Source organism: Shewanella surugensis (assembly GCF_023284005.1).
Taxonomy (GTDB): domain Bacteria; phylum Pseudomonadota; class Gammaproteobacteria; order Enterobacterales; family Shewanellaceae; genus Shewanella; species Shewanella surugensis.
In genome coordinates, this window is record NZ_JAKIKS010000010.1 from 1 (window position 1) to 57,671 (window position 57,671).

The window sequence follows — 57,671 nt, forward strand, 5'->3', positions numbered from 1 at the left end:
ATTCGCTCGTTTAAGCATTCTCGCAGATGATTTCCCTTTAGAAACAAGGTCGTATAAGGTGTCTTTTTCTTCTTTTTTCAGTTCGATTAAGTATTTGATGTTCATGGTATTATCTGGATAATGATTAACTACCATAATTGATCACAGATAACTCCAAATGTCGAACTATGAACAACAAAAGTTTTCATTTACTGATAAGCAAGGTCAGTATTTAGCGTTTATTTATCAATATACCAAGCTCAATGGTATCCCACCTGCACATACGGATCTGCAGAAATACTTTGAGGTCACTCCGCCCAGTGTTAATCAAATGATTAATACTCTGGAAAAAAAAGGGCTCATTAGTAAGAAACCCCGTAAAGCTAGAAGTCTTTCATTGTTATTTCCGAGCGAACAGTTACCCGTTTTGAAGTGAATCCAATCGATCATTTTCACTGTGTTTAAGTACTAGTATGGGAGTGTCAGATCTTACCGCTTGTGAAGCAAGAAATAGATTAGCGGATATTTATAAAAACTCGGAGCCGGATAGTCATCGAGCAGCGTTAATCGAGCAGGCCGTAATTGCTCTATATGAGCAAAGTGATAAACAGGGAAAATTACCTTATGATGTTTTGACGTTTGCATTACATGCCAGTTTAAGAGTCGGTGATCGTGATACTGTAGAGAGAATTATTGATTTATTAATGCCATTAGATCCACTTTTAGTCGGGGAGCAGATTACAGCGGGTCAATCAATTGATTTGATAGATTTAAATGAGGACGAAGATAACCTTATTGAAAACCATAACTCTCGAAATATGGGTAATGCAGCAGCTTTTGAAGATGAACTGCAAGATGAACTTGGGTTTAAGATCCCAGAAATGAAGCTTGAGCCGCAGAAAAAGCCATCACCACAAGTAACAGAGCGAGTTGAAGTTGAGTCTCAGTTGGAAGAAGAGGTTCTCTTTGTAAAACCTAAACCTTTTATGTCTCAAACTGAATTCCCTTTAGTTTCACCTATGGTTAGTCAAATAAGCCCTAGAAGGGAGTTTTCATCAATAGTAGAGCAGCCTTTGAGTGGTGGAATTGGAGGTGGGAAGTTAGGCGAGGTCTCTGAACTTGCACAGGTTTCAAAGCAGCTTTTAGTACAAACATTATCGACTCAAAGCACAATTGGCTCTGAAATGCATTTAAGTACGCCACAAAATGGTAGTCGTTCAGTATCTCTATGAGCGTGGAGCCTTTGAATGGAGGAATAGGAGGAGTCAGATTAGAGTCCTTAGAAGAACCTGCACAGGTTTCAAAGCGACCTTTAGTACAAACACCGTTGACTCAAGTGAACTTGGGATCTGAATCATTTGTGAGCAGTGGTTCATCCGCTTTAGTGCATGTGCCCAGTTTGGAGGCTAAACAAAGCCATAAACAAGCCAGATTATTACATGCTGATTTTTTAAACTCAGTGCTTAAAGATAATCATAAGTCAGAAGGTTGGTTCTCTAAGATGATGGGCCGATGGGATAGAAAATATTCAGTTAGTCGCTTTGAGCCCACGCCTAATGAGCCTAAAAAAGTAGTGAAAAGTATTACTTTACCAGGTTTTAGCTCTGATCCCTTACAAGCAAAATTAGCAAAGTAAGCTATTGTTAGTCCCAATGTTCCTCTATTAGTTAATCCTATGCAAGTTAATGTAAATGAACAGATAAGAGGTGTGAGTACGGTGACAAAAGCAACGTCATCCGAGGCGGTGGACTCTAAAGGTGGCAAAGATAAGAAAGTATTAAGCAACAGCAACGAACGTGATATTGATTATAGTGCTATCCCACCAGGCACTGCTTTACGTCATATTTTTTCGACTTGGATTGACTGGTTCGCTGGAAGAAAAGAAGCTTAAGACTATCGATGTTTCTTATACTGAAAGTATGCTAAACCTTGGATATTGACGATATTAGAATTGGTATCATGTGTTGATTATTTAGGCAGTTAGCAAGAGTGCTAACTGCCTTTTTACTTCTATTTTGCATGAAAGTATTTTTTAGAATGTATTGAGTATGGCTTTGAGTTTATTTTTTGGTATGGCTACACTGGGCCAATAGCTTTTCAAAAAAATCGCTGCCTTTTTTACGGGCGAAGGCAATATTGCGCTCGGGGATAGACTCGGGATCGGTATAGTCAGCTAAGGCTTTTTCCATGCTGGCCTCGCGAATAATATGCAATGTAGGGTAAGGCGAGCGATTGGTGAAATTAGCGGGATCGGTTTGCGGCTCATTATCGAAGCAATAATCCGGATGGAAACTGGCGAGTTGATATTTGCTCTCATACTCATGGGTTATGAGGGCATCATTCGCTAACTCAACTAAATCCAGATAAGTGTAAAAACCTTCAAAACCTCTAGGTAAAATAAGTAAGCTGGTTTCAATAGCAGGCTGGTTATCTAATATCAGGCATTCATTGATGACCTGCTTTAATACAGCTTTTATTTTTGTTTGTTCAATGACCACGTAGCGTATGCTTTTCTTTTCGACTTCTTTACGGGCAAAAGGACAGATGTTGTATTTCATGATGACATCTTTGACCCACTTTTCGGTGTGGCTGATAAAAATGAGGTGATCTGGATTGTTTGATGCTTGCTGCATGAGACCCTTTACTTCTTATCATTAACGTTTCTTATTCATTATTATACCCAAGCGATTTAATGTTAGATACGTTTGCTTTTAACCTTGATTAAAGGCATTCATTACTGGAGGGAGGAGTGCTTTTTTAATAAACAATGTTTGTCATTAATACATCATTTATTATTTTTATCACTGGCTCATGTGAGTGAATATTTGTCCTCACTTTCCTGCATTACTTTACGATCTTCATTTTAACACATTGTTTTTATTGATGTTAATTGTATCTGTGTCGATTTGTGAACGGTGTTTTTTTAATATTTGTGATGTTAATGCTTTTGGGGGGCGGACTTTATCTCAGGTTAATACCTGATGACATTATTTCGGGGAAAGATTGAGAATAGCGCATAGTCTGAGTTAGTGGAGCTTCGCATGAGTGTAGTACAAATCATTTTGTTTAAAGAAGCAGGTAAACTTCATAGTAATGGAGTCGTGACATCAATTGCAGCGAACCAGCTGGTTGTGACAAGTGAACAAGCAACGGCAGTAGGTGGATATAAGAAGCTCAATATGTTTTGTTACCCTGGTGAAATTCACGAATTGTACTACGAAGTGATGGATTTATTAATAGAAGATCCTAACAACACGCCATTTTATATGGCTGCTTCGAAATCATTGCCCGTGTTTGACAATCTGATTAGCGTGATTGAACAATTGCATAGTGTGAGTCGTAAGTTGCTCATTAAATTCATTTTTACTTATTGTCTTGGTTTGGATAATAGTTATTTCTCTAAACTGCTCAGCCATTACTCAACTCATAACGATAGCTTACTTAACTATATTGAAGAAAATTTTACTCAGCCTTGGTCTGTCGCACAATTTGCGGATGATTTAGGGATAGAAGTTCGTAAGTTGAATTTACTTTTTTATAAAAATTACGGTGTATCGGCGAAGAAATGGTTATTAGAGCGTCGTCTTGTTTTTGCGCGTCAACAATTGGTGACAACACAAAAAAAAGTGGCTGATATTGCTTATGAAGCAGGCTTTAGTAGTCATTCTCATTTCTCTGGTTCATTCAAGAAGCGTTTTCAGTGCAGTCCAACACAACTTAATGCCGATATTACTTAAAAAAGGAACTCATCATGGATTTAAGCGCCATTGTTAGTCAAATATCTCAGCAATCAGCGAGCGCCGCAGCGGATTTAGAATCTGTTATGGCCACAACAGATGCTAATGATCCAGATGCAATGCTACAAATGCAGTTTTCAATGCAACAGTATTCCAATTTAGTGGGCTATGAAAGCGCCATTATTAAAACCATTAAGGATATGATCCAAGGAATTATTGCCAAGATATGAATAGTGAGGATAAAAGTCTATTAGTCGAAGCGGCAATTGCGGCATCCAATCATGGTTTGCGAAAAGAAGCATATTCACTGTTAGAAATTTTTCCTCAATTAATTGAAGATGTTGAAGATAGGTGTATATGTGAAAGTTTGATTTATTTTGCCTTGAATGACCTTTTAGAAGCGTCGGATGCGCTGAAAGATTGTCAAAGTGATAAGGCGAAAGCATTGCAGTTTCTGTATTCAAAAAGTCAATTTGAACATCAAGATACCGTCAAATTTAATCAACTGGTAGAAGGAGATCATGATGGATTTAGCAATGATATCTAAAACAACACAATTGGCGACTCAGCAGCTGTATGATCCTGCAGAAAAAGTTGTTGATGTGAAACTGCAAGATCAATTTTCACAACTCATGAATGTGGGTAATGCCGATCTTGAAGGTGCTGTTCGTGCCACAGAAAATAAACCCGTTAGCAATGGTGTTGATGTGGTACAAGCCACTTTAGAGATGATTACCCCTGAAGCGATGCACGAAGGCCAAAGACTGATCGCTAAGGCGATGATTGAAGTCGATTTGGTGGCTAAAGTTGCCGGCTCCGTATCTCAAGGGATCAATAAATTGGTGACAATGGGATGAAGTATATTAAGCTTTCTTTTTTATTGGTTTTATTGTTTATTTCCGGTTGCAAAATGGATTTATACCGAGGATTACCTCAAGATGAAGCGAATCAAATGTTAGCTTTATTGATGTTAAATAACATCGATGCCGATGCTGAAGTGGAGCAAAAAACGGGGACGATTACCTTAAGTATCGATAAAGACAAATTCATTAATGCTGTTGAGTTATTAAGACAGAATGGTTTTCCTAAAGATCATTATACCAGTATTGAGGATTTGTTTCCGTCAGGTCAATTGGTGACCTCTCCGGCACAAGAAAAAGCCAAGATGAATTATTTTAAAGAGCAGCAATTAGAGCGGACATTGTCTAGCATGAAAGGGGTGATCAGCGCTCGGGTGTCTATTGCGGATACAGTCGTAGAAAATAATAGCTTAGAGCCTATTGTAAAGTCAGCCTCGGCTTATATTAAATATTCCCCCGAAGCCAATTTGAATAATGTTGAAAGTCAGATCAAAAGCTTAATTAAAAACTCTGTCCCCCAACTTGAATTTGCCAATATTAGTTTATTGTTACAGGCCGCTGACTACCAGTATAAGCCACAAGAAGTTGTGCCAGAAGCTGATCATTCATCACAAGATTTTGTATCCGAATATCGGTTCGCTATTTTAGGTGTATTAGGGTTCTTTTTATTATTAGTGTTTGGGCGTATGTGGCAAGTTCGCCGCTCATAACAGGGAGAAGGTATGTTGCCTGAAGACAAGTTACTTAATCAACTGATGTGGCAACCCTGTACGAGAATGCACCCTTCTTGGTGGAAGCAACTTGACTTAGAAAGATGGCAGGATCTTTTTTATAGCAGTCGATTAATGAGCCGAAGAGTTAATTTATTAACGATTTCTCGATTGCCTGCTTTTGATCGAGGGATGCATTTAAAGTTGACTGAGCAAGATAAAAAGCTATTAACGTTTGGTGAGAGATTGCCCGTACTGTTAACTGGCGTGGGGTTGGTTTTATTAAACAGCCCTGACTATATCACGATGAGAATGTATCGCGATGCTCTTTTTGAGGTGTTTACTTCTGAGCAAATTCAACAAATGTTGTCTTTGTGGCCTGAAGGTGGAGATGTCGGCATTTGTACGGCGGAGAACTTAATGAGGGCAGCGCAACAACTTGCTATTCGTGAATTAAATAACCGCTGGCAAGATTCTCAAGTATGGCAAGCATTAGTGCCAACTTTACCTTGTATTCAAGAAGGGGTACTTGCTGATGTGAAAGCCCCTATTCAAGATGCTGAGCGTTGGTTATTTAGATTGGAGCGTTTTATATGAATGAGTTTGCAATAAAAGCACAAGGCTGTGATCTTCTTTATGATGAGCAAAAAGTCATTACTCAGGCTGATATTAACCGCGTTGTTATTGCAAGTAATTTTGAGCAAAATGCAAAAGATAGAGTGGCTAGGCTTATTGTTAAAGCCAAAATGAAAATAGAGGATGCTGAGCTTGCTGCTCAAGCCATTATTGAGGAAGCGAGGCAAGAGGCTGAACGCTTAACTCAGCAATGGAAAGATGAAGCTAAACAAGACGCTATTTCTGAAGCACTCAATTGGCATCATGAGCAGTATGAATTAGAGTCCGTTATCGTTGAACAATTGAAAGGGCGTATACGACAACAAATCAGTGCGGTTATTTCACACTGGGGGGCTGACCAACCCCCTAGCGAGTTATTAATTCATCGATTATCGGCTTTAGTGGCGAAAGAAACAGATAAAATGGCATTAACATTAACGGTGTCATCGAGTGAGTTTGAAGCTATAGGTAACACTTTTTCAGAACAGTTAACCATTGAGGTTGATGAAACGATGCAATCGTGGGAGGCAAAACTGAGTTCAAGCAATTTATCAATACGCCTCAATCTAAAAGAACATTTGGATTTGTTATTAGCCACATTTCATCAAACAGAACAAGAAACAGCTGAAGATCTTTTAATGCTTGAGCATGGATAAGTCATTGTATAGTACTTGGATGCCAGTTGTAGAGTGTAAGGTATAAATCATGATAAGAGTTGACGTTGCTAATCAAGCTGAGTTACTGCCCACACAGGAAAGTTCATCTAACCGTAGTGTTCAGTTTATGCCCGCTTCTAGTTCCAGTGCCATGGCGGCAGCTGAACTTGCTCAAACTCGCTCGGAAGCGATTGAAGAAACGATGGAAGGTATGAGCTTGAAGCTCGGGAGTGAAGTTAAAAAACTATTGGGAGGCAAGGAAAGTAAGAGTCCTTTACTCGATGGTTTAGAAAAGTTATTACAACAACTGGGTGATAAGCAAGCGACTTCTGTGAACAAGTTGGTGGAGACATTCGCGAAAATTGGTGATGCGGATAAGATTTTAAGTCAACTGCGTACTTCAGGCATGTCTAGTGGTGATATTATGTTGCTGCTCATGGCATTACAAGTATCGGGAAGGTTGGCAAGTTCACAGATAAAGAAATTACGTAAAGCGCTAGAAGAAATGTTATCAGCTGAAGGAGCTGAATTAGCCATTTTGGCTGCCATTGAAGGGTTAGGACTTGATGAAGCTGGTCTCGAAGGCATGCGTAAACTATACCAGCATGCTTCTAGAGGTGAAGGTGGCTTAGCGAAGTGGTTTGAGTTATTGCAACAATCGCCTGATCGTCGTAAACGGATTAAGGTATTGCTCCGTGCACTTTCCGAACCGCTAAATGAAAGAAGTAGTCACCGAGATATGGTCAAAGTGGTTGCTGCGGTGGATGATTTACGGCGTTTGGCTGTTTTTATGAGTCTTGAAGATCACTGTAATATGTTAGGCAGGGCAACGAGGCTCAGTGGTGAAGCGGTGATGAAGGTTTCTTTATTATTAATTGAACAGTCTTGGGTTTATCCTGAATGGATAGAGGAGCAAATTCGTCAACTTCCCTTAATGCCGGCTAAACGATTGGGTTTTTTACGACGGTGGCGGGAGTTAGTCGTGTTGATGCCAATGGCGTGTTTTCGAGATGATGATCAAAAAGAACTGATTGAAGAGGCCATGATGAGTCTACTTGATGATTGGGGCGATCTGGAGTAATTAACCCGTAATATTTTTGAGTAATTTCTTATTGATCAGTCTATTATTTGGCTGGACAACACAATGCCCGGCTTTTTAATCGTGTTGTCCAATACCTAAATACCCCCAAAACGAAAGAGTCTTCTTTATTGATACTTCTAATGCTGAGGCTGCTGATTCATGAGATTAGGAAGGTGAGGACGTTTTAAGGCGCGCTACTTTAATACCGCTATTTCTCCCCTATCTGTGTTGAATTTTATTGTATGCATTTTTCATCAACAATACCCTGTTAGTCACCTCATCGTTGATGCCTGTTATATCATGTTAGCATTACTCTTGACTTGTTTATATCCATTTGATATTTAAATAAAACTTTAGATATAGCAAAAGTATTCTCAATGAGGTTGGGTTTATACTCAAACTACTGAAGGTGCATGTTTTCAGAGCTCGTAAAATGCTTAATTCAAGGCGCATGATTGCAGGAGTGCTTATGGACTTTTAAGAAGATACAACGTAGAAGTGGCTGCTTTTACTGACTCCCAACGGGCTGACTCTTATCAACAAAGAGGAAACACTTTTATACTGTGTTATTGAGTATCAATTTAGAATAACTAAGCTATCAGCTCAAGAAGACCGCCATAGTCGTTCACTCACATTCATATGATCACGACATTTGTTTATCTGACCTATATGGATATAGGAAATGTCTTATTGTTGTCATCAGGAACAACGAAGACCTAGGCACTCAGATGATGGGAGTGTCATTAATGCAGGAGCAATTAAAGATCTTGCCTAAAAGTGTTTTCATTCCAGCTGCATCCTGCATTTTTAGTTGGCTTGGGTATAGATCGAATACCACCTTTTGCTAAATGTATGTTTTTTAAATAAAGAGTAGAATGCATTTAATATTGATTAAGCTTAATACCTTGATGTTAAAGACGTTGTAGGAAAGGGAGTGATATGGCTAGCAGTGACACTGTGCTTTGTCATGGTACTCAGGATCTCTGCTTCTAGGTGGATTAGCGAATGTAAAGTCTATCTTTGCTGATAGTCGGTGATTAAAGAAAGTGCTGACTTACCGAGAAAGAGACATGAGTGTATGGAAATAGTGAGTTAATGTATGTTATCAAAATATTCTGCATTATTGACCTTTTGCAAGAAGCCGATGATATCCTCGGCTTGCAGGAATGTGTTAAGTGTCAATATGAGGATTACGTGCTTTTATTAAGGAACGAAATAATATTTCATTCGCTACCGTTTTTTTAAAGTGTGTCATTAGAATGGGTGTTAGCAATCGTTATATTGTGGCTTACTATCTATAATTTATGTTTTTTGATTTTAAATATAAAACATATTATTAAAGGTGAGTATTAGTATTGTTTATTAACTATTTATTAAAACTGAAATCAAAATAAAAATTAATTTCTATCAAATGTTAGTCTACATCCCATAATATTTTTATTATTTTATGGCATTAAGTCATCACCTGTTTAATAAAACTTAAATGAAATATTGTTAGACATAAGTCTATGTCTTGTTTGCTTAAATTGTTAATTTTACATGTTTTATCGTTTATCAGGTGTATACCTTATTTTTATTTTCATATTTAACCTTGATGATGATAAATTAAGAATACTAATAATAAGTTGGAGTTATACTTTGGAAACTAACCATCGTTTGTTGAAGCAGTTGGGTGATTATTTAGGTTTGCCATTAGCGTTTAATAATGACGATCAATGTCTAATGGTTTTTGATGGAAAACTGATGGTATCAATACGAAATAGAAATAATGTATGGGAGTTTCAATGCATGCTCTCAGAAATGTCGTTAGATACGCCTGTGGAATATTATCAATCCTATTTAATGCTTAACTTCGAACTGGCAAATAAAATGTTAGGGTCAATTTGTTATGAGTCTAACTCAAGGGCGTTAATGTATGTTGTACCTTTGGCTATGCCAGCGTCTTATGAATCGTTATTAACTTTTTTAGAGGAGGTGCTTGACCAATACGAAGCGCTATACCAAAAGATTAAAATGCAAGGCTCCCCCTTACAAAGGAAGCAAAATACACCTCACTTTACGTTAGCTTAAATATATAGGAGATGAATAATGCCACCTGAAGTCGCATTACTTCGTACTGTCCCAGTTCAATCATCGAAGGTCGAAGAGTCCTCCATAACCAGTGTGAGTGATTTTAAAGGTCGTTCTGTCACGGTTGTTGGCACTTTGGATGAGTTACGAGCACTACAAAAAGCCTCACCTGAAAGTAAATTAAACCCAATTGATACCAAGGCGTTTCTACAAGCGTTAACTAGCCAAACTGCGTCAAATGAAGAGAATGTTGGACTTCAGTCGACATCATTGAAAGATCGTTTGGTGTCCACGACGTCGCAAGTCATGCTTGATACGGTAAAAGCCGTTAAATTTGTTGCAAATACATTGAGTGAATCGATTGATTTAGATGCAGCTAAGCACCCAGCAACATTGGCATCAAAGCAATTAAATAGCAGTCATACTCAGTTAAAAGAAGCGCTTGGCGAGGAGATGCCGAAACCGTTAACACAGCCTGATACGCTAGGTAACTGGAAGCTGGCTCTTTATAAAGAGCCTGAAGAAGTTCAAGCTGTGCAAGTGAAGGTGACTGATTACAATACAAAGCTTAAGGAGCTTGAAGCATTAAAAGCATCAATTAAATCGGCAAAAATTGAAGGCCTAGACGATAGTGCACTGCAAATACTGGTCGGCAAGTTTAACAGCAAAATTGATGAATTAAAGCAAGCAAACACTGCGATTAGTGAGGAGATTAAAGAGCAATTTGATGTGCTTGATATGCATGATACGCTAACGAATTTGCTTGAAGCTACGAAAGATCAATCAAGTGCACATACGAAACTAGAAGCCTCAGTGAATACGTTTGTTCAAGCGAGTCGAACTGATCATATTACTCAGACACGAATAGGCCTATCAAGCTTTAAACGTAATCTACCTGAGACGTTAACCGCAGAGCTCAATAATGAACAACTTGCTTATGCTTTTGATATTTTTAACGGACTTGATACGGTAGAGAATAAACGCGCGACCGTTAAAGAGCGGCTTGAAGATGCGATAGCTTCTCGTGCCCATAAACCAGATATTGGCATGCTATCAAAGATGGCGGCGCATTTTTTAAAAACAGAATTTACGCCGGAAGATGAACTGACCCCATTGTTAGGAGAAAGAAAACCACTAGATGAGAGAACGCCACAAAACGATCTGCCTTTTCAGCTTGCAGAGCAATTAATTGATGTTAGAGTCAATGAAAATGCTGAAAAATTTATTGACCAAGTGTTACAAAAGTCTCTTTCAAAAGCGCAAGACTTGAATGTAGAGTTAGCTGAAAATTTAACGCTAGGCGATCAAGACACACGCTTACTTCAGGCTGGGGCCAGTTATGTTGAGTCTTATAGTGCGCGCCTACTTGATAGTGATGGAAAGTTAGATGAAGTTAGAGCGTTAGAGCAAAATCAAAGGAAACTGTCTTTACAGTTTTTGACTGGCACAATACCACTGGATGAGCAACAAGGCATGGGTGGAATGCCTCTAATGGGGCAATTTTATCAGCAGAATGTTGATGTTAATGAATTAGGGCTTCCAGCTGGATTGAGCGATGACTTAAGTGAATTCGTTGAGTCAGAAGTCAGCTTAGCGCAAGACTTGATTCAAGCAGAAAGTGACCTAGCACTTGCCAAGTCAGATCAAAGAAATATTCAACTAAAAGAGAGTTTAGAGTCTCTTATAAAGGGTAAAGAGCCAAGTATACTTGGAGAGGTGATTAGGAAGAGCCCAGAAGCATATCATGGCATGTTGAAAGGCCAAGTGGATGGATTAGTCAAAAAGGAACTTGCATTAACGGCATTGTGCAATAAATTAGACGTGCAGATGCAAGATAATTTAGCTGCGCTGTTTAATAAAGAGTTGCAAGAAGTCAGACATGAACTGACTCAAAGCCGGTTAATGCTGAATGTGATTAATGAAACCCGTTTAAGCATCGATGTCAAAGATGTTGGAAGCAATAATGTTGAGCGTTTAAGAGGCTTAAATACCGAGCTTTCGGCAGTACAACTAACCACAAGACAAGAAAAAGCCCGTATTAATTTAGCGCTTTACCATACTCAGCTGCCTAAATTAAGAGAGAGTAATGCCAAGTTACTTGAATTTACGCCTAAACTAAGTGAGCATGTTCAGCTTAGAGCTGAGTTAGCAGCAGAATATAAGGTTAGATTAGGTCAAGAGAGGTTTGATAATACCTTTGATGCAAATTTTAATCTTAAACCTGTGGTTGATGGGCAAAACAGATTACCGCAAACACAAATTAACGCGATACAAAAACAAAACGGTTTGATTAATGGCTTGCAAGAGCAAGTGAAAGCATCTGATATTTTGTATACTCGCGATCTCTTAGAGCTTAAGCGTATTCACGCTGAGATTGAGAAATCAGGTGGCTTTCCCGATCAAGGTGGATATTTAGACTCAAAAGCATGGCTAAGTTGGAGTAAACAAACAATAGCGGGTAGTTGGTCTAGTGAGCATCATCCTAGCTTTCAAGAGCTTATTCTAGAACGTCAACTCGCCAAACACGGTAAATCAAGTGTGACAGAAGCTGTGACAGCGTTAGTCATGTCTTATAGTCAAACAACGAAAGCTCCTTTACCCGGACAGACTCAAGATTCGACTGCTATCTCATCAAAGGTTAAAGCCTTGCACGCGTGGACTCAAGCACATCCTGTCGAGTCAATGGAGCTGGCTAAGAATTTGAGCCATGCTTATAATATTATTACAGCGCCTGGAGGAAGTTTTGGTCAAGATCTTACCGGTATTGCGACGACGGTTTGGTCGAGCGCATCGTTACAAAATCAAGTAGAAGAGTTACTTGTTGGAAATCGTGAGGTACTTCCTAACACTGATCAATTAACCATGCCGCTTGAAATGATTGGTTTATTATATTTATCAAGTTTGGCACCTACTGCGGTAGGGGCGGTGAAAGGCGTGTCTGGTGCAGGGGCTTTGGCAACGTTTATGGGAACATTGACCGGGCCATTGGGCTTCGGTATGGTCGCCACTGGCATGATTAAAGGCCTTTCAGGTGCGATGCAAACTAAGGTTGAATCAGAATTAGTCAGTAAGTTCAGTGCAAATCGTAAACAAGAGGTCATGTTTAGTAGCTTGAATGCGGCTTTTAAGACTCAAAACCTGACAATGCTTGAACGTGCACAGATTGCAAAAGATTATGTCGCTTCTCGTGATGCAATGCAAGCTGTTGGGAATCTGCAGGTTGATATTAAAGAAGTAGGTGTCGTTGGCACGGTTCAACGTCAATTGACTAATATGCAAAATTGGTGGAGTCATGCAACGCCTTCTGCAAAAGTGTTTGCTGCATCAACAATGGCTGTGACAGGCTTAATGGCGGGTGGCGCAGTGGCTGCTGCGGTGGTATTAACCATCGGTACCGGAGGTATCGCGCCTATTGTAGCCTTAGCACTTGGTTTAATTGTATCTTCAAGCGGCCTGTACACAGGATCACGTATTGTTGATTGGGCCGGACAGTTTGGCATCATGGGACTGGCTGATACTGCCGAGAAAGTGAAAAAAGAGCTGACTGAGAAGCGAATAGATGAAGCTTTAGGTAAGTTGGATATTGATAATGCGGTGGCGACTATAGATGGCTTTAGTTTAGCTCAATTTAAACAAAAGCATGCTGCAGCATTTGCGAAGTTAGAGGAAACGGAGCAGGTTCATGCTCTGAAAGCAGAGCTTAAGGCTGTATTTGTAGAAAAACAAAGGAAGTTGGAGCAAGCTAAAAGGGATCAAGATGCACTCTTAGTGGCTAGAACTCAAGAAGAGCTTCAGCAAATGGGTATTGAAGCAAAGGAAAAAGAAATACGGACATTATTATCGAGTGTTGATGATATTATTTCAGAAAATCAACAGGTAGAGCTAAATCAAATGCCAGTGTAACGGCGTAAAGTGTAACTCTATTGAAAGACAAATCAGCTGTTTGAATTGTCGTTCAATGATATGACCAGGGATGGTCGTCTTACTTCTGTTGTATCTGGTCAGTATCCTCCTTTCAACGTGTGATGTTTAATCTGCTATTACTCATTTTACTCATTTAATTTATTGAGTCAGGTCTTTACCTGATAGTTCATTTTTTGCATTTCGGACATGATCTCTCTGTCACTATTGGGGAGAAAGTAATGGATTTGAAAGTAAGGCGTAATCTAGAGCAGTTTTTTCAATTACTGGGGGAAAAGCCTGCCGAGTTGGATGACAAAATAGAATGCCATTTTCCACCTTATGGCATATTGCTTGAAACTCAAGAGGGGCGTTTGTTGATGACCTCTTGGCTATTAGATCACAAAACTACCGATGTTTTACCTCTCCTTTCTCGTTGCCATCCTGAGGTTTTTTTAGGGTTACCTCAACGGCTTTATATTGTCAAAAATAGTTTGATGATTGGCAGCTTAATGCCCAGTAATAGTGAAGGAATGGACTGGTATCGATTATGTAAAGCCCAGCGAAAATTTTTATCGAATGTCTTAAAGGGTGGACTCGTATGAAGACCTTGACTCGCTGGTTGCAAATTGCGGCAGGTCGCCAAGATATCATATTAGGCGCGATGTTAATGGTTGCCGTTTTTATGATGATCTTACCTTTGCCGACCTTGCTCATCGATGTCTTGATTGCCTTTAATTTAGCGTTATCGATCATGTTATTGATGATTGCGATTTATATTAAAGATCCTCTGGAATTTTCTGTTTTCCCTTCGCTATTGCTTATTACGACCTTGTTTAGACTCGCGCTGACCATCAGTACCAGTCGACTCATTCTACTGCAAGCCGATGCGGGTCACATAGTTTATGCTTTTGGTAATTTTGTGGTGGGCGGTAACCTTGCCGTGGGGATCATCATTTTTGCCATTATCACCATTGTTCAATTTATTGTTATTACTAAGGGCTCTGAGCGGGTAGCGGAAGTGGGCGCTCGCTTCTCTCTTGATGCGATGCCCGGTAAACAAATGAGTATTGACGGTGATATGCGCGCCGGTGTGATTGACGCAAAAGAGGCGAAACGACAGCGTGGATTAGTGCAAAAAGAAAGTCAGTTATACGGTGCCATGGATGGGGCGATGAAATTTGTAAAAGGTGATGCCATTGCGGGCGTTATCGTTATTTTAGCCAATATTATTGGGGGTATTTCCATTGGTGTCATGCAACAAGATATGTCTGCCAGTGATGCATTAAACTTGTATGCGATTTTATCAGTGGGTGATGGGCTCATTGCACAAATTCCCGCTCTGCTTATTTCGATTACTGCGGGGCTAATTGTGACGCGGGTACCGGGTGAGCTAAGACAGAATTTAGCCTCTGATTTGGTTCATCAAATGGGGCGTCAACCTGCATCATTGATGCTTGCCAGTGGGGTGATGTTTGTTTTTGCTTTAATCCCTGGTTTTCCTTTTCTGGTTTTTGGCACTATTGGTGGTTTGATTGGCTTTGGTGGTTGGTATGCCGCTAAAAAACACAAGAAGGACTCGGCTTCGGGTGAGAATATGAGTCATGGAGGAGAGGTTAATGCTGAGGGCGAAGTGAATATGGACAATATGAGCCCCAGTGCAGTGCCGTTAATGTTGACGTTAGGGAGGAATGTTGACAGCGAGGGTGTCAAAGATGAGTTGCAACGATTGCGCTGGCAGCTGTTTGAGCGATTAGGACTGCCTTTACCTGATATTCAATTTCAGCGAATAAAAGGTGGGCAAGCCGATGAATGTCAGGTGTTGCTTTATCAAGAACCTGTGTTACAAATCACATTGAACCCAGAAGAAGTCTTATTAAATGAAACGGTGGCAAGCTTACCGGCGAGAAAGGAAATGTTATCTTTTAGTGGCGAAACATTGCATTGGATCCAAGGCAATGTTGTCGAGCAGGCGCAAGCGGGCCAAATGAATTTATGTGAAGGGGCACAGATCCCCTGCTTTTTAGTGGGAAAAGTCGTCGAGCGTTATGCGAATGAACTGATTGGGGTGCAAGAAACCCGTTATTTGATGGACGCCATGGAAGAGCGCTATGGCGAGTTAGTGAAAGAATTACAACGCCTGTTATCGGTGAGTAAAATAGCAGAATGTTTGCAGCGTTTGGTTGAAGAAGGTATTTCTATTCGAGATTTACGGACCATTTTTGAAACCTTGGTCACTTGGGTTCCCAAAGAGAAAGATATTGTCATGTTAACCGAATATGTGCGTATTGCGCTGCGTCGACATATTCGGCGGCGCTTTACTGGTCCTCAAGGTTGGATCTCGGTCATTATGATAGGGGAAGGCATTGAAAATACGATCCGTGAAGGGATCAGACAGTCCACTGCTGGCAGTTATTCGGCCTTAGATGCAAGTCAAACTCAGCTTATTTTGCATACGATTAAAGCTAAGCTTAATGACAATGTGATGTGTGTGTTATTAACCTCCTTAGATGTTCGACGTTATTTACGTAAAATCGTTGAGCGTGACTTGTTTACTTATCATGTATTGTCGTTTCAAGAGTTAGGTGATGATGCCGAAATAAAGGTGATTGCCCATGTTGATTTTGTCGGAGATGAACTCGATGCAATTGCCTGATAAAGATAAGTTATTAAAAGAAATAACGAAAGATTTATTTGCTGATTTATCCACTGTTCCCTCCGTTCGGTATTTTGGTAAGGTCAAAGAAATTGGTGCGACATTAATTCGTGCGTCTTTACCGGGGGCCCACCAAGGGGAGCTTTGTCTGATTGGTGGCAGACTCAGCGCTGAGGTCGTGGCATTAATGGGTGATGAGGCAATGTTGTCTCCCTTTGATAGGACGGATAAATTACGTACTGGCGAAGATATTGAGTTATTAGGCCATGGTCACAGAGTTGCTGTGGGAGAGTGGCTTTTAGGGCGCGTTCTTGATGGACTCGGTGCGCCTCTAGATGGTCAACCTATGCCTGTGTCTGAGTATCGAGATAATCACAGTGATGCACCGGACCCCTTAAGTCGGCAGTTGATTAAGCATGTGCTGCCTATGGGGATCCGAGCATTAGACAGTGCGTTGACCTGTGGTATGGGGCAACGTTTAGGTATTTTTGCTGCGGCAGGTGGGGGGAAGAGTACCTTACTGGGAATGATAGCCTCGCATTGTGAAGCCGATGTGGTGGTTTTAGCGTTGGTGGGAGAGCGGGGACGTGAAGTGCGCGAGTTTATGGAATATAACTTACCGGCTGAGACGCGTAAGCGGACTGTGATGGTGGTGGCGACATCAGATAGGCCGCCATTAGAGCGAATGAAGGCCTCGTTAACGGCCACCACCATTGCGGAGTATTTTAGAGATCAAGGTAAAAATGTCTTGTTAATGGTTGACTCGTTGACGCGTTTTGCGCGTGCAGGACGTGAGATAGGCTTGGCGGCAGGAGAGCCAGCAGTAGCGAGTGGTTTTCCGCCGAGCGTATTTGTGAACTTATCCCGCTTATTAGAAAGGGCCGGTCCGGCTAAAACGGGTAATATTACGGGTATTTATACGGTACTTGTTGAGGGAGACAACATGAATGAACCCGTGGCAGATGAGGTGCGGTCCATTCTTGATGGCCACATTGTTTTATCTCGTAAGTTAGCCGGAGCGGGGCATTATCCTGCCATTGATATCAATGCCAGCGTCAGCCGAGTCATGGATCAAATTGTGTCTAAAGAACAGCGGAAACAAGCGGGTAAAATGCGTCACTTATTATCTTTGTATGAGGAAGTGCAATTGTTGCTCAGAGTCGGCGAGTATCAAGAAGGTAATGATGCTGAAACGGATGAAGCGGTGGCAAAAATTAAAGACATTAGAGCTTTTTTACAACAAGACGTTGATGAGCATAGTCCTTTTGAAGAGACTATTGGGCTATTAGCGGATGTGGTGAGTTAATGATTTTTTCCGGTAATGTCGAATGTCAGCATTAGTTATCGATGAAGCTGACAGGCAATTATTAGCGCGTTTAGTGACTATTCGTAAGCAAAAAGAAAGAAAATCAAGACGAAAGCTCGTTGAATTGGAAGCGGTATGTGCTGATATTAGACAAGATATTGCCAATGTGACTGAGGAGCGTAAAGCGGTGTTGATGGCTATTCGTCAGCAAAGTTTGCCTGAAGACAGTCTGACTCCGAGTGAGTTTGATGATTTTAAACTGGTATTGGCGAGACGTTACCAAAAAGAGCGCGCATTAGCGCAATCTATTCAGGAGCATAAAGAGAAGCTATCTGAGGTGGAGCAAGCCATAGTGCGATTGAATTTTGATATTCAAAAACTCATAAAAGATCAAGAGAAACTGAAGGTGGTAATTGATGAGCAATAATCTGAGTATCGGTTCGTCACATTTCATGAGAGTCATGTCGGTCGAGGAGCGAGGGGAACCCGATCCCGAGTTACGTCATCGTTTTTCTCGTTGTATGTCAGTGTCTAATGACTTAGATAAGCAAACTCGTAATGGCATAGATAAAACGGGCTTGGACATGCTTAATCATGATGGTGGTGTTGTTCGGCGAGGGAGTGCTGAGATCATGCGCCAAGGTGATGCGCTGTGCTATCGACTATTGAATGGTCCGATGATGGGGCTCGTTATTCAAGCAAGCTATCGTCAAGGTCAAGCGGTGATAAAGCTGTTCCCTGCCAATGAAAGGCAAGAGAAAGCGCTCAATAAGGTTGCAATTAAGTTAGATGAGCAATTACAAGCTCGTCCAATTCCTGTGACATTGGAGGTAAAGCATGTCGGCGAATGAATTATTAAACCTGAGTCAGTTAATTGGTACTGGATTACAAGATGAACGTTGTAAAATTGAATTGGCGCGTTCATCGGGTGATGGTTTTTTTTGGCAGCTGACTGGACAACCGCAAGGCGTGGGAGTCTGGTGTCGTCATGCTGATTGGCAGCAAATGGTAGAAACTTACTCTGGATTGCCAGAGCCCAGCAGTTTACCTGATGAATTACTCGCTTGCGTCTCAGCGGTATTATTCGAACCAGCAGGAGAATGGTTGGGAGAATTACTTGAGCCCACTCCCACTGCGATGGTATTAGCGGATGATATTTATCCATTATTTACTTTAGAGGCTTATGAATGTGCCTTTCTTCAAGTACCGGTGGATTTATATCAAGAAATGATCAGTCAGTGGTCTCCTTTTCGAGGGCAAGATCCACTGGTGGAATTGAGCTTAGTGGCGGGATATTTAGAGCAATCAAGTGGTAAGGTTAAACTGGTTCAAGTGAGTGAAGGACAATGGCTTAAAGGTGATGTTAAACCTGAGCAAGGTCAATCTTTGTTGTGGTGGGATCGTCCTTTGGGAGCGGTGTCGCTTGATGATATCGATGTGAATGGGATCGTTATTGAAGAGATGGGTTATAAGTTGGATTTTATTTATCAGCCAGTCATTGCAACGCTGGCGACGATTAGATTATCGCTTGCCCAAATTGGTAGCATGATGGAAGGTGATCGTCTGTCAGGTGAAATCAATATGTTTAGTCAGTTACAGCTTATGCATGACAAGATACCTGTGGCTATCGGCAAGTTATTAAGAGGTAAAGGGGGGCTCTTGGTGCAAATAGAACAATATTGTTGAATGTGTTCTTGCTTTATTGATGTCAGGTTTTCACCTGATAGAGATAGAAACAGAATAACGTCATCATGGCATCCTAGACTAAAGGAGATGCCTGATGGCGATACTCGATCAACCTTTTCAGCTAATACTTTTGTTGTTTGGCTTATCATTATTGCCTTTATTTGCAGTAATGGGCACGTCATTTCTTAAGCTTGCCATCGTATTTGCGATGTTACGAAATGCATTAGGGATCCAGCAAATACCCCCTAATATGGCCATTTATGGCTTAGCGCTGGTATTAACTTTATTTACCATGGCACCCATTGGTATGGCGGTGAATGATAGTATAGAAGTCTCACCTATTACCCTTGATGATCCCGATTTAATGGCAAAGGTGGATACGCAAGTTTTAGTCCCTTATCGAGAATTTCTCCAACGTAATACGAGTGCGAAACAGTCTTATTTCTTCATTAATGTTGGCCAAAAAATTTGGCCGCAAAAATATCATGATATTTTATCAAAAGATTCATTATTGGTAATGATCCCCGCATTCGCGTTAAGTCAGTTAATCGAAGCCTTTAAAATCGGTTTATTACTTTACCTACCTTTTATTGCGATTGATTTAGTGGTATCGAATATCTTATTGGCGATGGGGATGATGATGGTGTCACCCATGACAATTTCTTTGCCCTTTAAATTACTTATTTTTATCTTGATGGGTGGTTGGGAAAAGCTCATTGGCCAATTAATGGTGTCTTTCTCATGAGTAGAGGTTATTCATTAACGTCGTGCCTGAATGGCTTGTTTTTCTACGATCACTAAGGATGCCTTTTTATGAGTGAAGCGATAATTATTAAGCTGACTTCTGAATTACTGTGGATTGTACTGCTATTATCATTGCCCGTTGTTGTGGTCGCCTCGGTGGTCGGTGTGATGGTGAGTCTCATTCAAGCATTGACACAAATTCAAGATCAGACCCTGCAATTTTTGATTAAGCTGGTGGCGGTATGTATCACTTTGGTCGCTTCTTATCATTGGATGGGAAGTGCGTTGCTGAGTTATGCCACCATGACATTTGATCAAATCAGCCACATGCGGGGCAGTTAATGGATAATCCGCTGCTACATTTGCCCGTGGTGGCTTTATGTATGATGCGACCATTAGGCATGATGCTCTTACTGCCTATTTTTAAAGGCGGGGCAATGAGCAGTACCTTAATTCGTAATGCGTTAGTGTTTCTATTTGCCATGCCGGTTATTCCGGTATTGAGTGATATGCAAGATACTTTAATACAAGGGGATATGTGGTTTCTGGTGAAGCTATTTACCAAAGAAATTATTATTGGCTTCTTATTAGGTTTTTGTGCTGCCATTCCTTTTTGGGCTATTGATATGGCAGGATTTGTTATCGATAACATGCGTGGTGCATCGATGGCGACAGTGTTAAACCCTTTGATGAATGTCCAATCTTCTATTTACGGTATTCTTTTCACGCAAGTCCTAACGGTGCTTTTTTTAGTGTCTGGGGGTTTTAATGAACTGCTCAATTCCTTGTATCAATCTTATAACCAGTTACCTCCGGGTTCGGAGTTGTTTTTTTCCACCGATCTGCTCTCATTTATTAATAAGCAATGGAAATTGATGTCAACACTGTGTTTAAGTTTTGCCATGCCTGCGATTGTGATCATGATCTTAGTCGATTTAGCCTTAGGCTTAGTGAATCGCTCTGCGCAGCAATTGAATGTGTTCTTTTTAGCCATGCCGATTAAAAGTGGCTTAGTGCTATTATTACTGCTTTATAGTATCAATTTTTCTCTTTCTCATTATTTACAACAAATTCATAAATTTGAAAAAGAAATAGGTCAGTTGTTTATTTTATTTGGCACTGGGAATTAGGGTTTAGCCATGTCAGAAAAAACAGAGAAACCCACCCCCAAGAAAATTAAAGATGCCCGTCAAGAAGGGCAGGTTATTAAGAGCCAAGAAGTGCTGACGGGCGTTCAAATGGCAGTGATTTTGAGCTATTTTGTTTATAATGGCCGTGAAATGCTACAAGCCATTATTCACATGATCGATGTCATGATAGGCAGCGTGAATTTGCCTTTAGAAGAAGCATCTGGCTTAGTAATTAATGAATTTGTCGATTTGTTCATCCGTTATGTGGGTGGCTTAGGTTTATTGTTGGCCGCAACAACGGTGATCACCACTTTGATTCAAATTGGTCCTTTAATGGCATCGAAAGCTATCATGCCTAGTTTTAAGAAGTTAAATGTACTGCAAAATGCCAAGCAGTTGGTGTCGTTTAAGAGTTTATTTGAGTTTGCTAAAAATTTAACTAAAGTGATTGTGTTAAGTTGTGTTTTTTATTATTTATTGCATCGCTATGTGAATTCTTTTCAGTATTTGCCTTTATGTGGCGAGACGTGTGGTTTGATGGTGACCTTTCAAATGGGCACTTGGTTATGGATGAGCTTTATTGCCTGTTATTTAGTCTTTGCGTTAGCCGATTATGGTTTTCAGCGTTTTACCGTGATGAAGCAATTGAAAATGTCTAAAGAGGATACTAAGCAAGAGCATAAAAATGCAGAAGGTAATGCTGAAATGAAGCATAAACGTAAGGAAGTCGGACGAGAGATTAACAGTGGCGCGGCTGGGAACGTGAGGAGGGCGACGGCGGTGGTGAGAAACCCTACGCATTTTGCGGTGTGTATTTATTATAAAGAAGGGGAAACTCCACTGCCAAAAGTGATAGAGAAAGCGAAAGATCACATGGCGCTGCATATTATTAAAATGGCTGAAAAGGCGGGAGTGCCCATTGTTGAGAATGTGCCTTTAGCCAGAGCGCTATATAAAGAAGTGAAATCGGGTGATGTGATCCCTGAAAGCCTGTTTGAACCGGTTGCGGAGTTACTGCGTCTGGTTATGGACGTTGAATATGATGAAGAGTAATCTTGACTGACATGCTGATAATGCGGTTTCAAGTATGATTAATCATCGAGGCGATGATAGCTTTTAGCTGCAATAAGTCATTAATAATCATATAGCCAATCATCAAATCCCTCTTTTATCGTCCCTTTCCCTTTTTAGATTATATTTTTTCATTGCGTATAGTGAATGTGCGACAACTTTAGGTCTGTTATCACATCCGCTGTCGGTGGATGGCTTTTAAATCTAAACAGAGGAGAGTCAGATGACATTGCATTTTGTATTCAGTTAGGTCTTATTTTACCTAAATTACAAGCGACCATAAAAGAAGATTTACTTTCGATAAGCCAAGAGTTGATGACGGTGATCCAAGCGGGATCCCTCGACAATCAAACGGTCGATATTAATGAAATAAAAAATATTTTAATGAAAGATTTGGAGATTTTTGTCGATAGGGACATTATGCCACCTCTGGATGCGATATTAAATCCTCCTGTTGAAGACACTGTTGTGGCTGCATCTGAAGGTGATGTGGAAGATGCATCAGATGAAGAGTCAGTCGCATCATGAGCAAAAGTCAATGATAAAAAACAGCCATCAATATGATGGCTGTTTTTTATCATTATAATTATTTACTCTGTTTTCGGTGCGGCATCACCAGTAAAAGCTCTTAATCCATCACTGCCTAAGACTGTGCGTAAATCACCTGAGTAGAATAAATTGCCATTAACTCCTGTGTTATTGAGTGATGTTTCACGAGTTGCGGCGTTAATAACAATATCTTTAAAGATTGTTCTGTCTTCTTTTTCCCTAAAATCTAATAATTCATATTCACTATCTGGGTTATCTTTATTCTTAAACTCAAGTGCTTGAACCATCATATCAACAATAGTTGCTCTGTCTTTATTACTCTTACAACCTTCTGTTACTGACATACCTAGAGCATCGGCAGTTTTCATCATCATTGCAGACAGCATTAGGCCTTCCATACCATCAGGGGCATTTCCTTCACCATCATTTATTTTGTCATAGATGGCAGCTTTGAGTTTTTCAGTGTTTTGTAATAATTGGGTGGCATTCTCTAATTGTAATTTTAGCTCTTCTGTAGGATTAAGACGATATTGTTCCTGTAGTTCCAAATGGATTGCTTCAAATTCTTGAAGTTGGTTAGTTATCCCGTCTTTCGCTTCTAGCCATTCAATCATTGCACCAATGTTGATAGTATCGTTTCGAAGAGAGTTTAGGTATATGGCGGGTACAACTGTTAGGGTTGCGACAGCCGCAACAGCCAAGGCGATAGGTGCTGCAATAGCTGTGGCTATAATGACTCCTAAACTTTTAAATGAAAATCCGTTATGCTTTATGAAGTTACCAAGCATTACTGGGGCTTGCTTGAGTTCGTCTCCAAAAGTCATTTTATTTTGGTTGATTGGGATTGTACAAGTACTTATGGGGGCTTTTCCTTCCATTTTCCGTATGTCATTGGCCCTATCAATTGTCGCTTGATGTTGTGCTAATGCTTTTTTATTTTGATCTGGGTTCATTAAACGTAAGTCAAAATGACGTCCGCCAACTGCTTTACCTGTGCTTTTTTGTAGGATATCGATTTGATTATTGATGGTGCTATCTTGCCCTGGTTGCAAGAAGCCCATGCGTCCAAATTGGAAAGCGTCTTTTTGGATAAAGTCCAGTCCGTAAGTTGCGGTTGGTTTAACTGAGCGTATCATTGGATTGCTTAAAAAGGTTTTAGGGCTTGCGGTATTAATTTCGGAACCTGTTAATTTACTGGTGTGTTTTCCGCTTAAGCTGGTGATACCAGGACTCCACATAGAAGTTTGGCTTTCAATTGTGCCACCATTAACTGGGGTTCGACTATTTTGGAACGGTTTAACCGTAAATTCAAAAGCTAAGTCTTTACCTTTTATTTTTATGCTGTCTTGTGTTTCAAGTGTTTGTAAAATGGTATTACGTATATTGACTTGATTATTGACTCGGCTATTGTCTCTATCTGATTGAGGCTCTTGTGCTGCATTGGTTCTTATGCTGTGCGCAAACTCATGAATTTTTCTAGCCGTACTACTGTAGTGGGTGTCTGATGTGCCGTTAGCCTTAAAATCAGGTAAAGACAGCACAGCTTTTGTCATTTGTTTGGGAGTGAGTGTTATTTGTGAATCAGTTTGCTGGGCCCTAACTGTAGTAATGAATTCTTTAACTGTTGCTAAATCTTCTTTATAACTCGCTTTTTGTACTGTTAAATCACCTTTTTCCGCATAGGGATTAGTGGCTAATGCCGTGGCTTGTTCACTTGTTATTCCGACTGGCATAATGTTACCTCTTTATCATTTTAAGTTGATTGGACATGGTGGATAATTCTGCGACATAGTTGTCATAGAGGCTTAATAATTCAGGTAATTCCATGGCCTGAAGATTAAATTGACACTGAGCCATAATGTGGATCTGGCCTTGGGGATCGGTATTGAGTGCATAGCGGACAGTCGATTGGATATTGCACTGATTACGATCCATAAAAAATGTCAGCAGAGTGATATCGATGTCAGTCTCTAAAATGACTTTGGATAAGAATAACCCCTCTTTTTCAGTTAACGGCATGAGGACCAGCGGAGTCGCTTCCTCGCCTGGTAATGTGAGGGCTAAATCATAAATATCATTGTGCTTGTAGGGCAATGCTTGATGTTTAAAAAAAGCTTCTATTAATTGATGAAAAGCTTGGTTGGTTCGTATATTTATGACATTAGTCATGGTTACTTCCTGCGATTGTTGGGGGTTGAACATTACTCATCACTTTTCATCTAGGTTCAAAACTGTTGCTTTAATTACAAGCTTATTAGTATTTTTTTATTAAGTTATTGATATAACTATGTGAATTTAAAGTCGATTATTTTATTTTTATATTAGTAAATCAACCAGTTATCGCCATCGATGATTCTTTCTTGAGCGCCTTGTAAAAGAAACTGTTTTCTAAAGACTTGACGGGTTAACCTGTCTTCGGGTAAGCCACCATCTTCGATGATTAAGCCTCTTATTTCATTAATCTCTTTTATTTCACGGCGCATAATACGTATTTTATTGATAAATTGTGAGACTGCGCTGCTGATCCCAACAGGATCACCTTTACTCTTAAACTCACAAAAAATGAGCACGTCATTGTCGACACGATATACTAGAGACCACATAGGGTGTTCCCAGCGTTGGCCCCAATGTAATGCACTGTTTTTAAAATAGTCATCTGTGGTTTGTATGCCTTGACGAGCGAGATAACGCGTAACGGGATCCATAATGTTCTCCTAAATAAAGCCAATGAAATCATTGGCTATAGATTAAATAATCATGAGTGACTAACGAATATTAACTGAGTTGTCCATTTTGGCTTTTAGTTCGACTAAATCTTTGGTCATCGACTGTAATTGCTGACGCACTTTCTGAATAAGATCTCTTAATTCACTGATGTCTTTGCTGTATTGCTGTGCCCCTGTCATGATTAAGTCAGCATTGGCTTTTTTATCTTCAGCTTCTTTTGTACTGTCAGCTGATTTCATAGTTTGAGCACCTTCAGCAATTTTCCCACCCGCTTGAGCCATAGATTGAGAGACTTGACCTCCAGCTTGAGACACCTTAGACAGTAGGCCCATATTGCTTAATCCAGCACCCGCGACCATACCGCCTGCTACTCCAGCTATTCCGGCTCCAATGCTGGCCCAGGCACCATCTTTTGCAGCATTAAAAGCATCCTCAATTCCCTCTTTCTTTTTTTCAATACCTGCTATTTGGATTTCCCAGCCCAGTTCGCTTTGGGATTGACTGTACTTTTGCATCATATCGCGAAGTTCTTCTAGCAGATCTTGCATTTGTACCATGATTTCATTCATGAGTGAAATAGCGTCCATGCCACTTGAGTAGCCAGCGTCGTAACTGTTGACCGTTGAGCCATGATCGACTGAATTTGTATCAATAGGTGTTGTCATATTTTCATTCTCTTATGTTTATTATCTAATGTGTTAGGGGGCTATACAGCGCTCGCGGCGATTTGTGCTTGTATATTGCCTGATTGTTGGATGCTTTGAGTGCCACTGTCTAAGGTATCACCGCTTTTACTCACCGCATCTTCTAGCATTTTAGTTTGTTGTTTTTTCATGTCATCAAACCATTGATAACACCATTGTAGAAAGTCTTGTTTTAAAAGCAGTTGATCAATTTTTTCTTTAAGATCCGCAACTTCTAATTTGATGGCGCCTACTGTGATTTGAGACACACCCTGGGCGGTACCTTTTAAGGTGGTAAATGCCGCAGACGTTGCCGCCTCCATGCATATTGTTATTATGTTCATCGTCAAGTTTCTAACCGCGACCTTAGTGATTTCTTGTGCGGTCATGACCACACCTTTTTCAACGGCTTTTTTTATTGCGACTTCGGCGGCTTGTTCTACTGCTTCTCGAACTGCGCGTTTGATAGTTTCTTGAACTAGTTCTTTAGTTAACTCTTCCGTAAATTCCTTACCGAGTTCTTTTGCCATGGTTTTGGCCATTTCGGTGGCAACGGCTTTGGGCATCTCGGTGGCGATTGTCTGGGCGACTTGTTGAGCGACTTGCTGTGCCACATTTTCGGCTATTGCTTTTGTTGCTTGAGTGGCCACTTTTTGAGTAATAGTACCTGCTGCGACTTTAGTGGCTTGCTCTGCGATTTGTGGCGCGGCTTGTGTCATGGCGGTTTTGGTTGCGGCAGTTGTTGCACCCCGCGCGGCGCTGATGGCTCGGCCTGCTTGAACTATGTCGATGACAGCGGCAGTAATTTCGAGAGCCAGTTGAACTTTTCCGGCGATATCGGCGACTTGTTTCAGTTTTTCTATGTCTTTGTCATCAAGCCCAAGCTCGTCAGCCATGAGAATGAGTGTTTCAGCAGTGGCTTTAACCATACCGGCAAGGCCTGCCATAATATAAGCCCCGCCTGCAGCACCCGCGACGACATCGCCAGATGCAACGGCGCCAATGACTTTAGCGACACCATAAATGACTTCAGCAGTGGCAATAGCCCAATCGAAGACGACTTGTATTATGCCGCCTTTTTTGGATTGATCGGCGGCTTCGATATTCTTGGCTAGCTGCTCTTGAAAAGCTTTATCTTGCTCATTTCTGAGGTAGATTTGAGTTTCGGTTTGGATTGACATTGACTTAGCTGCAGCTTCTGCAGAATTTGAAAATGTGGCTAATCCAAGGTTCGTGGCCATTAGCATCATGGTGTCCATTGATGATTTTTCCATCAGAGCAAGACTCATGGCGATTTTAGAGGGTTGGCCACCTTCCTCACCGTTGCTATTTTTATCGATTAAGGCATTGAATTGGCTGAAAATATTTTGAAGTGCTTGATCCGCTTGTTTCATACTGACATTAGCATTACGTTGAGATTGCTGTTGAAATAAAGCGTTAGAGCTATTTTTCCAATTAGGGAGTATCGCTTTTGATGTGGCTTGGGTTGATTCAACCCCATTAATTAATGTTGGATTAATTAAGCTATTGGTATCGTTTTGAACACTCGTTGTCATTGTGTGGCTCCTTTTACGTTGGCAAGCTGAACTTCAACATCTTTTTTTATATCAGCATAATGGGCATGGTTGTGGCACCATATGAGTGCTGCATCTAAGGCATTACGGGCCACAGTGTGATTGCCGAGTTTGATATAACTGAGTGCAGCTTGATACGCCGGATACGGTGTGTCGACTTTAATGGTACCTGCGCGCCCAAAACAAAAAATGGCTTCTTCATGGGCCCCTGTTTGCTGATAACATAGCCCTAAGTTAAAGTTATAATCATGGCTCCAGTGATCGAGACGCATGAGTAGATAAAATATACGTTTAGCCGCTTCAAAGTCATGGCAAGCCATCAGTTGTAATGCATATTGATATAACGTACTTAAATCTTGTGGGCTAGTATCAGCTAGCATTGACAATGAGCCGCCACGTTTGAGAAATTGCTGTAAGGTATCGAACTCTTCTTGTTTCATAAGGGAGCCTTGTTGTTAACTATTTTAAAATCAGTTGCTAGCGAATATTTTGTGCAATAGATTTGTTCATGTCGGCAAGCATGGTTTGCATGCTGTTAATTAAGCTCACTGTAACGTTATAAGTTTGCATTAATTTTTGCAGTTGCAATTGAGACTGAGAAACATAATCCGAGGCTTGGTTAGACACGGTTTCTAGAGCGGATTTAATGGATTTCAGCTCACCTTGGTCTTTTTTTATGCCACTGACATTAGTAGACTTACCTCCACTGATGCCTAAGTAATCATTGATTGATTGACCATTAACAGTGATATTGTTGTCATACATGTACTCGTAAGTGGCTTGATCGATTGCAGCACTGCCTTTATCGCCGTCTCTAGCCGCTGTGGCGATAGCGCTATCAACCCGATTGGCCATGCTTTGTGCTTCACGAGTAATGTCAGATTGGGATTGCATGTCGGCATACATAGAATCGGCCATCTCGGACAGCAGATTCATGAACATATACATAACGGCAATACCGCGAGATAATACATTATCTCCTTGACGAGAAATGTAATTTTGCTGATAGTCGGTTCGGTCTTGGTCACGTATCGAATTGGTATTACTGATGGTTGTCATAGATTTCTCCTGTTAATAAGTTAACAAAGGGTTAGCGAATGTTTTGAGCAATGGATTTATTCATATCAGCCAGCATGGTTTGCATGCTGTTAATTAAACTGACCGTGACATTGTAGGTTTGCATCAGCTTTTGTAATTGCAGTTGTGACTGAGACACATAATCTGAGGCTTGGTTAGAAACCGTTTCTAAAGCCGATTTTATTGATTTCAATTCACCTTGATCGAATCGAGTATTACCACCCCCAGCGGTATTAGCGTATTCGCTGATACTCATACCGTTGACTGTAATGTTATTCGCTTGCATATAATTATAGACATCGGCATCCAGCCAAGCTTCGCCTTTGTCACCGTCTTTCGCGGCTTTGGCGATAGCGCTATCAACCCTATTGGCCATGCTTTGTGCTTCACGAGTAATATCAGATTGGGATTGCATGCCGGCATACATAGAATCGGCCATCTCGGACAGCAGATTCATGAACATATACATAACGGCAATACCGCGAGATAATACATTATCTCCTTGACGAGAAATGTAATTCTGTTGGTAGTCGGTTCGGTTTTGATCACGTATCGAGTTTGTATTGATTACTGTTGACATAGAAACTCCTCATTAATAGATAATGGACTTATTTTAATTAACGAATGTTTTGAGCAATGGATTTATTCATATCAGCCATCAGGTTTGCATACTGTTAATTAAACTCACTGTGACATTGTAGGTTTGCATGAGTTTTTGCAGTTGCAGTTGCGATTGAGAAACATAGTCAGATACTTGATTTGAAACTGTTTCTAAAGCGGCTTTGACTGCTTTTAGCTCACCTTGAACGAGTGATTTTTGCCCCTCTGGATAGGTAATTGTTTCTGTTTTTTCAACAAAAAGGGTTTCCCACCTCATATCTTTTGTCAGGCGTCCATCTCGTACCATAGATTGTTGTGGCACAATGGTCGTGACTTCTTTATCCGGTTGGGTGGCATAGTCTTTAATGCTTTGCCCATTGACCGTAATATTGTTATCTAACATATACTGGTAGACATCATCAGAGAGCACTTCCTTGCTCTCTGAGTCTTTAGCAACATTGGCTATTTGACTGTCGACTCGATTGGCCATACTTTGCGCTTTTCGAGTGATATCAGATTTATTCTGCATTTGCTGATATTGCGCATCAGCCATTTCAGATAATAAATTTAAAAACAAGTATAAAAAAGCAATACCTTTAGAGAACATAGGATCACCACGACTTGCTATTTGAAACTTAGCCTCATCTGAGCGCTGTTTATCAATAATGCTAATACTTCCCTTGTTGTGTGTGTCTATTAGCATCATCTGTTCTCTATTTGGTTACTGTTAGAAAAACTATTTACCTGATTGATTATTTTGTATATCAATAAAGAGTGAGTTTGTTTTTTTATTTAGCAAAAAGATTTCATTTTTGGGCGTTTAGGTTTGTTAACCTCTATATTGCTTTCGATGTTAGTGGCTTCTGTTGTCTCTTTCTTTGGTGCCATCGTTTTAGGTATTGCGCCTATTTTTTCAAACTGCTGCTTTATTGTTTTGAAGTTTTTTTCTATCTCTTTTGCTTTTGTAATAAGTTGTTGTTGTTGTTGAGCTAACCCATTTGGGAACGCATTGGCGAAATGAGTGATCTTTTTAATAGAACTTGCATCTCCTTTACTTGCACGTTGATTTAACGTTTGAATGTCTGATTGAAGTTGTTCAAATGTATCAAAGTGCTTAGTGAGTGCTTTTTTTCTTTGCTCTAAATCTTTCATCATGGCTTTTAAATCGTTTGGTGTTGGGATATTCATGGTGATCTCCTATACTTAAGTCTAAATCTTATCTGGTTTAGTCGTTATTTATATCAAAAAGTGATTTAACTTGAATAAAACTGGTTAGACCAGTCTGTTATTATGTTTTTTCCGATATCGTGTGTTTAATGTGTTAATCACTTTTTGTGCTGCGTTTATGGCTTCATACCAAGTTTCATGATGAATGTTATTTTGTTGTGACACTTTTATAGAGATGTTATCTAGTTTGTTGCAGTAAAATGAATGTGAATATTCATTATTTTTTATTTTATCTTCCAGAGATGTTATATTTGGCATGTTTAATCCTTATTAAAAGATGAAAGGGACATGTATGACTTCGCCTTTATTACTCAGGTCAATGCCGTACTCATCGATAAAATCTATAATATATCCATTGTCTAGTCTTGTTTTTTGCCAAAGTCTATCCCCATTATCCAGTTCAATATAAGGAGAGGTGTTATTTCCTCCGATACTGACAATCTCTGAGGGTAATAATTTATTCAGCTCATCGTGTATAGGAATATTTAAAAAGTTGATTTTATATGTTCCTGAACTGTTTTTTTGTACTTGATGTATAATTGAACGTATGGCCGGTTCATCTTTGTTACTGACTTGTCCTGTGACCCTTATCATTTCGTTTGCTCTTGTTATCATGAGACCTTCTAGCAATTGTTTATCGCGTAGAAGGGTTATAAGCTGTTTGACTTGAGTACTGGCTTGGTTGGTGACTTTCCACTCTTTTATACCATGAATGTTTTTTAACATTTTTGCCGTATTATCCCATTGTTCGCCCGATTGTATGGCGCCGGAAATATTGATATTTCCAGGGATTTCTTTATCTAAAGTGACTTGTAAATTAGTATAATGATTTTCAGATAAAATCATTCTTACATTACTGAGTAGCTGTTTTAAATAGATTGCATCTTGAGTATAAAGAATATTTTTTGTTTTAAGTGATTCAATAAAGGCGTTAAATGTTATAGGGTCGCCATAATAACCTGATAGTGTCACTTGAGTATTAGAAGACCACATTGTTTTTACGTGGGGTAGGGCTTCTTTTACTAGTTGATTTTCAGTCCATCTTTGAATGGTTTGCTTTTTTTCTATTGGGGCATCAGGAAGAGTAACAATATATATGATTAATAATGCTAATATGGCCGCTAAGCTTAATAATCCCCAAGGTATTTTATTCGACCTTTTTCTTGTTCCGGTTTTTTTTACTGTTTGTGTTGTGTTGGCTATTTGTGTTGATGGTAGCTCAATGAGTGACAGTGCTTCTTCAACGGGCGCAACAACAAAGGCAACCCCTGCGACCTCAATGGCTTTATGATAAGGCAACGGTGCTTCAAAATTAGCTTCATCAGCATCAATCAGCCCAGTGACATTCGAGATCAAGTGAATGCCAGCATCATTGATCTCGAGGGTGATTTCTTCTGTTCCTTCTAACTTAGCAAGAATATCACCATCACTTCCGATCGTTAATTGGCCCGAGGGTAATTGTAATTCTCGGCCTTTTAAAGGCCCATTTAACCAAAGTAGTTTATATTGTAGCGACATACCGTTAATCTCTAAGGCTAATGGGTTGAGCTTTAATTAAGAAAACACGAACAACTTTTTGTATATTGTGTTCTTCACTGCGAAATAAGCTACCAATAAGCGGTAAATCACCCAGTAAAGGGATTTTGTTATTAACCAGTTCATCTTTATCTTGTACAAAACCACCAATTAACAGGCTTTCTCCTGATTTTAAGGTCGCCTGAGTAGAAATCTCAGAGCTTTGTACTTGAGGTAAAGGTTCGGTACTGCTGATTGCTGATGCTTGTTGCCCATCTTGGATATTGAGCGATAACATTATTTTCTCTTGCCCATCTTCTTCAACTAGGCGAGGTGTGACTCTTAACAGTGAACCTGTGGTGACGGATTCTAGGCTGGCGACATCTCGGCTTTGTACTTTGGTATAGAAGGTGATGTTACGATCTAATATTGCTTGAACATTGTTTAAAGTGACAATTGTGGGGCGTGATAATATTTTTGCTTTCGATTTTTTTTCTAGTGCTTTTATTTCGACCAAAAAATTATCACTACTGTCAACAACCGTTGCGACGCCACTGCTCACAGTACTACTATTAAATGAGATAACACCATTAGCGGCTGAATATTGAACACCTAATTGTTTAAACTCAGAAGCGTTGATGTCGATGATGGAAACTGAAATTTCTATCATGGGTGTTGGCGTATCTAATTGTTTTATGAGTTTTCCATAAGTCGCTATTTCTGCGGCAGTCCCCTTGACGATGACAGCATTTTTTCGTTGATCGGCTGAAAAGGTGATTCTTTTTCCATGAGTTACTTCAGTATTAGGGTTGGCCCCTAGCGCTGAGGAACCGACATTTCTATTCATGTTATTAAGTATGCTGACAAGTCCTGGGACGGTGACATTTTGGCTGCGATATTCATACATGGTATCGCTTGCTGAAGCATACTTTAAAGGGAACAGACCGACTTCTGGTCGAGTTTGATATTGCTCAGTGACGTTGGCATCGAGCTGTCTTGTCAGTTTTGATACGCGATTTAAACATTCAGGTACTCCCCATACTTCAATCGCGTGGATGCCGGGTGCTGAATTAATACTACAGACATTATCATCCAATATTTGAGCGCGAGACAGATATTGCTTTACATCTTCTGGTGTTAAGGTATTGAGGGGAATAATAGTATTGGTGAGTTCATGGACCTTATTGGCATACAGGACACCGTTGACATAGTACCAGCTTATTCCATAGCGGCTAAGATTAGTCAGGATTTCTTCAGGAGATTGATTACGAATTTTACCACTAAATTGATCTGTTATCTTATCGCTAACAACGACGGGGACGTTGTAATTACGAGCAAAATCACGAATAACATAAGCAAGGGGTGTACCACGGCTAAAGAGCATAAAAGACTCTCCTTGCCAGTTTATATCTGTTAGCGGGGCTGCTTGAATAAGGCTAAAATGAAATAACAATAACCCATAAATTACTTTTTTCATGTTGCTTTCCCAGTATAATTGGATAGTGTTAATCCGTTAATCCATTTTCGAGAAAACGGCCAAGTGCGAGGTGTTTAATGCTTTTATGCTCGAGTTCGTCATCGTCTTGATTTATGTCGTAATAATGCCATAGCATCCAATTTTCATTACGATATTCAAGTGCACAATCATGACTTTCTATGCTGGCGGCGAGTAAAAGAGTGGCTTGTGTTACCCATTGAGAGATGAGAGGTGTATTGGGTTTTAAAATAATACCGATTGTAGCAGCCGTTTTTTTATCGATGAGTATGGCTTCTTTATCAGCCAAAAAAGCTTTTTTTTGAGAATATTCATTTTTCTCTACTCGTAAAATCCCGGTATTAACAAGCCTACTAATCATTATTTATCTCATGAGAGAATTTGTATGGGCTTAGTATGTGGTGAAAAAATTTTGAGACCTATCAGGTGAACACCTTAACTCAAGATCAAAGGTGGAATTTTAGATTTTATAAGAGGCTATGTATACTATACAATAGTCATGTTAGATGAATGAATTATGATGATTGTTAACTTGTTTAACATTATACTATCGCTGGTGGGATTAAATTAATGATGTCTTGTCAATATAGAGAAAGGCTTAAATAGCTCACTTTTAGTTAATTTTAATTATTTGATAAAAGTATAAACCCTTTTTAGACTGAACTTTTCTTTTTCTGTTTTTAAGTGTATCTATCTGAATGCGTATGTAATAGGTTGTTAATTAGTGTTTTTGTTATCTTTTCAGGGAAGGCTGTGTGTTAATATTTAGTTTTATTGAGAATGGGCCTTTTATATGTGTATATTAGGACGTTTCTAACATTCTATGTTTAGTTGGATGAGATACGATTATTTAATAATACTGACTTGTTAGTATTATGTTTGTATTTACTTGTATAAAGGTTGGTATTTAATGATAAGGAACATGTGGAAGACATCTTTAACAGTGAAGTTGACTGTCGCTTTTACCGCTATTCTTGTGGCTCTTTGGTTAATGATAGAAACGGTGGCTTATAATAATACCTATTCTAGTCTATTGAATAAGAAGCTGGCCTCTTTTGGAGAGGCAAATCATTTACAGGCTCAAGTGATAAAGCGGCTTTTTAATGATGCTATTGAAGATGTACAGAGACTGACTAAATTACATCGAAGTTTCTCTAAAATAGGCATTTTTGATACTAAAGGGATTGTTTCTCGTTACTTTCCTTTCTCGAATGAGTCTAAAAACTATCAAGATGTAATGAATATGTGGTTTGTTCAAACATTTGGTAGTGCAGGGCAACATCATTATATTGACACTTTTATTATTCAGCCTGAGAAGGGGATCACTTTATATGCTCAAACCGATACTTCTGAAGCAATATTTAAGTCTAGAGTCAAGACGTTAAAAAAATTATCGACTCTTAAAGCTGTAAGGGGGATTCGCTGGGGGGAGCCTTTATGGGATAAAGAAACTCAATCTTATAATTTGAGTTTTAGTTATTCAGAGTACCCGAATGATTCTAAAGCACTACAACTTGGATTTACCCTTAATTTTGAACCTATTGTGGCATTAAATTCTTTTGATTCGATGAGTCCTGAGGCATTAAGTTTTTTCCTTATACCGAATGGTAAAATATTTTCTTTATCGCCAGAATCCACGACACCTACATCATTGGAAGACTTGACTGCACTATATGCTGAGAAAAATCGTTCTTCCGCAGGGCATTTAAAGGATGCCGATTTCGGAGGATATCATGTTATCAAAGAGAGGATAAATGGTCCTGATTGGTTGCAAGTCACTCTTATTTCTAATGATTATGTTAAGCAAGTTGCTTTAGAACCCATATTGAGTGAATTGCCATGGGCGTTAATATCTTTGTTTGTGATGTTGATGATTTTGCTAATGGCCTTAAGATATCATGTGGCTAAACCTTTGGGTCATTTTGTTGATATTATTACCAATGATATCCAAGATACATTAGATAGACGACTACCCGCTTCAAGTACAAAAGAGTTAGATCAAATAGCGAAAGCCTATAATCGTTTACTGGATACCATCAAAGAGAATTATAATAATCTTGAAAAAGATATTGAAAGCCGAACACTTGAGTTGGGCATTGCTAAATTAAAGGCTGAGAAAGCCACGGAACGTAAAACAGAGCATTTAACCAGTATTAGCCATGAAATACGGACGCCATTAAATGGTATTAATGGTTCATTAGAATTATTAGGACAGACTTCACTTTCGATGAAGCAAAAAGACTTAGTTGAAACGGCTTACAATTGTGGTAATTCATTATTGGCAATTATCAATAATTTATTAGATTTCTCTCGTATTGAGGCAGATCAAATCCATTTGAATAAACAATTGACATCAATATTGCAAATTATTGATGATGCAATGTGCACAGTGTCTTCTCGTGCCGTTCACAAAAATATTAAACTGCAATGTTTTTTGAGTGAAAGGGTACCTGAAGAAGCAGTATTTGATCCTGTAAGAGTCAGGCAAGTTTTAGTTAATCTGTTGGGGAATGCGGTTAAATTTACAGATGTTGGTCATATAAGGTTAGATGTTGAGACTGATAATGAAGCCTTGTTATTCCATGTCACAGACTCGGGAATGGGGATTAGAAAGCAAGATTTATCACGTATATTTGAGCCTTTTGCGCAAACTTACCATCAAGAGATGGGGACGGGGTTAGGTTTACCTATTTCGACTCGTTTGGCTTCTTTCATGGGAGGGCAGTTATCAGTAATAAGTGAATTTCATAAAGGTTCAACATTCACTTTCATGTTGCCCTTGGAAAATCCTATTTGCACCATTCGCCTATCTTCAGAGGCTGTTTATGCACCTAAATTTTTACATGCACAAATAGCATTATGGGGAGGAGAGCCCGTTGAAGAAGAGCAGATAGAGCTAGCCAATCCAGAGTTAAGTAATCCAGAGTTAAGTTATTTACCTAGGCGTCTATTGTGTTTATTACGTGAAATACAACAAGGGTTCTCCTTATCAACGAAAAAAGATCATCATACCCATTTATTACCTTGGAAATTGAAAATATTACTCGTTGATGATGTTGAAACAAACAGAATTATCATCAGTAAAATGTTAATAGAGTTGAAGCAGGATGTTGTTTCAGTCAGTTCAGGAACGGCAGCATTGGAAAAAGGTAAACGACGAATATTTGATTTAGTCTTGATGGATATCAGAATGCCGGGTCTTAATGGATATCAAACCACTGAACAGTGGCGGATAAATGAAGAGATATTAGATAATGATTGCCCTATTTTAGCCTTAACAGCAAACGCTGAGCCAACAGAGTATAAGCATGCTATTGCAGTAGGGATGAATGACTATCTAACGAAACCTGTTACGTTAGATAAGTTGAGTAAAGTTCTTGATAAGGTAGCAGAGCTGCAAATTGATAGGGATGTGAATCTTGATATTAATGATGAAACTGAGCGCCCCATTATCAACATATTTGATCATGATTTAAAAGATAAGTTAGTGAAAGAGCTGACTCGAATGGTTGAGCAAGGACAGTCAGATATTAATGAGAGAAAATGGAATGATTTGGCCGATATTTTGCATCAAATAAAAGGGTGTTCTGGTGTAGCTGGAGTGACTGACATGACTGCGGCGGCACAACAGTTAGAAGTGAACTTAATCGAAAGTGGGTATTTGTTAAAAGAAGATCTAGACAAATTAAGTGAATTAATTGAAGCATTAAGAAAGTAAGCCATTTATTGAACTTTAATGAAAAAGCCAGTAATTACTGGCTTTCGGTGTTGATGATTAATGACTAAGAGAGTTCATTCCCATCCGCTGGGACCATTGAATAAGGTTAGCGACATTATGGGCATCTAATTTTTGCATTAGGTTCATTCTATGTGTTTCGACTGTCTTTAAACTGATGACTAATTTTTCTGCGATATCTCGATTGCGTAAACCTTCGCAAATGAGTTTTAGTACTTGTTTTTCCCTTGGCGTGAGTAAAGGAATATCGCCGTCAGAAACATCTTTAAGTGCCTCAACTTGCTTAGCATTTAGACTGGGGTCTAAAAATATTTTTCCTCTAGCAACACATTTTATTGCTGCAAGCAGGGTGTTTTTAGGGCTATTTTTTATTACATAACCATTGGCACCAGAATCTAAAGCTTCTCGAGCACTTTTTTCGTCAACTGAAGCAGTCAAAACAATAATCATCATTTTGGGCCATCGTTGTCGGAGTTGTCTAATCACATCTAATCCAGACATGCCTGGAAGTTTGAGATCAATAAAGACAAGATCAGGTTTAAGTTTTAAACATTTATCATAAACGGATAGGCCATTTTCTACAAAGCCAACAAATTCATATTCAGGATAAGAAGATAGAAAACCTCTTAGTCCATCAAATATGAGTGAATGATCGTCAACAACGAAGAGTTTAGTTATATTTTGGTTGGTAAATGTCATAACTTTATCCTTGCAACGTTACCTAAATGGTCGACAGTGTTGCTTCTGTGTTTCATAACCTGACATGATATTGCACATGTAATAAATAAAGCTCAGTTGTATCTAGGCTTTATATTTGATTGCATTTAACTCCCTTTTTTTGCTTATGTCAAATGAATAGAAAATAAGGTTTATAAACGATGATTAGCTTGTAAATTAATCATGTGTTGTTATTTTTAATGTTATTTAAATTTATTATTCTCTTACTTGTTAAACTATTTTTACTTTAAATTTTACCAATCGTCAATTTATATTGTGTCTATGCTCTATAAAACAGCATTGCTGATAACAGTTGTTAAATTATAGTTAAATGTAACTTTGTTTAATTATTGATGTGTAGGCTCAATATGCATTTTCATGTGATTGTTTTTATTTTAGAATGATCGTTGTTTTTAGTCAGTTTTAGGTAGTCATCTTTATTTGTTGTACAATAAATGCGCATGCTGTTTGGCTGTTGGTTAATTTGGCTGTTGGCGATGAGTTAAATAATTCATACTCTCAAGCTGACATATTTGATGCTTAATGATCTTGCAGTGATACCGTGAGTAACACGGCTGAGTGCTTATTTATCTTGGGGCTGAATAATAAATTATTGAAATAATTTGGGGTGAGCTAAAAAGACGTTTAAACGTTTCACTTCATTTTGAGTGAAATGCGCGGTTAAATACTCCTTAATGTTTTCTGTTACGGACTCTTGTTGATTATGCGCTACATCCTGTGACTTTATAAATGATAGATAATCGATGATTTTGCTTTTCCATTGTTGATTTGTTTTTTGAATATCATTGGCTCTGATAATAATGTCAGCGTCCATATTGAAGTTTATCAATCTGGTGCTTCCCAGTTCTTTTGCTATTTTTGTTGCATCTAGACTGGGTTGTAATGCGCTACGTTCGGTTTCACTTAGCTGGCTAATTTGATGTTGTAGTAGTGTGTCTTTTTGGGCTTGACTGAGGCTAGGATCTTGTCTGATAGCGATGCGGGCTAACGTTTGTTTTGCATATTGGTTATCATTTTCAAAAAAAGCATTGATTTCAATATCATTAAAAAACTCTGTTTGTAAAAGGGTGATTTGTTCAATGAAAGCATGGGTTTCATTAAGGTCGATTTGCTCACCCAATGCGGGAGCATTCTGTTTGATTGTGATAATGGCTTGACTGTAGTGTTTGTATCGAGAGAAAAGATCAAACAATTGCTCGGTAGCGTCAAAGGATAACGTTAATTGTTCAGATAATAGCGTTAACAGTTCTATTGATTGAGATGATAAATTGGATGCTTTTTGTAGGGTTAATATAATGTCGTCAAATTGCCAACGCAAGTGACGATCAATGATAAGTGCTAAGCTTTGTTGTACAGCATCAGTGTCATGCGTGATCTGTACTGATTGGACGGCCTCATTACTTTCTGTTTTTTTACTGGGTTGAGTATAGTCTTGAACAGATGCTTCATGATGAGGAGTCGATGTGATTAAATAACAGAGATAAATGTAACTTCCGACTATTAAGCACAATAAGAGTATCCGAGATGCCAGCTGATTAATTGATTGTCGGAAGCGCATATTATAACCCTAAGCTTTTAAGGTAGTTAGCATGTTGACGGTAGATATTTACTGGATTGGTTTCCCACCAACTGACTAATCCAAAACTTTGATTAATTTCATCTAAATGATTCATTTTATAGTCATCTTTTATGACTTTTCCCAAATGAGAGCTACATTTTGACACGAGGCCATCATTTTCTTCATCGAAAACTAGGCTGGTGAGAGCTAATGTATAATCAATGGCATCAAGGTAATTGGTGATCACTGACGTTCCTGACCATGAAAAATAATAGACCCCATTATCGGCAATCATGTCAGTTTCACCACAATATTGTGATGGGATCCCTTCAGGGTATGTTTGATTAAAGAGTATTGAGCCTTCTGTGGTTAATGAATCTGCCATTGCAATGCTATTAATGGGTAAACCTTGGTTGCCTGAGATTCCAGCTATCAAATAAGCGAGTGAATTGAGTCCTTTTGCAATTAACCATTCTTTGTTTGAATGAGGTGTGATTTTTCTTCGTATGAAATCTGCCAAACCACTGCCCCAATTGACACCACCGACTGAAGTCACAGAGGCTACCCATTCTGGACTCACACTAGCAACATAACGGGCGGTGGGGGCACCATGGCTATGGCCGATTAAATTAACTTTGTCAGCCCCTGTTAATGCCATGACAGCTTGAACAAATGTTCTTAGCTGTTCTCCTCTAATTTCTGTTTGATTAGAAGGGGAAACTGAAGCAATAAATACCATGGCGCCGTTTTCTTTTAATGCTTGGGGAATGTTATAGAAATAGTCTATTCCCCAAATATCATTAAAGCCAAAAAGACCATGGACTAGGATAATGGGGTATTTTGTTTCTGCTGTGTTGATTTCAGTTTTTGCAGATGCAGTCACAGTATAAAGGCAACACATTAACATTATCTTCACTAGATGCTTAATTATCATTACTCATTTTTCTTGTTCAATAAATGATAGAATTAAACGATTCATGTTTAATTTAAAATGGAAACAGATATTTTTAGATGAGCAGAGGATATAGCTGAAGATACGATGTATGAATAAGGTGTTGACCTGATTATTACTTCAAATTTTTATATTTATGGATTAATTTATATCTAATGTTAATTGATGTTTGCATTAAAGTTTCATTTCATTTCATTTCATTTCATTTCATTTCATTTCATTTCATTTCATTTCATTTCATTTCATTTCATTTCATTTCATTTCATTTCATTTCATTTCATTTATCCAATTAATGTATCAATTGTTGATGTGTGTAATCGGTGAGCATGATAGGGATCATCAATATGAGGTAATGAAGTCTAATATAATAATTCTGGATGAGCTAAAAAGACGTTTAAACGTTTCACTTCATTTTGAGTGAAATGCGCGGTTAAATACTCATTAATGTTTTTCGTTACGAACTCTTGAGGACTCTTTAGCACTTCTTTTGATTTTATAAATGATAGATAATCGTTCACTTTACTTTTCCATTGTTGATTTGTTTTTTGAATGGCATTGGCTCTGGTAATAATGTCAGCGTCCATATTTAAGTTTATCAACCTGGTACTTCCCAGCTCTTTTGCTATTTTTGTTGCATCAAGACTGGGTTGTAATGCGCTACGTTCGGTTTCGCTCAGCTGGCTAATTTGATGTTGTAGTAGTGTGTCTTTTTGGGCTTGACTGAGGCTAGGATCTTGTCTGATGGCGACGCGGGCTAATGTTTGTTCTGCATATTGGTTATCATTTTCAAAAAAAGCATCGATTTCAATATCATTAAAAAACTCTGTTTGTAAAAGGGTAATTTGTTCAATGAAAGCATGGGTTTCATTAAGGTCGATTTGCTCACCCAATGCGGGACCATTCTGTTTGATTGTGATAATAGCTTGACTGTAGTGTTTGTATCGAGAGAAAAGATCAAACAATTGCTCGGTAGCGTCAAAGGATAATGTTAATTGTTCAGATAATAGCGTTAACAGTTCTATTGATTGAGATGATAAATTGGGTGTTTTTTGTAGGGTTAAAATAATATCATCAAATTGCCAACGTAAGTGACGATCAATGATGAGCGCTAAGCCTTGTTGTACGGTATCTGTTTCATGTGTGCTCTGAGCTGATGGCATCGCTGCATTATTTTTTTTGACTTCACTGAGTAGCGTGTTGTCTTGAATAGGCATTTTGTGGGTGTATGTTAATGTGATTAAATAAATGAGACTTCCTACAATTAAGCACAATAAAAGTAAGCGAGACAAAGGCTGATTGATTGATTGTAGGAAGCGCATATTATAATCCTAAGTTTTTAAGGTATTTAGCATGTTGACGATAGAGACTCACGGGGTTGGTTTCCCACCAACTGACTAAACCAAATATTTGATTAACTTCATCTAAATGATTCATTTTATAATCATCTTGGATTACTTTCCCTAAATGTGAACTACAGCTAGAAACAAGGCCGTCATTTTTCTCATTAAATAACAAACTGATCAATGATAGTGCGTAATCCCCGGCATCAAGTACATGGGTCATGGGATCGGCGCCTGACCATGAGAAGTAATAAACGTTATTACTGGCTATCATTTCTCCTTCGCCGCAATAGTGTGTTGGCATACCTTCAGGGTATTGGCTATTAAATAAGATAGAACCTTGGGTTGTTAATGAATCGACCATTGAGAGGCTATCTGCGGGCAGGTCCCCGGCGCCTGAAAGTCCTGCGATGACAATGGCTAAGGAGTTAAGGGCTTTTTCAATGACCCATTCGAGGCTTGAATCATAAGGCACAACGCCTCTAGCGACATCAGCAAAAGTACTTCCCCAGTTAACGCCGCCTACAGAGGTGACTGAAGCGACTAATTCTGGACTCACACTGGCGACATAACGCGCTGTGGGTCCGCCATGACTGTGGCCGATTAAATTGACTTTTTCTGCGCCCGTCATTGCGATGACCGCTTGAATATACGTTCTTAATTGTTCTCCTCTAACTTCTGTTGTGTTTGAAGGTGAGACAGAGGCAATATAGACATCTGCGCCTTTTTCTCTGAGAGCTTGAGGGATCCCATAAAAATAATCGATCCCCCATATATCATTAAAACCAAAGAGCCCGTGTACCATAACAATGGGATATTTAGTGTCGGTGGTATTATTTCCAGCATAGCTTGCGCCAGTAAAACATAAGAGTAGTACTGATATGACTTTCATCCATTTTTTCATGATATTCCCCAAAAATATCGTACTGCAGTTAATAAAAAAAGCAATTTGTCATAATTTCGTAGTATATTTGTTTTATTATTACGAAAAGATGACCTCTATATTAGTAAGACAAAATATATGATGGGGCAATATTTTTTTTTGTCCTTAAAAATTAATGTTTTGGGGTGTTCTTTATGTTTTAAACAGACGTTTTTTTTAACTGTTTGAAATCCATGTTGTTAAGCTTATGTTTGATTTTTTATTCTTTTTTGTAAGTGTTTTTGTTGTTATTTGATTGGTATTGTGGTCGTACCACTTGAGGCAGTTTTAAGAGGAATTATTGAAGATTGAATAAAATAGTTGGGTTTTTAAAGCATGGACTGAATAAGAATACTTCAGTCCTTTAGTGCTTATTTATGACTCATTAATGGTAATTTCATATGATGAGAATTTTCTGATGTTAATAACCCCAGTATCAAACAATAAGTATTGACCTTTTATGCCTTGTAAAACGCCACTAACCTCAGGGTTTTTATCAAAATTGTGAGAACTTATTTTTGTCGGGAAGACATTGACTGGAAAAGTAAGACTTTGTATTTTTTCATCTAATGGAATGATGGCTTGAGGGCCATGAAGCTCGCTGATATGATTCAATTGAGCTTGGATTTGTGGGATGAGTATTTTGGCTTGTTGCTTTAAGTCGAGATCATCAGCATTCCCTTTCAACATGGTTCGCCAATTGGTTTTATCGGCAATCATTTTTGCTAATTCAACCTCTACCAGCCCAGAAATAAACCGAGTCGCGACTTTAAAAATAAGCAGACCTTGAGTTGCACCTTGATCGATCCAACGGGTAGGAATTTGTGTATGGCGAGTGATCCCCACTTTTATTCCGGAGGTATTTGATAGGTAAACATAGTGAGAGGTAAAACAATTGGCTTCTCCCCAGCTTGGCTCTCGACAAGTGCCTTGCTCAAAATGACAGGTTTCTGGTTTCATTATACACATGTCACAACTGGCTAACTTTTGCATGCAAACGTAGCAATGACCTTGAGAATAACTTTTCTTGGTTTTTTTGCCGCAGTTGCTACAAAAAATTTTGCCTGTATGAGTTAGGGTGAGATGTTGTCCGATAAGCGGGTTAAGCGCTAAAAATTGGTCGCCTACAGGAAGTTGATATTGCACAAGATGATTTTCATCAAGCTTGGCATGCATTTTTTTTAGTGTTCCGAGCATAACATTGTTCGTTTTTTATTGTAGATTTAAGGGTTATTCTACCATTAATAGAGGAGAGGTGGAGGGATGCAGGCACCTTTTAAAAGCATGCAACACAGAAGTGGTTGGTTTTAATGGTTCCTAATAGGCAGGTTTAAAAGCCTTTTGTGCTGAATTACTAGGTCATCTGCTCAAGAAGACCGTCATGGTCGTTCACTCACATCCATGTGAACACGACATTTGTTCATCCTTAAACATCAGATGACGGGAATGTCATTAATGCAGGAGCAATTAACGACCTTGCCTACAAGGCTTTTAATTCCAGCTGAATCCTGCATCTTGAAGTATTACGGATATATAAACTTGGTTATACGCCTGAGGCAAAGTTATTCGTCTATTTTATCAAGAACGACATCATCACCCATATCATAGAGGGCTTGGATGAGCTCTTCATCTTGATCTTGTTTCATACTCACATTAAAGTCGGCCCTAAATAACGCGATACCAGTATGACTTGCCGTTTCATATTGGCTGCTGAAACGCTCTATGTTGATATTAAGCGCACGCATTTTATTTGAAATGTCTTGTACTAAACCAATACGATCATTGGCGACTAGACGGTAATGAGCCCGCTTTAAATCTGTGTTGTTTTTGCTGGTTTTTGAATATGTGAGCGTAAGGCTTTCAATAGCGGTTAAATCATCAAGCAAATGATCCCAATGTGCTTCGGGAAACTCTAATTGTAATATGGCGGCAAATACGCCGTCGATGTGACGCATTTCTGAGTCTAACCAATTACCGCCATAATGACTTATTTTATTAGCGATACTCTCAACTAACCCTTCTTTATCAGTTGCTTGCAATGTTATTAAGTACCTTAACATTTTGTCATTACTCCTTAATTTTTCACTGTAACAATAGTGTCATTTTTGCGTCATATAATGCAGCGCTTAGAATCTGTATTTGCTTCACCGAGTTAGGCAAGTATTACAGTTAACATAGTCGTTAATACAATCCCAGTTAAAAGTTGGCTGGTTATAAAAAGAATAGAGGTTTTTAATGGGAAATCAGTCTGTTTTAGCAACTAAAAATTTGTTGTTCGATCATGGTAGCACTCGAAGGGCTATTAAAGATAGATTGACCCATGTCTGTGTCACTTTAGGGGGGACCATGGTCTTTGTTGCCCTATTGATGATCTTTTTCTATTTATTGTATGTGATTAAACCTATTTTTGATGGTGCAAATATCACCCCCGTTATTAGTATCAATGAAATGGGAAATACGCCGGCCCTAATGGTGGGAAGCGATGAGCAAAATCAAGTGCTTTATCGTGTATCCAAGCAAGGTCATGCTTATTTTTATAGTGCAAAAACAGGGCTGTTATTGAGTGAGAAGCAAGTGGCTATTCCTAAGGGCGTGACGGTAATATCGAGCGCAATATCGGTGGCCAGTAAACAGCTTTTCGCACTCGGTTTAAGCAATGGGCAAGTCATGTTGGTGGGGATTGATTTCAATGTCAGCTATCCCAATAACAAGAAAACCATCACGGCACAATTTAGTTATCCAGCAGGTGCTGCACCGATTACATTAGATGCCCAAGGCTCTGCGATTACTCATCTGGCTTTTGATTTTACTGATGAGAAAATGAGTTTTGTTTATCAAGATGAAAAGGGGATCTGGCACCTTACCCGTGAAGACGGTGAAGAAAATATGATGACTGAAGAGGTTGAGTGGCAATCGGCTCAATCAATCATCCCTGATACCCCTGTGAGGGTGCAGCAACAAATCATGCTGCCGGATCAGAAGCAATTATTATTACGTTCTAATAATAAACTCTTCGTTTATAAAATAGATGATATTGAAGCCATTTCTTTAGTTCAGGTACTTGAACTGGATAGAAATAATACTAATGTGATCAGTGTCAGTTTATTAGCTGGCGCGAGTTCATTATTGGTGAGTTACGATAACGGTCTCATTCAGCAATATTTTCAAGTGAATGGTGCTAAAGGACGACAATATCAAGAAATTCGTGACTTTAATATTCAAGGAACATCGGATGTTATCGCCAGTGAATTTTATCGAAAAGGTTTTGCGACGGTCGATAAAGAAGGTGCGTTAACGCTATTATACACCACTAGTCAACGAACGTTATTTGCTAAAAACTTTAAAGTAGACAACGTAGATTTAACTGATCCAACTGCGATAGGGTTTAGCCCCAGAGCTAACGCCTTGATTGTTGAATCGAATAAGCAACTGCATTTATTCAGTGTGGATAATGCGCACCCTGAAGTCTCTTGGAGCGCAATGTGGGATAAAGTGTGGTACGAAGGATATCCAGAGCCTAAATATGTGTGGCAGTCAACATCAGGGGCGGATGATTTTGAAGCGAAATTAAGTTTAACACCTTTGGCTTTTGGCACATTAAAGGCGGCGTTATACGCCATGCTTTTTGCGACGCCGTTAGCGCTAGCGGGGGCGATATATACCGCCTATTTCATGTCGCCTAAAGTGCGTGCGATTGTCAAACCGACCATTGAAATTATGGAGGCTTTACCCACCGTTATTTTGGGTTTTTTAGCCGGGTTGTGGCTGGCGCCATTAGTCGAAGATCATCTTCCAGGCATTTTAACCTTGTTTATTCTTATGCCATTATCGATTTTATCAACGGCCTTTGTTTGGTATGAATTACCGCTGAAATGGAAGCAAAGATTACCTGATACCTACCAAGAATTGTTATTGCTACCGGTTATTTGTTTTGTGACTTGGTTCTCTTTTGCCATCAGCCCAGCGTTAGAAGTGGTTTTCTTTGGGGGCGATTCGAGGCTTTATATTACCAATGTTTTGGGGATGACTTTCAATCAACGTAATGCATTAGTGGTCGGGATTGCGATGGGATTTGCCGTTATTCCAACGATTTTCTCTATTGCTGAAGATGCGATTTTCTCTGTACCAAGACATCTATCCAATGGCAGTCTGGCATTAGGGGCAACGACATGGCAAACCTTAACGCGGGTTGTTTTACTCACTGCTAGCCCCGGTATTTTTTCTGCGGTGATGATGGGGTTAGGCCGAGCGGTGGGAGAAACAATGATTGTGCTCATGGCAACGGGTAATACGGCGATTATGGAGTGGAGTGTCTTTCAGGGAATGCGAACGCTTGCCGCCAATATTGCGGTGGAAATGCCAGAGTCGGCGATTGGTAGCTCTCATTATCGAGTGTTATTTTTGGCGGCCTTTGTGTTGTTTATTTTCACCTTTGTCTTTAACACGATTGCGGAAGTCGTCAGGCAGCGTTTACGTGAACGCTATAGCTCACTGTAATGGATGATCATAATGAATTCTAGTAATGAACTTAGTGGGTACTATATTGCTAATGGCTGTGAGAGGGTGTTGTAATGGGTAAGTGGTTTAAATCAGGCTCGCCTTGGATTTGGATGACCAGTGGTGCGGTGAGTATTTGTCTTCTTTCTGTATTAGGATTGTTGTTGTTGATTGCGGTTAAAGGGCTCAGTTATTTTTGGCCGGATAATATTTATCAATGGCAGTTAACCGACCCTCAAGGTCAAGAATATCGTCTGATTGGCGAAATTTATGATTCAGAGGAGGTGCCGACAGAGCGACTTATCGCTGCAGGACGTCAATTAGACCCTAATGTGGGTAAGATGGTGACCCGTTATCTGGTTAAAACGGGGAACCGTGAGTTTGTTGACTTAGATTTTCGTTGGATCTTAGGCAGTGATATCATTTCACGTTCTCAGCCTAAAGATGTCGCCGTGATAGAGCGAAGTAAAAATGGTGATTTTTTTGGTTTTCCGGTTGCCGTTATTGAAGATGGGACTCGGTTAACGGGCGTTGCTTTACACTCGACATTGCAATCACATATCGATAGAGCGGTTAAATTAAATGACCAAGCAAGAGCATTACAAAAAGAAGATATTGGTTCAATTAACTATGCGTTAGAAAAGCTGCGTTTAAAAGAAAGAGGCTATGAACTTGATAATGCTTTAACGAGTGAGCGTAAAAAGGCGCTTGATGCGCAAAAAGCCACGCTTAATGAGCAATATAAAATGCTCGAGGCGCGCTTTTTTGATTTGAGAAAGGAAGCGGCGCGTGATGCACTGATTATTCGTGACATGCGGGGTAAAGACATTACCTTACCCATAGACTCCATTTTAGAGGTCACTTATGCTAATCAGTTGAGCTTTATTGATAAAGTGGGCCACTGGTTTACGGGCATGGGGAAGTTTATTAGTCAAGACCCTCGCGAAGCCAATACTGAAGGCGGTGTTTTTCCCGCTATTTTTGGAACGGTTTTCATGGTGTTGTTGATGGCGGTGATGGTGACGCCTTTTGGTGTGATTGCGGCTATTTATTTGCATGAATATGCGAAGAAAGACTGGGTGACTAAACTTATTCGCATTGCCGTGATTAATTTAGCCGGGGTGCCTTCGATAGTCTACGGTGTCTTTGGATTGGGTTTTTTTGTTTACATGTTAGGAGGCTCTATTGATGCTTTATTTTATCCAGAGGCATTACCAGCACCGACATTCGGCTCACCAGGGGTATTGTGGTCAGCACTGACATTAGCCATTTTGACTTTACCTGTGGTGATTGTTTCTACCGAGGAAGGTTTAAGTCGTATTCCCAGTTCAGTCAGACAAGGGAGTTTAGCGTTAGGCGCGACGAAGGCGGAAACCCTATGGCGGATCATCATTCCTATGGCCAGTCCTGCCATTATGACGGGGTTGATTTTAGCGGTTGCTCGCGCGGCAGGCGAGGTGGCACCGCTCATGTTGGTTGGTGTGGTGAAACTTGCGCCCACTTTGCCTATTGATATGAATTTTCCTTTTGTGCATTTAGAACGTAAATTTATGCATTTGGGTTTTCATATTTACGATGTCGGTTTTCAAAGTCCCAATGTTGAAGCTGCAAGACCGTTAGTTTATGCGACTTCATTTTTACTGGTGTCTGTGATTGTTGGCCTTAATTTAACGGCCATTGGGGTACGCAATCACTTACGTGAAAAGTATCGTTCACTGGAACATTAAGTCTATTGGCTTATAGACAAGCCTTAGGGATGCAAAAGGTTAGCCTTAAGTGATAGGAAAGAATATGATTTCAATAGAAAGCTCGACTATGAATAAAGAAAAATTGAATTTGTCTCAGTTAAGTCAAGAACAAACAGCGCTTGAAATTAAACACCTCAATTTAAAATACGGTGACAAACAAGCCTTGTTTGATGTGTCTATGAAAATACCGACTAAACAAGTGACGGCTTTCATTGGCCCGAGTGGCTGTGGTAAATCAACGTTACTGCGATGCATTAATCGTATGAATGATTTAGTTGATAATTGTAATATCGAAGGTGAAATTTTGCTTAATGGGCAAAATGTATACCATAAAAAGGTTGATGTGGCGGCGCTGCGCCGTAATGTGGGCATGGTGTTTCAAAGGCCTAATCCATTCCCTAAATCCATTTATGAAAACGTGGTGTATGGGTTACGCTTGCAAGGGGTTAATCATCGCCGAGATCTCGATGATGCCGCTGAACGTTCGTTACGTGGGGCAGCCATTTGGGATGAAGTGAAAGATAGGCTACACGATAACGCCTTTGGTTTATCGGGCGGTCAGCAGCAAAGATTAGTCATCGCCCGGGCTATTGCTATTGAGCCTGAAGTGCTATTACTCGATGAACCGACTTCAGCGTTAGATCCTATTTCAACCTTAACGATTGAAGAACTCATTACTGAGTTAAAAAATCAATATACTGTGGTGATAGTGACACATAATATGCAGCAAGCGGCGCGAGTATCGGATCAGACCGCTTTTATGTATATGGGCGAGTTAATCGAATACGCCGATACGAATAGTATTTTTACGACACCGAAACAACGTAAAACAGAAGATTATATCACCGGTCGTTATGGTTAATGTCGTCCTTTATGGTTAGTTATTTAGGATTGGCCATTGATGTGGCTTATGCTTCATTATTATCCAGAATAAGATTAATCCACAGATTGTATTGTTTTAACGTACACATTAAGGCTAGGTAAACATGGAAAATATGAATCTCAATAAACATATCTCAGGTCAATTTAGTGCCGAGCTGGATGATATTCGTAATCGAGTCTTGACGATGGGCGGGCTGGTTGAGCGTCAACTTGAAGAATCATTAAATGCGTTATCTGCGCTTGATGCAGAGCTGGCTCAAAAGGTGATCGCAGGCGATCACCAAGTTAACGGTATGGAAGTGGCCATTGATGAAGAATGTGCGCGTATTATTGCTAAGCGCCAACCAGCAGCCAGTGATTTGCGTTTGATCATTTCGATTACCAAAACGATTACTGATCTTGAACGTATTGGTGATGCTTGTGTGCGAATAGCAAAAACTGCTCTAGATAAAAGACTTAAAAATCAAAAGCCTTTATTGGTCAGTATTGAAAATATGGGACGCCATGCCACTCGTATGTTACATGCCACCCTTGATGCATTGGCCCGTATGGATGCTGAGGTTGCACTGGAATTACATAAAGAAGACTCAAAGCTTGATCGTGAATATGAAGGTATTATTCGTCAGTTAATGACCTATATGATGGAAGATCCTCGGGCGATTCCTGAAGTGTTAGATGTACTGTGGGCGGCAAGAGCAGTGGAGCGAGTGGGCGACCGTTGTCAGAATATTTGTGAATACATCATTTATTACGTTAAAGGAAAAGATGTTCGCCATACCTCTTATGAAGAAATGGAAAAAGATCTCAATTTATAATGAATGAAAGCTCATTATTCTTATGGGCATATTCCTGAGTAAACTGCAGTGCAGTTGTTATACTTGAATTCTATATATCAGTGGACTGGCTTATTTTAGCGTCATAAAAGTGTTATTATATTGGGATCTATTGTGTTGGAAATAAGCTTATGTCTACAGGTCAAAGTAAGTTAGATAAAGTACTGGCAGAGGCCAGAGATTATAAAGCCAAGCGTGAGACGGGTTATCGTGAACAAGCATTAAAACTTTATCCGTGGGTCTGTGGGCGTTGTACTCGAGAATTTGTTCATTCAAATTTACGTGAGTTAACGGTCCATCATCGGGATCATAATCATGATAATAACCCGTCAGATGGTTCGAATTGGGAACTACTCTGCCTTTACTGCCATGATAATGAACATTCTAAATTTGAAGAGCTCATTCGTTACGGTGCAACCACTGAAACGAAAATCGATGCGGCAACCTATAACCCTTTTGCTGATCTAAAAAGTATGTTAAATAAGAAGTGATCGGTTTTAGCGGCTGTTAATCTTGGGTGGACGTTTGAGATTATTTCAAACGTTTCTCAGTAGCTAGCCATTTCTTACGACTAATTAATTGGGTGTTTTCTCCGGCTTGCATTTTGGTTTTCCGTAAGGGAAGTTTGGCGATTATATGACTTTTTTGTTTGTTAGTGGCTTCATTCCAAGTCACGATTTCATCGATGTGACGAAAACAACCCATGCAAAAATCATCTTGGTTTAAACCACAGTGTGCTACGCAGGGCGAATCGATTTTTGTTTTACTCAATCTGAAAACCTTTATGTCAATTATTCTGAATGCGAGATCATGAAACTCGGGATAACGAATGCCAAATAAGGTATTAGCTTATCATTTTCTCGTTTATTTGGGGTAGCGGTAAAGTGATCCAGATAAAAAATTTTAGTAAGCTGAGCTTGTTGTAAAAATTATATACCCGTTTTATTGAGTTTATTATTTCATTGGGAAAGCATGAGTTTGGTTACTAAGTTAGAAGATTTCAAAACGTTGCTGGCTCATCTTGATACTTTTCTTTATCAAAGTCGGGCGCTGTGGCAGTTAAGTGCATTTAACTGCGATGCTTTACCTTGGAGCGACACTTTCCCTACATTGGCTAAAAAAGTGTGGCAGCTTGATGATGCTGCGTTAGATGCGGTTGATAAATCGCCGGAAAGATTATTAAGCACTTTGTTGCCGGCGTTGGAGCATGATTGTCTGCAAGCGGATGCTCAATGGGATTTGGCTTTATTGTCATCGATGCTAATACCGCTGGCACTTTCATCCAAAGAAGATAAATTGTTATTATCGGCTGTCGATGAGCCGCATTTTAGTGCGCATATTAAAGGGCGGAAATGGCAACAAATTACGGCCTTTACGCAAGCTTTACCTGACTCTTTATTCTATCCAGCCCTCCCCGTTATTGAATGGTGTGCAGGAAAAGGGCATTTAGGGCGTTTAATCGCTCAGACTAAAAATGTCTCAGTGACGAGTCTAGAGTGGCAAGCGGAGTTATGTGAAGCGGGTGAAGCCTTTGCGCAAAAATGGGCATTACCGCAACACTTCATTTGTACAGATGCGTTTAAAGAGAGTGGGCAATATATTGCACAAAAACAATCTGCGGTAGCGTTGCATGCTTGTGGTGATTTACATGTCAGGTTATTACACTTAGCCACGCAGGCTCAAACGCAACAAATAGCCATCTCTCCTTGTTGCTATCATTTAATCCAAGAGAGTCACTATCAGGCTTTATCTTCGCAAGGTAAAGTCAGTCAATTGAATTTAAGCCGGCAAGATCTTCAATTACCTTTGCAGCAAAGTGTCATCGCTAATGACAAACAAAATACCTATCGCTTAAAAGAAGTGGCGTGGCGATTAGGTTTTGACACATTACAAAGGCAGGTTAGAAAAGTGAATACTTACTTACCTGTTCCAAGTATGAAACAAAGCCAACTTAATGGTCCGTTTAAGGACTTTTGTTTGTGGGCTGCGCAGAATAAGCGCTTTGAAATACCTAATGATATTGATTTTGATGTGATCTTAGCAAAAGGCGTTGAACGTCAAAGGTTGACTCGGCGTATTGATCTTGTAGCTCATCTTTTTCGCGGCTTACTTGAGCGTTGGTTATTACTCGATAGAGTGTGTTTTTTACAAGAAGCAGGCTATACGGTGAGTCTATCTCGTTTTTGTGAGCCGCAAGTGACGCCACGTAATGCGTTGATTTTGGCTTATCGACAAGACTAAGCCGTTTAGACGGGCCGATAAAATAATCAAAGACTCATCATTCAGTATTAATTTATTAATTTTTTGTGTGTTTTTTAGTCTAAAAAGGTCAAGATGAATGATAAATAAATAAAAATGTTGAGTACTTTCTATTTAAAGTGTTATCGACTGCACTATTAACTGAGTTTAATGTGAGGTTTTTATTGAAACATTTACTTTTTCTTGGTCAAATGGTCGGTTATCAGTAAATAATTAAAGTATTGGCTTAAATTGGGTTGATACTAGTGAGTGAATAATAACGTTTCATGAAATATTCCCGTGTTTTTATCAATAGTCTGGCCTATGAATTGGCTCCGGAAGTGGTTTCTACTGCCGAATTGGAGTCGAAATTAGCACCTCTATACAAAAAATTCCGGATCCCTATGGGGCAATTAGCCACATTAACGGGGATAGAAGAGCGTCGCTGGTGGCCAAAAGGACATCGATTATCCGATGGTGCGATAACGGCGGCTAATAAGGCGATCCTTGAAACGGGCGTCAATGTCTCTGATATCGGTGCATTGGTGTATACCGGTGTGTGTCGAGATCAGCATGAGCCCGCGACGGCTTGTCGTATTGCCGCGGAATTGGGGGTGTCAAAAAATACTGCGATTTATGACATCAGTAATGCCTGCTTAGGGGTGCTGTCTGGCATCTTGGATATTGCCAATCGAATTGAGCTGGGGCAAATTAAAGCGGGGCTGGTGGTTTCTTGTGAGTCTGCTCGTCATATTGTTGATATAACAATCGATAAAATGTTAGCTGAGCCGACAATGCAAAATTATGCCCAATCTTTAGCAACCTTAACCGGTGGCTCAGGTGCTGTGGCAGTATTGCTGACCGATGGCAGTCTTCCTTTAATAAACCAACGATCACATCAATTACTGGGCGCGAGTCATTTATCAGCGCCAGAGCATCATGATCTGTGTCAGTGGGGGCTAGAAGAAGCTGGGCCTCAACTTTACCGTGAGTTTATGCGCACCAATGGGGTGAGTTTATTAAAAGAAGGTGTGGCTCTTGCTCGTCATACTTGGGATCATTTTTTGAGCCAGCGACAATGGATGATAGAACAAGTCGATAAAGTGATTTGTCATCAAGTGGGCGCATCGAATCGCCGACAAGTGCTCAAAGCCTTAAGTATTCCAGAAGATAAAGAGTTCCCTACTTATCAGTTTTTAGGCAATATGGGGACAGTGTCTCTACCGGTTAGTGCGGCAATGGCCCATGATCAAGGCTTTTTAAACAAAGGTGATAGGGTCAGTTTTCTAGGAATAGGAAGTGGGTTAAATTGTATGATGTTGGGGCTGAAATGGTAGTTTTAGGTCCGTTGTCAGTATTTTTTATTGATAACGGCCAATAGCTTAAGCTTGTAATAAAGCCTGACTAAAATGTTAAGTCTAGCGATATCGGTACAGCAGTATAATGAGTAAATAGGACACACATGTTAGAGACTTTGCACCCGTTTAAACGTCATTATCTTAATAGAAATGGCCATCAGCTGCATTATGTGAATGAAGGTTCAGGTGAGCCTGTGGTGATGGTTCATGGCAATCCCAGTTGGTCATTTTATTATCGTGAATTGATTTCTAAATTAAGCGATGAATATCAATGTATTGTTCCCGATCATATTGGCTGTGGTTTGTCTGATAAACCTGATGATACTGGGTATGATTACACCTTAAAAAGTCGCATCGATGATCTTGAAGCGTTACTTGATAGTTTAGGGGTGGTTGAAAATGTCACCTTAGTGGTTCATGACTGGGGCGGTATGATCGGTATGGGCTATGCGGCTCGCTATCCTGATAGAATTAAACGTTTGGTTATTTTAAACACCGGCGCCTTTCATTTACCGGAAGACAAGCCTTTCCCTTGGCCGCTATGGATTTGTCGCAATACGCTGTTAGGTTCGGTAATGGTGCGTGGTTTGAATGCTTTTTCTTCCATTGCATCTTATGTGGGTGTTAAGAGAGCACCAATGGCGGCAGAGATTCGAAAAGCTTATGTGGCCCCTTTTAATTCTTGGGCGAACCGAATATCAACCTTGCGTTTCGTACAAGATATTCCACTTGTTAAAAGTGATCGCAATTATCAATTAGTCTCTGAGATCAGCGAGAGCTTAGCGCAATTTAAAGATTTGCCTATGGTGATTTGCTGGGGCTTGAAAGATTTTGTCTTTGATAAGCATTTTCTTGCCCAATGGCGTGAACGTTTTCCCCAAGCGCAGGTTCATGAGTTTGCTGATTGTGGCCATTATATTTTAGAAGATGCCACTGATGAAGTGGTTGCTCACATTGAAGCATTTATGTCGAGCCATCCGATTAAGACTAAGGTTTTGAAAAGCGCCTAATGCTAAAACAAAAAAAGACTCTGGGCTGCGGTCATCGTACTGATGCTAAACCATTTGAACTGCCGAATGTAAATGCGGTTTGTATCGATAAGACTCGGATGAATTTATGTCGCCATTTGGTGAGGGCATCGAAGGAAACGCCTAAACTTTTAGCGGTGGCAGTACAAAAAAAGCAACGGCATATTCGCAGTTTACAGTCATTACTCTATGATGAAATGACTTTTTCTGAGCTTAATGACAAAAGCGATCATATGGCGCATGCGTTATTAGCTTATGGATTAAAGCCGGGGATGAAAGCGGTGCTCATGGTGACACCAAGCATTGAATTTTTTGTATTAACTTTTGCGTTATTTAAAACAGGTATTATTCCTGTATTTGTTGATCCGGGTATGGGGGTCAAGAATCTTAAACAATGTTTTGAAGAAGCCCGTCCCGATATTTTTATTGGGATCCCTAAAGCCCATTTTGCAAGGCGCTTACTAGGATGGGGCAAAAAAAGCCTTCAATATTATATTACTGTTGGGGGGAGTCATTTTGGGCGAAGAAGCCCATGGGGCGGCATTCAACTTGAACAATGGGTTAAACATACGCCGAAGTCAGGTCGATTTAGGATGGCTAAATTTGATGAACATGACATGGCGGCCATTTTATTTACCAGTGGTAGCACTGGAACACCCAAAGGGGTGGTGTATTCTCATGGTATGTTTGAAGCGCAAATCTCGGCTTTAAAAGATGATTATGATATCCAAGTCGGTGAGCGAGATTTAGCGACTTTCCCCTTGTTTTCTTTATTTGGTCCAGCATTAGGTATGGCATCTATTGTGCCTGATATGGATGCCAGTAAGCCTATCACGGCTGATCCAGCGCTTATTTTTGCGGCCATTGAGCGTTATCAATGCAGTAATATCTTTATCAACCCAGCCTTGATTGAGCGGTTGGGAAAAGCGGGGTTAGCGCAGCGGGTCGGTCACAAAACAACAGGCTTAAACAGCTTAAAGAGTATCAAACGAGTCATATCTGCTGGTGCGCCAGCCACTATCAGCTCGGTTGTGCGTTTTGGCCAGCTGCTGCCTGTGGAGGCCAAAATTCTGACCTCTTATGGTGCCACAGAATCTCTCCCTTTAAGCCAGATTAGTCATCATGAGTTATTAAAAACGGCTGATGCAACTAATAATGGTGCGGGGATCTGTGTTGGTGAGGCCATTAATGGCGTCGATATCAAGGTCATTGATATTACCGAGCAACCGATAAGGCAGTGGCAAGAGACCTTATGTCTGTCGCCCTTTGAAATTGGAGAAATCGTCGTTAAAGGCCCGATGGTCAGTCAATCTTATTATCAAAGAGCGCAGGCTGATTTATTGTCGAAAATCACAGATGGAGACATTATTCGCCATCGAATGGGGGATTTAGGCTACCTTGATGATATGGGTAAACTGTGGATGTGTGGCCGTAAGGCCCATCGAGTCGAAGCTCAAGACGCAAAGGGGCTAGAGAAGCGCTATTATTCTATTCCTTGTGAGCGTATTTTTAATACTCATCCCTTGGTGAAGCGTTCAGCGCTGGTGGGGGTGTCAGTGAAAGAGAAAACCGCTGCTTTAATTTGCATTGAATTGAGTACTTTTCTTTCTCAAAAAGAGCGAAATGTATTATTGAAGGAATTAACCTTACTCGCGAGCCAGCATCACGTCACGTTGGGTATTGAGCAATTTTTATTTCATAAGCGCTTTCCTGTTGATATACGCCATAATGCTAAAATATTTAGAGAAAAATTAGCGATTTGGGCACAACAGAAAATGGCGGAGTAAACGATGAATCACTCTGAGCTGCAAATACCTTGTTTAAAGACATTTAATGTTAAAGAGCAAGCGGCACTGATTGAGTTGAAATCAAGAGTGAGACGTGTTTTTGTCACTGGGGCTGGCGGTTTCTTAGGCCGCGCAATTTGTGAGCGATTGATTGCTGCTGATATTCCGGTGACGGGATTTGCGAGAGGAGGTTATCCTGAATTAACCGCTCTTGGCGTGAATATGATCCAAGGTGATATTACGGATAAGTTGGCGTTGATGTTGGCGATGAAAGAGTGCGATCTTGTTTTCCATGTCGCCTCAAAAGCGGGGATATGGGGCAGCAAACAAAGCTATTTTAGTGCTAATGTGATTGGGACTGACAATGTGCTTGAGGCATGCCAGCAACTTAGTATTGCTACTTTAG

The 57,671-nt window shown here is 39.7% G+C and carries 58 protein-coding genes (1 of these 58 running past the window's edge); 36 read left to right on the forward strand and 22 right to left on the reverse strand.

What is annotated here, in order from left to right:
- Window positions 1-157 precede the first annotated feature (157 nt).
- From L2764_RS03995 to L2764_RS04010, 4 genes are read left to right on the forward strand one after another with little or no spacing between them, the layout of a single operon-like run.
- On the forward strand, window positions 158-415 hold the full coding sequence (locus L2764_RS03995) for a LexA family protein (protein WP_248938954.1): 258 nt from the start codon (window positions 158-160) through the stop codon (window positions 413-415).
- 37 nt (window positions 416-452) lie between these two features.
- Complete coding sequence (locus tag L2764_RS04000; RefSeq protein ID WP_248938955.1) at window positions 453-1,211, forward strand: hypothetical protein; 759 nt, start codon at window positions 453-455, stop codon at window positions 1,209-1,211.
- Between the two features lie 11 nt (window positions 1,212-1,222).
- Window positions 1,223-1,615 carry a hypothetical protein gene (locus tag L2764_RS04005; RefSeq protein ID WP_248938956.1) on the forward strand — a complete coding sequence of 131 codons (393 nt, stop codon included), beginning with the start codon at window positions 1,223-1,225 and terminating at the stop codon, window positions 1,613-1,615.
- Window positions 1,616-1,654: 39 nt separating this feature from the next.
- Window positions 1,655-1,870 (forward strand): hypothetical protein, encoded by a 216-nt coding sequence (locus L2764_RS04010; RefSeq protein ID WP_248938957.1) that lies wholly within the window; start codon window positions 1,655-1,657, stop codon window positions 1,868-1,870.
- Between the two features lie 169 nt (window positions 1,871-2,039).
- On the opposite strand, the gene L2764_RS04015 is transcribed toward L2764_RS04010, so the two are convergent.
- Window positions 2,040-2,612, reverse strand: coding sequence for a DUF1415 domain-containing protein (locus L2764_RS04015; protein WP_248938958.1), 573 nt, complete (start codon window positions 2,610-2,612; stop codon window positions 2,040-2,042).
- 408 nt (window positions 2,613-3,020) lie between these two features.
- Here L2764_RS04015 and L2764_RS04020 point away from each other — a divergent pair, with 408 nt between their 5' ends.
- The 21 genes from L2764_RS04020 to L2764_RS04120 all read left to right on the forward strand — a co-directional run bounded on the left by L2764_RS04020 (window position 3,021) and on the right by L2764_RS04120 (window position 22,729).
- Complete coding sequence (locus L2764_RS04020) at window positions 3,021-3,716, forward strand: helix-turn-helix domain-containing protein (RefSeq protein ID WP_248938959.1); 696 nt, start codon at window positions 3,021-3,023, stop codon at window positions 3,714-3,716.
- A gap of 14 nt (window positions 3,717-3,730) precedes the next feature.
- Window positions 3,731-3,946, forward strand: a complete 216-nt coding sequence (sctF, locus tag L2764_RS04025; RefSeq protein ID WP_248938960.1) for a type III secretion system needle filament subunit SctF — start codon at window positions 3,731-3,733, stop codon at window positions 3,944-3,946.
- On the forward strand, window positions 3,943-4,263 hold the full coding sequence (locus L2764_RS04030) for an EscG/YscG/SsaH family type III secretion system needle protein co-chaperone (protein WP_248938961.1): 321 nt from the start codon (window positions 3,943-3,945) through the stop codon (window positions 4,261-4,263). Before sctF ends, L2764_RS04030 begins: the two co-directional genes overlap by 4 nt.
- Complete coding sequence (gene sctI / locus L2764_RS04035; protein ID WP_248938962.1) at window positions 4,253-4,573, forward strand: type III secretion system inner rod subunit SctI; 321 nt, start codon at window positions 4,253-4,255, stop codon at window positions 4,571-4,573. The genes L2764_RS04030 and sctI overlap by 11 nt, the downstream gene beginning before the upstream one ends.
- Window positions 4,570-5,286: a type III secretion system inner membrane ring lipoprotein SctJ gene (gene sctJ / locus L2764_RS04040; RefSeq protein WP_248938963.1), complete on the forward strand. Its 717-nt coding sequence runs from the start codon at window positions 4,570-4,572 to the stop codon at window positions 5,284-5,286. The genes sctI and sctJ overlap by 4 nt, the downstream gene beginning before the upstream one ends.
- Before the next feature lie 12 nt (window positions 5,287-5,298).
- Window positions 5,299-5,883, forward strand: coding sequence for a type III secretion system domain-containing protein (locus L2764_RS04045; protein WP_248938964.1), 585 nt, complete (start codon window positions 5,299-5,301; stop codon window positions 5,881-5,883).
- Window positions 5,880-6,557: a hypothetical protein gene (locus L2764_RS04050; protein WP_248938965.1), complete on the forward strand. Its 678-nt coding sequence runs from the start codon at window positions 5,880-5,882 to the stop codon at window positions 6,555-6,557. Before L2764_RS04045 ends, L2764_RS04050 begins: the two co-directional genes overlap by 4 nt.
- Before the next feature lie 49 nt (window positions 6,558-6,606).
- A complete protein-coding gene (locus L2764_RS04055) occupies window positions 6,607-7,638 on the forward strand; it encodes a TyeA family type III secretion system gatekeeper subunit (RefSeq protein ID WP_248938966.1) in 1,032 nt (343 codons plus the stop codon).
- Between the two features lie 1,638 nt (window positions 7,639-9,276).
- The gene (sicP, locus tag L2764_RS04060; RefSeq protein WP_248938967.1) at window positions 9,277-9,708 is read left to right on the forward strand and encodes a chaperone SicP; all 432 of its coding nucleotides are present in this window, start codon (window positions 9,277-9,279) and stop codon (window positions 9,706-9,708) included.
- Between the two features lie 18 nt (window positions 9,709-9,726).
- A complete protein-coding gene (locus L2764_RS04065; RefSeq protein WP_248938968.1) occupies window positions 9,727-13,611 on the forward strand; it encodes a hypothetical protein in 3,885 nt (1,294 codons plus the stop codon).
- Between the two features lie 239 nt (window positions 13,612-13,850).
- Window positions 13,851-14,213 (forward strand): type III secretion apparatus, encoded by a 363-nt coding sequence (locus tag L2764_RS04070; RefSeq protein ID WP_248938969.1) that lies wholly within the window; start codon window positions 13,851-13,853, stop codon window positions 14,211-14,213.
- A complete protein-coding gene (locus tag L2764_RS04075) occupies window positions 14,210-16,264 on the forward strand; it encodes an EscV/YscV/HrcV family type III secretion system export apparatus protein (RefSeq protein WP_248938970.1) in 2,055 nt (684 codons plus the stop codon). Before L2764_RS04070 ends, L2764_RS04075 begins: the two co-directional genes overlap by 4 nt.
- Window positions 16,224-17,570 carry an EscN/YscN/HrcN family type III secretion system ATPase gene (locus L2764_RS04080; RefSeq protein ID WP_283106900.1) on the forward strand — a complete coding sequence of 449 codons (1,347 nt, stop codon included), beginning with the start codon at window positions 16,224-16,226 and terminating at the stop codon, window positions 17,568-17,570. The genes L2764_RS04075 and L2764_RS04080 overlap by 41 nt, the downstream gene beginning before the upstream one ends.
- Before the next feature lie 22 nt (window positions 17,571-17,592).
- On the forward strand, window positions 17,593-17,997 hold the full coding sequence (locus L2764_RS04085; RefSeq protein WP_248938971.1) for a hypothetical protein: 405 nt from the start codon (window positions 17,593-17,595) through the stop codon (window positions 17,995-17,997).
- On the forward strand, window positions 17,987-18,421 hold the full coding sequence (locus L2764_RS04090) for a hypothetical protein (protein ID WP_248938972.1): 435 nt from the start codon (window positions 17,987-17,989) through the stop codon (window positions 18,419-18,421). The genes L2764_RS04085 and L2764_RS04090 overlap by 11 nt, the downstream gene beginning before the upstream one ends.
- Window positions 18,408-19,256, forward strand: coding sequence for a type III secretion system protein SepQ (locus L2764_RS04095; RefSeq protein ID WP_248938973.1), 849 nt, complete (start codon window positions 18,408-18,410; stop codon window positions 19,254-19,256). Before L2764_RS04090 ends, L2764_RS04095 begins: the two co-directional genes overlap by 14 nt.
- A gap of 94 nt (window positions 19,257-19,350) precedes the next feature.
- Complete coding sequence (gene sctR / locus L2764_RS04100) at window positions 19,351-20,001, forward strand: type III secretion system export apparatus subunit SctR (RefSeq protein WP_248938974.1); 651 nt, start codon at window positions 19,351-19,353, stop codon at window positions 19,999-20,001.
- A 68-nt stretch (window positions 20,002-20,069) separates the two neighbouring features.
- Window positions 20,070-20,342 (forward strand): type III secretion system export apparatus subunit SctS, encoded by a 273-nt coding sequence (sctS, locus tag L2764_RS04105; protein WP_248938975.1) that lies wholly within the window; start codon window positions 20,070-20,072, stop codon window positions 20,340-20,342.
- Window positions 20,342-21,130: a type III secretion system export apparatus subunit SctT gene (sctT, locus tag L2764_RS04110; protein ID WP_248938976.1), complete on the forward strand. Its 789-nt coding sequence runs from the start codon at window positions 20,342-20,344 to the stop codon at window positions 21,128-21,130. The genes sctS and sctT overlap by 1 nt, the downstream gene beginning before the upstream one ends.
- Window positions 21,131-21,139: 9 nt before the next feature.
- Window positions 21,140-22,183 (forward strand): EscU/YscU/HrcU family type III secretion system export apparatus switch protein, encoded by a 1,044-nt coding sequence (locus L2764_RS04115; protein WP_248938977.1) that lies wholly within the window; start codon window positions 21,140-21,142, stop codon window positions 22,181-22,183.
- Between the two features lie 165 nt (window positions 22,184-22,348).
- Entirely contained in the window at window positions 22,349-22,729 is a 381-nt protein-coding gene (locus tag L2764_RS04120) for a hypothetical protein (protein ID WP_248938978.1), read from the forward strand.
- Window positions 22,730-22,791: 62 nt separating this feature from the next.
- Here the strand turns inward: L2764_RS04120 and L2764_RS04125 are convergent, their stop codons facing one another.
- The 13 genes from L2764_RS04125 to L2764_RS04185 form a co-directional block, all read right to left on the reverse strand.
- On the reverse strand, window positions 22,792-24,483 hold the full coding sequence (locus tag L2764_RS04125) for a hypothetical protein (protein WP_248938979.1): 1,692 nt from the start codon (window positions 24,481-24,483) through the stop codon (window positions 22,792-22,794).
- Between the two features lie 4 nt (window positions 24,484-24,487).
- Window positions 24,488-24,919, reverse strand: a complete 432-nt coding sequence (locus L2764_RS04130; protein ID WP_248938980.1) for a hypothetical protein — start codon at window positions 24,917-24,919, stop codon at window positions 24,488-24,490.
- Window positions 24,920-25,071: 152 nt separating this feature from the next.
- Window positions 25,072-25,455, reverse strand: coding sequence for a type III secretion system effector protein SseE (sseE, locus tag L2764_RS04135; protein ID WP_248938981.1), 384 nt, complete (start codon window positions 25,453-25,455; stop codon window positions 25,072-25,074).
- Between the two features lie 60 nt (window positions 25,456-25,515).
- Entirely contained in the window at window positions 25,516-26,142 is a 627-nt protein-coding gene (gene sseD / locus L2764_RS04140) for a type III secretion system translocon protein SseD (RefSeq protein ID WP_248938982.1), read from the reverse strand.
- A 41-nt stretch (window positions 26,143-26,183) separates the two neighbouring features.
- Window positions 26,184-27,716: a type III secretion system translocon subunit SseC family protein gene (gene sctE / locus L2764_RS04145; RefSeq protein ID WP_248938983.1), complete on the reverse strand. Its 1,533-nt coding sequence runs from the start codon at window positions 27,714-27,716 to the stop codon at window positions 26,184-26,186.
- Window positions 27,713-28,174 carry a SycD/LcrH family type III secretion system chaperone gene (locus tag L2764_RS04150; RefSeq protein ID WP_248938984.1) on the reverse strand — a complete coding sequence of 154 codons (462 nt, stop codon included), beginning with the start codon at window positions 28,172-28,174 and terminating at the stop codon, window positions 27,713-27,715. The genes sctE and L2764_RS04150 overlap by 4 nt, the downstream gene beginning before the upstream one ends.
- A gap of 37 nt (window positions 28,175-28,211) precedes the next feature.
- Window positions 28,212-28,793, reverse strand: coding sequence for a type III secretion system translocon protein SseB (gene sseB / locus L2764_RS04155; RefSeq protein WP_248938985.1), 582 nt, complete (start codon window positions 28,791-28,793; stop codon window positions 28,212-28,214).
- 31 nt (window positions 28,794-28,824) lie between these two features.
- Window positions 28,825-29,391, reverse strand: a complete 567-nt coding sequence (gene sseB, locus L2764_RS04160) for a type III secretion system translocon protein SseB (protein WP_248938986.1) — start codon at window positions 29,389-29,391, stop codon at window positions 28,825-28,827.
- A gap of 78 nt (window positions 29,392-29,469) precedes the next feature.
- Complete coding sequence (locus tag L2764_RS04165; RefSeq protein ID WP_248938987.1) at window positions 29,470-30,117, reverse strand: secretion protein EspA; 648 nt, start codon at window positions 30,115-30,117, stop codon at window positions 29,470-29,472.
- Between the two features lie 86 nt (window positions 30,118-30,203).
- A complete protein-coding gene (locus tag L2764_RS04170; RefSeq protein ID WP_248938988.1) occupies window positions 30,204-30,599 on the reverse strand; it encodes a hypothetical protein in 396 nt (131 codons plus the stop codon).
- A 309-nt stretch (window positions 30,600-30,908) separates the two neighbouring features.
- Window positions 30,909-32,156 carry a type III secretion system inner membrane ring subunit SctD gene (gene sctD, locus L2764_RS04175; protein ID WP_248938989.1) on the reverse strand — a complete coding sequence of 416 codons (1,248 nt, stop codon included), beginning with the start codon at window positions 32,154-32,156 and terminating at the stop codon, window positions 30,909-30,911.
- 4 nt (window positions 32,157-32,160) lie between these two features.
- Complete coding sequence (locus tag L2764_RS04180; RefSeq protein ID WP_248938990.1) at window positions 32,161-33,630, reverse strand: EscC/YscC/HrcC family type III secretion system outer membrane ring protein; 1,470 nt, start codon at window positions 33,628-33,630, stop codon at window positions 32,161-32,163.
- A 28-nt stretch (window positions 33,631-33,658) separates the two neighbouring features.
- On the reverse strand, window positions 33,659-34,009 hold the full coding sequence (locus L2764_RS04185; protein WP_248938991.1) for a hypothetical protein: 351 nt from the start codon (window positions 34,007-34,009) through the stop codon (window positions 33,659-33,661).
- 561 nt (window positions 34,010-34,570) lie between these two features.
- Here L2764_RS04185 and L2764_RS04190 point away from each other — a divergent pair.
- Window positions 34,571-37,366 carry a two component system sensor kinase gene (locus L2764_RS04190; RefSeq protein ID WP_248938992.1) on the forward strand — a complete coding sequence of 932 codons (2,796 nt, stop codon included), beginning with the start codon at window positions 34,571-34,573 and terminating at the stop codon, window positions 37,364-37,366.
- A gap of 57 nt (window positions 37,367-37,423) precedes the next feature.
- Here the strand turns inward: L2764_RS04190 and L2764_RS04195 are convergent, their stop codons facing one another.
- From L2764_RS04195 to L2764_RS04225, 7 genes are all read right to left on the reverse strand, one after another.
- Window positions 37,424-38,083, reverse strand: coding sequence for a two component system response regulator (locus tag L2764_RS04195; RefSeq protein WP_248938993.1), 660 nt, complete (start codon window positions 38,081-38,083; stop codon window positions 37,424-37,426).
- 628 nt (window positions 38,084-38,711) lie between these two features.
- Complete coding sequence (locus tag L2764_RS04200) at window positions 38,712-39,680, reverse strand: lipase secretion chaperone (protein ID WP_248938994.1); 969 nt, start codon at window positions 39,678-39,680, stop codon at window positions 38,712-38,714.
- 1 nt (window position 39,681) lies between these two features.
- Window positions 39,682-40,614, reverse strand: coding sequence for an esterase/lipase family protein (locus L2764_RS04205; protein ID WP_248938995.1), 933 nt, complete (start codon window positions 40,612-40,614; stop codon window positions 39,682-39,684).
- Window positions 40,615-40,991: 377 nt separating this feature from the next.
- Complete coding sequence (locus L2764_RS04210) at window positions 40,992-41,951, reverse strand: lipase secretion chaperone (protein WP_248938996.1); 960 nt, start codon at window positions 41,949-41,951, stop codon at window positions 40,992-40,994.
- A gap of 1 nt (window position 41,952) precedes the next feature.
- On the reverse strand, window positions 41,953-42,876 hold the full coding sequence (locus L2764_RS04215; protein WP_248938997.1) for an esterase/lipase family protein: 924 nt from the start codon (window positions 42,874-42,876) through the stop codon (window positions 41,953-41,955).
- Between the two features lie 393 nt (window positions 42,877-43,269).
- A complete protein-coding gene (locus tag L2764_RS04220) occupies window positions 43,270-44,091 on the reverse strand; it encodes a DUF2797 domain-containing protein (protein ID WP_248938998.1) in 822 nt (273 codons plus the stop codon).
- A 365-nt stretch (window positions 44,092-44,456) separates the two neighbouring features.
- Window positions 44,457-44,954 carry a glycine cleavage system transcriptional repressor gene (locus tag L2764_RS04225; protein WP_248938999.1) on the reverse strand — a complete coding sequence of 166 codons (498 nt, stop codon included), beginning with the start codon at window positions 44,952-44,954 and terminating at the stop codon, window positions 44,457-44,459.
- 175 nt (window positions 44,955-45,129) lie between these two features.
- Between L2764_RS04225 and L2764_RS04230 the strand changes: the two genes are divergently transcribed.
- The 5 genes from L2764_RS04230 to L2764_RS04250 all read left to right on the forward strand — a co-directional run bounded on the left by L2764_RS04230 (window position 45,130) and on the right by L2764_RS04250 (window position 51,345).
- A complete protein-coding gene (locus L2764_RS04230) occupies window positions 45,130-47,391 on the forward strand; it encodes an ABC transporter permease subunit (protein ID WP_248939000.1) in 2,262 nt (753 codons plus the stop codon).
- Between the two features lie 74 nt (window positions 47,392-47,465).
- Window positions 47,466-49,118, forward strand: a complete 1,653-nt coding sequence (gene pstA / locus L2764_RS04235; protein ID WP_248939001.1) for a phosphate ABC transporter permease PstA — start codon at window positions 47,466-47,468, stop codon at window positions 49,116-49,118.
- Window positions 49,119-49,182: 64 nt separating this feature from the next.
- Complete coding sequence (gene pstB / locus L2764_RS04240) at window positions 49,183-50,001, forward strand: phosphate ABC transporter ATP-binding protein PstB (protein WP_248939002.1); 819 nt, start codon at window positions 49,183-49,185, stop codon at window positions 49,999-50,001.
- A 124-nt stretch (window positions 50,002-50,125) separates the two neighbouring features.
- Entirely contained in the window at window positions 50,126-50,836 is a 711-nt protein-coding gene (gene phoU / locus L2764_RS04245) for a phosphate signaling complex protein PhoU (protein ID WP_248939003.1), read from the forward strand.
- A gap of 149 nt (window positions 50,837-50,985) precedes the next feature.
- The gene (locus L2764_RS04250) at window positions 50,986-51,345 is read left to right on the forward strand and encodes a YajD family HNH nuclease (RefSeq protein WP_248939004.1); all 360 of its coding nucleotides are present in this window, start codon (window positions 50,986-50,988) and stop codon (window positions 51,343-51,345) included.
- Between the two features lie 40 nt (window positions 51,346-51,385).
- Here L2764_RS04250 and L2764_RS04255 read toward each other — a convergent pair whose 3' ends face one another.
- Window positions 51,386-51,610, reverse strand: coding sequence for a DUF1289 domain-containing protein (locus tag L2764_RS04255; protein WP_248939019.1), 225 nt, complete (start codon window positions 51,608-51,610; stop codon window positions 51,386-51,388).
- 216 nt (window positions 51,611-51,826) lie between these two features.
- Here L2764_RS04255 and L2764_RS04260 point away from each other — a divergent pair, with 216 nt between their 5' ends.
- The 5 genes from L2764_RS04260 to L2764_RS04280 all read left to right on the forward strand — a co-directional run.
- Entirely contained in the window at window positions 51,827-53,095 is a 1,269-nt protein-coding gene (locus tag L2764_RS04260) for a methyltransferase (RefSeq protein ID WP_248939005.1), read from the forward strand.
- A gap of 284 nt (window positions 53,096-53,379) precedes the next feature.
- Complete coding sequence (locus L2764_RS04265; protein ID WP_248939006.1) at window positions 53,380-54,429, forward strand: 3-oxoacyl-ACP synthase III; 1,050 nt, start codon at window positions 53,380-53,382, stop codon at window positions 54,427-54,429.
- 125 nt (window positions 54,430-54,554) lie between these two features.
- Window positions 54,555-55,460, forward strand: coding sequence for an alpha/beta fold hydrolase (locus tag L2764_RS04270; RefSeq protein ID WP_248939007.1), 906 nt, complete (start codon window positions 54,555-54,557; stop codon window positions 55,458-55,460).
- A gap of 98 nt (window positions 55,461-55,558) precedes the next feature.
- Entirely contained in the window at window positions 55,559-57,265 is a 1,707-nt protein-coding gene (gene oleC, locus L2764_RS04275) for an olefin beta-lactone synthetase (protein ID WP_248939020.1), read from the forward strand.
- Between the two features lie 3 nt (window positions 57,266-57,268).
- Window positions 57,269-57,671, forward strand: the beginning of a protein-coding gene (locus tag L2764_RS04280; RefSeq protein ID WP_248939008.1) for an NAD-dependent epimerase/dehydratase family protein. It continues 767 nt past the right edge of the window; the window shows 403 of its 1,170 coding nt (coding positions 1-403); its start codon is at window positions 57,269-57,271; its stop codon lies beyond the right edge, outside the window.

What these genes read in the sequence shown, in the direction of transcription:
- L2764_RS03995 (WP_248938954.1), top strand. Translation starts at nt 158, where the DNA reads ATGTCGAACTATGAACAACAAAAGTTTTCATTTACTGATAAGCAAGGT.
- L2764_RS04000 (WP_248938955.1), top strand. Translation starts at nt 453, where the DNA reads ATGGGAGTGTCAGATCTTACCGCTTGTGAAGCAAGAAATAGATTAGCG.
- L2764_RS04010 (WP_248938957.1), top strand. Translation starts at nt 1,655, where the DNA reads ATGCAAGTTAATGTAAATGAACAGATAAGAGGTGTGAGTACGGTGACA.
- L2764_RS04015 (WP_248938958.1), bottom strand. Translation starts at nt 2,612, where the DNA reads ATGCAGCAAGCATCAAACAATCCAGATCACCTCATTTTTATCAGCCAC.
- L2764_RS04020 (WP_248938959.1), top strand. Translation starts at nt 3,021, where the DNA reads ATGAGTGTAGTACAAATCATTTTGTTTAAAGAAGCAGGTAAACTTCAT.
- sctF (WP_248938960.1), top strand. Translation starts at nt 3,731, where the DNA reads ATGGATTTAAGCGCCATTGTTAGTCAAATATCTCAGCAATCAGCGAGC.
- L2764_RS04030 (WP_248938961.1), top strand. Translation starts at nt 3,943, where the DNA reads ATGAATAGTGAGGATAAAAGTCTATTAGTCGAAGCGGCAATTGCGGCA.
- sctI (WP_248938962.1), top strand. Translation starts at nt 4,253, where the DNA reads ATGATATCTAAAACAACACAATTGGCGACTCAGCAGCTGTATGATCCT.
- sctJ (WP_248938963.1), top strand. Translation starts at nt 4,570, where the DNA reads ATGAAGTATATTAAGCTTTCTTTTTTATTGGTTTTATTGTTTATTTCC.
- L2764_RS04045 (WP_248938964.1), top strand. Translation starts at nt 5,299, where the DNA reads ATGTTGCCTGAAGACAAGTTACTTAATCAACTGATGTGGCAACCCTGT.
- L2764_RS04050 (WP_248938965.1), top strand. Translation starts at nt 5,880, where the DNA reads ATGAATGAGTTTGCAATAAAAGCACAAGGCTGTGATCTTCTTTATGAT.
- L2764_RS04055 (WP_248938966.1), top strand. Translation starts at nt 6,607, where the DNA reads ATGATAAGAGTTGACGTTGCTAATCAAGCTGAGTTACTGCCCACACAG.
- L2764_RS04065 (WP_248938968.1), top strand. Translation starts at nt 9,727, where the DNA reads ATGCCACCTGAAGTCGCATTACTTCGTACTGTCCCAGTTCAATCATCG.
- L2764_RS04070 (WP_248938969.1), top strand. Translation starts at nt 13,851, where the DNA reads ATGGATTTGAAAGTAAGGCGTAATCTAGAGCAGTTTTTTCAATTACTG.
- L2764_RS04075 (WP_248938970.1), top strand. Translation starts at nt 14,210, where the DNA reads ATGAAGACCTTGACTCGCTGGTTGCAAATTGCGGCAGGTCGCCAAGAT.
- L2764_RS04080 (WP_283106900.1), top strand. Translation starts at nt 16,224, where the DNA reads ATGTTGATTTTGTCGGAGATGAACTCGATGCAATTGCCTGATAAAGAT.
- L2764_RS04085 (WP_248938971.1), top strand. Translation starts at nt 17,593, where the DNA reads ATGTCAGCATTAGTTATCGATGAAGCTGACAGGCAATTATTAGCGCGT.
- L2764_RS04090 (WP_248938972.1), top strand. Translation starts at nt 17,987, where the DNA reads ATGAGCAATAATCTGAGTATCGGTTCGTCACATTTCATGAGAGTCATG.
- L2764_RS04095 (WP_248938973.1), top strand. Translation starts at nt 18,408, where the DNA reads ATGTCGGCGAATGAATTATTAAACCTGAGTCAGTTAATTGGTACTGGA.
- sctR (WP_248938974.1), top strand. Translation starts at nt 19,351, where the DNA reads ATGGCGATACTCGATCAACCTTTTCAGCTAATACTTTTGTTGTTTGGC.
- sctS (WP_248938975.1), top strand. Translation starts at nt 20,070, where the DNA reads ATGAGTGAAGCGATAATTATTAAGCTGACTTCTGAATTACTGTGGATT.
- sctT (WP_248938976.1), top strand. Translation starts at nt 20,342, where the DNA reads ATGGATAATCCGCTGCTACATTTGCCCGTGGTGGCTTTATGTATGATG.
- L2764_RS04115 (WP_248938977.1), top strand. Translation starts at nt 21,140, where the DNA reads ATGTCAGAAAAAACAGAGAAACCCACCCCCAAGAAAATTAAAGATGCC.
- L2764_RS04120 (WP_248938978.1), top strand. Translation starts at nt 22,349, where the DNA reads ATGTGCGACAACTTTAGGTCTGTTATCACATCCGCTGTCGGTGGATGG.
- L2764_RS04125 (WP_248938979.1), bottom strand. Translation starts at nt 24,483, where the DNA reads ATGCCAGTCGGAATAACAAGTGAACAAGCCACGGCATTAGCCACTAAT.
- L2764_RS04130 (WP_248938980.1), bottom strand. Translation starts at nt 24,919, where the DNA reads ATGACTAATGTCATAAATATACGAACCAACCAAGCTTTTCATCAATTA.
- sseE (WP_248938981.1), bottom strand. Translation starts at nt 25,455, where the DNA reads ATGGATCCCGTTACGCGTTATCTCGCTCGTCAAGGCATACAAACCACA.
- sseD (WP_248938982.1), bottom strand. Translation starts at nt 26,142, where the DNA reads ATGACAACACCTATTGATACAAATTCAGTCGATCATGGCTCAACGGTC.
- sctE (WP_248938983.1), bottom strand. Translation starts at nt 27,716, where the DNA reads ATGACAACGAGTGTTCAAAACGATACCAATAGCTTAATTAATCCAACA.
- L2764_RS04150 (WP_248938984.1), bottom strand. Translation starts at nt 28,174, where the DNA reads ATGAAACAAGAAGAGTTCGATACCTTACAGCAATTTCTCAAACGTGGC.
- sseB (WP_248938985.1), bottom strand. Translation starts at nt 28,793, where the DNA reads ATGACAACCATCAGTAATACCAATTCGATACGTGACCAAGACCGAACC.
- sseB (WP_248938986.1), bottom strand. Translation starts at nt 29,391, where the DNA reads ATGTCAACAGTAATCAATACAAACTCGATACGTGATCAAAACCGAACC.
- L2764_RS04165 (WP_248938987.1), bottom strand. Translation starts at nt 30,117, where the DNA reads ATGATGCTAATAGACACACACAACAAGGGAAGTATTAGCATTATTGAT.
- L2764_RS04170 (WP_248938988.1), bottom strand. Translation starts at nt 30,599, where the DNA reads ATGAATATCCCAACACCAAACGATTTAAAAGCCATGATGAAAGATTTA.
- sctD (WP_248938989.1), bottom strand. Translation starts at nt 32,156, where the DNA reads ATGTCGCTACAATATAAACTACTTTGGTTAAATGGGCCTTTAAAAGGC.
- L2764_RS04180 (WP_248938990.1), bottom strand. Translation starts at nt 33,630, where the DNA reads ATGAAAAAAGTAATTTATGGGTTATTGTTATTTCATTTTAGCCTTATT.
- L2764_RS04185 (WP_248938991.1), bottom strand. Translation starts at nt 34,009, where the DNA reads ATGATTAGTAGGCTTGTTAATACCGGGATTTTACGAGTAGAGAAAAAT.
- L2764_RS04190 (WP_248938992.1), top strand. Translation starts at nt 34,571, where the DNA reads ATGTGGAAGACATCTTTAACAGTGAAGTTGACTGTCGCTTTTACCGCT.
- L2764_RS04195 (WP_248938993.1), bottom strand. Translation starts at nt 38,083, where the DNA reads ATGACATTTACCAACCAAAATATAACTAAACTCTTCGTTGTTGACGAT.
- L2764_RS04200 (WP_248938994.1), bottom strand. Translation starts at nt 39,680, where the DNA reads ATGCGCTTCCGACAATCAATTAATCAGCTGGCATCTCGGATACTCTTA.
- L2764_RS04205 (WP_248938995.1), bottom strand. Translation starts at nt 40,614, where the DNA reads ATGATAATTAAGCATCTAGTGAAGATAATGTTAATGTGTTGCCTTTAT.
- L2764_RS04210 (WP_248938996.1), bottom strand. Translation starts at nt 41,951, where the DNA reads ATGCGCTTCCTACAATCAATCAATCAGCCTTTGTCTCGCTTACTTTTA.
- L2764_RS04215 (WP_248938997.1), bottom strand. Translation starts at nt 42,876, where the DNA reads ATGAAAAAATGGATGAAAGTCATATCAGTACTACTCTTATGTTTTACT.
- L2764_RS04220 (WP_248938998.1), bottom strand. Translation starts at nt 44,091, where the DNA reads ATGCTCGGAACACTAAAAAAAATGCATGCCAAGCTTGATGAAAATCAT.
- L2764_RS04225 (WP_248938999.1), bottom strand. Translation starts at nt 44,954, where the DNA reads ATGTTAAGGTACTTAATAACATTGCAAGCAACTGATAAAGAAGGGTTA.
- L2764_RS04230 (WP_248939000.1), top strand. Translation starts at nt 45,130, where the DNA reads ATGGGAAATCAGTCTGTTTTAGCAACTAAAAATTTGTTGTTCGATCAT.
- pstA (WP_248939001.1), top strand. Translation starts at nt 47,466, where the DNA reads ATGGGTAAGTGGTTTAAATCAGGCTCGCCTTGGATTTGGATGACCAGT.
- pstB (WP_248939002.1), top strand. Translation starts at nt 49,183, where the DNA reads ATGATTTCAATAGAAAGCTCGACTATGAATAAAGAAAAATTGAATTTG.
- phoU (WP_248939003.1), top strand. Translation starts at nt 50,126, where the DNA reads ATGGAAAATATGAATCTCAATAAACATATCTCAGGTCAATTTAGTGCC.
- L2764_RS04250 (WP_248939004.1), top strand. Translation starts at nt 50,986, where the DNA reads ATGTCTACAGGTCAAAGTAAGTTAGATAAAGTACTGGCAGAGGCCAGA.
- L2764_RS04260 (WP_248939005.1), top strand. Translation starts at nt 51,827, where the DNA reads ATGAGTTTGGTTACTAAGTTAGAAGATTTCAAAACGTTGCTGGCTCAT.
- L2764_RS04265 (WP_248939006.1), top strand. Translation starts at nt 53,380, where the DNA reads ATGAAATATTCCCGTGTTTTTATCAATAGTCTGGCCTATGAATTGGCT.
- L2764_RS04270 (WP_248939007.1), top strand. Translation starts at nt 54,555, where the DNA reads ATGTTAGAGACTTTGCACCCGTTTAAACGTCATTATCTTAATAGAAAT.
- oleC (WP_248939020.1), top strand. Translation starts at nt 55,559, where the DNA reads ATGAATTTATGTCGCCATTTGGTGAGGGCATCGAAGGAAACGCCTAAA.